This is a genomic window from Endozoicomonas ascidiicola, from assembly GCF_001646945.1.
Classification (GTDB): domain Bacteria; phylum Pseudomonadota; class Gammaproteobacteria; order Pseudomonadales; family Endozoicomonadaceae; genus Endozoicomonas; species Endozoicomonas ascidiicola.
Genome location: NZ_LUTV01000003.1, coordinates 1 through 56,614, shown reverse-complemented (window position 1 = coordinate 56,614; position 56,614 = coordinate 1). Strand labels below are relative to the sequence as shown.

Sequence of the window (56,614 nt, the reverse complement as noted above, 5' to 3'; positions counted from 1 at the left end):
TCGGAGACCCACCAGATCGCCATCATGGTCGCTACGCCAACCATATACCAGGCATGGGTTTCCATACCTTCCGGTGCTGGCAGCACAATAGTGAGCAGTAGAACCAATGGTCCGGCAAAAAGAGAGAGCCAATACAGCGCCCCAGGGGAGTGTCGTTTAAATGCTGTATTATTTTTAGTCATCACCGTAAGCCTGTTGCGGTTTATACGCACATTTTCTGATATTTCAATATGAATGAATATTGATTCAGATCAATGCTTCTTCAGCAACAGGCCACTACGGGTTTTCAAAAGCACTTAATTTATCGGGCTACATTCCCTGCCACGTTGAGTACATCCCAAGTACGGGAAAATGGTGGCGCGTAGCAAAAATCCATCATGCCCAGATCATCAGTGGTCAACCCACCTTTGATGGCTGCCGCGATGGCATCCACTCGCAGCACAGCACCACGACCACCGGCAATCTGACCGCCCAGCAGTTTTTTACTGCCTGTCTCGTACACCAGCTTCACCAGAATGTCTGACTGACCCGGATAATAGCTAGTGTGATCTTTATCCTTAATGACCACTGTCTGATAATCGAGATTCGCTTCCAGCGCTTCTTTCTCACTCAGGCCCACTCTACCCGCTTCGAGACCAAGCACTTTGACACAAGCTGCACCGTAAGCGCCCGGGAATGCTTTATCAGAACCTGCCATCACTTCACCAATCAGGCGGCCCATTTTATTGGCGTAGGTTGCCAGAGGAATCCACACGGGTTTCTTAAGCTGACCGTGAACCACGGTAGCGCAATCACCCGCAGCAAAGATATTGGGGATTCGTGTTCTGCCCTGACTGTCGGTAACAATGGCGCCATTGGGCATAAATTCCAGATCGAGACTTTGAATGAAACGAGTGTTAGGTTTCACACCGGTACAGAGCACAATCAAGTCTGCAGAATAGTCACCTTTGTCAGTACTTATCTGCAGTCGTTTATCACCGGTTTCTGAAACGGCCTGAACTAATTCTTGCCAGTGACATTGCATGCCATCAGCAGTCAACGCACCCATTACCAACTCAGCCACTTCGCTATCAAATGTGGCAGCCAGAGGCAGAGGTGCATTTTCGATGAGGCGTACTGTTTTCTTCTGCCTAATCAACGCTTCCGCCATTTCCAGGCCGATGTAGCCAGCACCGATAACAACAACGTCTTTGATTTCCGGGCTGGAAATGACTTCCTTCAATCGCAAACCATCATTCATGGTTTTAACGCAGAAGGTTCGGTTATTGTTCAACAACTCAGCAAGCCCGGTAACCGGTGGAACAATGGGTTCAGCGCCCGTGGCAATCATCAATTGATCATAGGATTGTTGAACGGTTTCACCGGTTTCCAGATTTCTGGCGTGAACCACTTGCTGGTCTGTATCGATATTAAGAACCTGATGTCGTATGCGAACATCCACTCCCCGGGCAGCGAACTGCTCCGGGGTGAATTCCGACATCTCTTTAGCATCGGAAAAAAAGTCGCCCACATAGTAAGGCAAACCACAGGCACCGAAGGAAATAACATCCGATTGTTCAAAAACGACAATCGTTGCATTTTTAGCCGCACGGCGAGCTTTGGCAGCGGCACTCATGCCCGCTGCCTCGCCACCGATGATGACGATTCTGGTCTTTTCAGAGCTATCAGAATCGCCGGATTGATTGAGGGCAGACATCAGGAGACGGTATCCATATCCAGTTCAGGGGAATCGTTACTGTTGAATGTGTCCATATTCACCTCACCCATGGCACGACCACCCACAAAACCGGTGGTAATGGCACCACTGACGTTGACTGCGGTACGACCCATATCAATCAGAGGTTCGATGGAAATCAGCAAGCCAGCCAGTTCAACAGGAAGGCCAAGGGCAGATAGAACGATCAGCGCCGCAAAGGTAGCACCACCGCCAACACCAGCAACACCGAATGAACCAATGGCAATGGTGACAATCAAAGTACCAATAAAGCTGAAACTGGTTGGATCCACACCCACCGTTGGCGCAATCATCACCGCCAACATGGCAGGATAAATACCGGCACAGCCATTCTGACCAATTGTCGTGCCGAATGAAGCGGCAAAGTTGGAAACACCTTCAGAGACACCTAAACGCTGGGTTAGTGTCTGAATAGTCAATGGCATCGTGCCCGCACTGCTTCGGGAGGTAAATGCAAAAGTCAGGGCCGGCAGAATCTTGCGAATAAACTGCACCGGGCTGGCACCGACCATGGTGACCATAATCAGATGCACGACGAAAACGGCGATCAGCGCAGTATATGAAGCAATAACAAATTGGATCAGTTGCAGAATGTCAGAGATGTTACTGCCCGCGACGACTTTGGTCATCAACGCAAGGATGCCAAACGGCGTCAGTCGTAAAACCAGCGTCACCATGCGCATGACAATGGCATGTGCAACTTCAACAAAGCTCTCAAATTTTCCAGCGATCACTGCTTCCTTTCGATGCAGGCCAAGCACGGCAACACCAATAAACGCGGAGAAAATGACCACACCAATAATCGAAGTGCTGCGCGCACCGGTCATATCAAGGAATGGGTTTGCAGGGATCAGGCTGACCAGCATACCCGGGATAGACAGGTTCTCTACACGGGCGACAGTTGTCAGAAGCTGTTCACCTCGCGCCGCTTCTCTGGCACCGGTGGTAATCGCTTCGGCACTCAAACCAAAGCCGAGCGCAGCAACGATACCGATGACGGCGGCAATAGAAACCGTGATCATCAACAGCGCCAGAATCCAGCCACTGATTCGCCCAAGAGCGCCAGCACCTTTAAGTTTTAATATGGCGGAGATCACCGACACCATCACCAATGGCACCACAATCATTTTCAGCAGGCCAACATAACCATTGCCAATGATGTTGAACCAACCGATGGACTCCGTCAGGGTTTCAGAGGGGAAACCATAAAAGACCTGAAGGCAGGCGCCGTAGGCAACGCCCATGCCCAGAGCAATGAAAACCCGCCGGGTAAACGGCATGTATTTTTTCTGGAAGTGGTAGAGGACGTAGAGCAGCCCTACCATAATCGAAATATTGACCAGCACAGCTAAAGACATGGTGCTTATTCCCTGTTTTTGATGTTTTATCGGTTAAATTAAGACTGGTTTTTTACGCGAAAAGCCCTGAAGGCCTTTATAAAGAAGCCATTTCAGAATAACAGCAACTGGAGGTTAAGATCACAAACATACTACTTTAGTTCCACTTGAATGTGGCGAGCGATTATCTCTGCTGAATATAAGCGCATTATTCAGTAACTCCCAGACTTTGCCTACCCCCTTAGCTTGCTGATTTTTAGACTATTTTTTATTAAAAAACTGTTTTTTGGTAATAAGAGCCCAACTTTTATCTTTCTCAGGAGGCTGTTGCAAACCCTTGGGAACCTCGTTCCCATGCTCCGCGTGGGAATGCATACCCCCTTAATTTTCAAAGAGATAGACATATGGATTCCCACGCAATACCCAAAGGGCATAAAAGCATGGGAACCAGGGCTTTTGCGACACTTCTCAGATGTGATGAACCTGAGCATTAGTTTGAGGCTCCGGCAGAAATGTAAAGAAAGACTCACCAGGTAAAAATACTGCCTTACATCAACTTTACGCATCTTTACTGGTGATATAACTGAGCCATGGCCTCAGCCTACTCTGGATAGGGGCTCTGGATAGGGGGTGTATCATGTCTCATGCCATTATCAGCAGTGCCGTAAAAAGTGAACGCGATCTGTTTGCGCTGCTGGCACTTAAATCAGATGTTTTACTGGCAGTTGTTCTAGCACTTGCGATTATTCAACTGACTCTTAATGGCAGTAGTGTTGCTCCCATCGTTTTACTGGCGGGCTCATTGCTTTCTATTGGGATCATGACCGGGCTGGACAAAGGCGCAAGACGTCTGATGTCAGGGCTTCTCAGTCATATACCTTACGTCTTTGGTATCTACCTGTTCTTTTTTGAAGGGTTTGTTCGCTTAACCGGGCTGCTAACCGACTTCTCTGTACTGAATGTCATTCTTGTTCTTTTCTTTTTTGTTGCCGGCAATAGCATTGCCACCGCCGGGTACAACACGATCCTTTATGCTAAAAGGCTTAAGCAGTCTCACTGATTGCTCTTTAGAAAAATGATTAAAGGTGACTCGAACAGTCACCTCTTTTGTAAAACCGAAACACGCATCTCCAGCTCACATTCGAGACTTGTCAGCTGCTCGAGCTTCTCTTTCTGCTCTGGTTTTACATGCCAGTAATGGGGCGTCATAGTGAGCAGATCCATAATGGTTTCTGCGCCTTCCAGCACCATGCATTCTTTAACCTCTTCACTGTTCACCAACGACAGGTTTTCAGGTAAATCCTGCACCCGTTTATCTTCCGGGTAGGGTCGGACATCCTGATAAATTAGCTGCCTGAGTGCCAGCAAATGGTGCTGACCAGGCGTCACCATCAAAACATGCCCACCAGGTTTCAGCAGCCGGGCAAACTCTTGCCAGTCGGTTCGGGAGAACACTGAGATGATTACATCAAACTGATTACCCATAAGAGGTAGCTGACTGACACTGGCCACCAGCCACTCAATATCTTTACTGCGACGACAGGCCGATAAAATAGCGGGCTTGGAAATATCAACGCCACACACATCGCTGCCTGACACCTTCTGTTGAATTTCCGCGGTGTAGAATCCTTCCCCACATCCGGCATCAAGAATTCGAATTTTCTCACCACCAACATGACCACCAACATGGTGAATGAGTTCAACCAATTTATTCACAACCGGCTGATAATGCCCTTTGCTTAAAAACCGGGCGCGAGCTGCCACCATGTCGTTATCATCACCCGGCTGCTTACTTTTCTTTTTATGACTGGGTAAGAGATTCAGATACCCCTGACGGGCGCGATCAAATTGATGGCTACCAGGGCAACAAACACCAGAAGGCGTAGTGGCGAGGCTTTCATGACAAATAGGGCAACACAGCTGAATCGGCATTAGGTTAGATGCTGTACAATAAATCCGCAGTGTAACCCGATCCGGATGATAATCAATATCAGGTCTACAGCTCTTTCACACTGAATTGATATTTTTGCAAAGCTGGTCGATAGTGATTTCCGGACAATCATTTCTAAAATAGCATAAAGAAAAAGCCAATTACCTATTGGCTGGAGGCCGTAGCCAAGGTAGTCTGCGCCGCTTTACTTTTAAAATACTCAGCACAGGACACCAAATTGATTTCAACAGCTAATATCACCATGCAGTTCGGTGACAAACCCCTCTTTGAGGATATCTCCGTCAAGTTTGGCGAAGGCAACCGTTACGGACTTATTGGTGCCAATGGTTGTGGTAAATCAACCTTTATGAAGATTCTGGGCGGCGAATTGGAAGCGTCTTCCGGTAACGTCAATAAAGACTCCAACGAGCGCATGGCGAAGCTGAGTCAGGATCAGTGGGCTTACGAAGAATACACCGTTATCGACACGGTCATTATGGGTCACGCTGAACTGTGGAAAGTGAAAGCAGAACGCGACGCCATTTATGCCAAAGCCGATATGACTGAAGAAGAAGGCATGCGCGTTGCGGATCTGGAAGTTCAGTTCGGTGAAATGGACGGTTATTCCGCCGAAGCTCGTGCCGGTGAACTGCTGCTGGGCCTGGATATTCCTATCGAACAGCATTACGGCCTGATGAGCGCGGTTGCTCCGGGCTGGAAACTGCGCGTGTTGCTGGCTCAGGTTCTGTTTGCTGATCCAGACATTATGTTGCTGGACGAACCGACCAACAACCTGGACATCAACGCTATCCGCTGGCTGGAAGATATTCTCAAGCAGCGCGATTGCACCATGATCATCATTTCCCACGACCGTCACTTCCTGAACAGTGTGTGTACGCACATGGCGGATCTGGACTACGGCAAGCTGCAAATCATGCCGGGTAACTACGATGAGTACATGACGGCGGCGACTCAGGTGCGTGAGCGCATGCAGGCTGACAACGCTCGTAAGAAAGCGCAAATTGCCGAACTGCAGTCATTCGTCAGCCGTTTCTCTGCCAACGCTTCCAAGGCACGACAGGCGACTTCCCGCGCCAAGCAGATCGACAAAATTCAGCTGGCTGAAATCAAACCTTCCAGCCGCCAGAACCCGTTCATCCGCTTTGAGCAGGAAAAGAAACTGTTCCGGAATGCGCTGGTCGTCGAGAAGATGAGCCAGGGTTATGAAGATGACCTGTTCAAAAACGTCAACCTGATGGTGGAAGTGGGCGAACGTATTGCCATTATCGGTCAGAACGGTATCGGTAAAACAACGTTGCTGCACACGCTGGCGGGTAAAATGGCGCCACGTTCCGGTGAGTTCCAGTGGTCAGAAAACGCCAACATTGGTTACTACGCGCAGAATCACAGTTCTGACTTTGAATTGGATATGAATCTGTTCGCCTGGATGAGCCAGTGGATGAACGAAGGCGACGATGAGCAGGTAATTCGTGGCGTACTCGGTCGGATGTTGTTTTCACAAAGTGATCTGAAAAAATCCGTAAAGGTGATTTCCGGTGGTGAACAGGGTCGTATGTTATTTGGCAAGCTTATACAACAGCGTCCAAATATTCTGCTGATGGATGAGCCGACTAACCACATGGATATGGAATCCATCGAATCTCTCAACCTTGCATTGGAAAACTATCCGGGCACGCTGATGTTTGTTTCTCACGATCGTCAGTTTGTATCGTCATTGGCAACTCGCATCATCGAGATAAACGACTCTGGTGTTGTGGATTTCCATGGAACATACGACGACTATCTTCGTAGCCAAGGCGTTGAATAAAATCTTTTGAGAAAAACAGGGAACTTGCTCGCCAAGTTTCCTGTCAGAGATGGGCGAAAAGCACTTTATATCCTCACTATATCATTGAGTTTATTGCTTTATAGGTTGCCCAAATGTCACTACCATCCCCTGTTCCTAATGCTAGCAACTCCTCTGACTCTCTACCTGGCTTAGCGCCAAAATCTTCTGAAGATCAATGTTGTAAAGGAAGAGTGAGCGGCAGAGATGTTGCCAAAACTGTGGGTATCGCCATACTCAGTGCAGCTCCAGCTGGAGTTACAGCCTTTGCCCTGACAACTGCTGCAGGGGCTGCCGTTGGCGTGCCTGTTGGTGCGGTTGTTGGTTGCGTTATTGGAGGCGTCGCCTACTATTGTATTTTTCGTAGAGACTGCAAACCTGCAGATATCGAAAACTTCTTTAACAATCCCAAAAAACACAATAGAGAGCCTGATAGTCACAGCTTAAATGGCAATTCTACTCAAACTCACTTATCGTCAAGGGCATCAGTAGCTAGTGACGATAATCGCCTAGATACACCTAAAAACTCCACATCAGAAAAGACACCTAAAAAGACCTCTTTCTTGCACCTCTGCAACCCATTTAAAAGCTCATACAAGGTAAAAGAAGCGCCGCCTGAACGTGAATTTGAGTTACAAGAACTTGTAAAAGAAATTCCTTCTTCTAGCACATCAAAGTATGAAGCAAATATACCAACGCCGACTCACTCGCCTCATAGCTCCTCTGACTCTATAGCTCCGGCAATAAAAGATAACGAGAGTACGTCCTTTGGTGGCTCTCAAACTTTGATTAATGAAACAGAAAAGCTGCCCAAGAAAAAGTTTGAGGAATTCTCTAATCTATTTTCTTGCCTACACAAACCAAGAGAAAAAGATAGTGAGGAAAGCGCCTCCATAGCATCTCATACCTCGGGAGGCTCAAACAAAATAGCCTCCCCTAAAACGACACCTGCGCAACAAAGCTCATCCTCTCACGTGTCGATGGGTGATAAACCAAAAGACGGCTAGCGTGTAAGTGCAATCTTTCACTGGCATATCTTGCTGCAGGGTGCGCATAAAACTCGCACCCAATGATTGGGTGTCCAATTTCAGCCATATGCACTCTGAGCTGGTGAGACCTCCCGGTAATCGGTTTTAGCAAAACCCGATGGATATCATCACTTTTACTTTCCAGAAAATGGAAGTGCGTTAGTGATGGTTTACCCAACTCAAAATCCACCATCTGTTTTGGCCGATTTGGCCAGTCACAACGAAGTGGAAGATCCACACTGCCTTCTTGAGATGCCAGCTTTCCCCATACATCGGCGATGTATTCTTTTTCTACTTCGCGGTTCTGAAATTGAATACTGAGCGCTCGATGACTTTCAATATTCAGAGCAAACACCATTAAACCCGATGTGGACATGTCCAGACGGTGAACGACTCGCGTTTCAGGATTGATTTTCTGAAGCCGCGACAAGGCGCTGTCACGGTCATTTGGCGGTTTCCCTGGCACACTGAGTAAGCCTGACGGCTTGTTTACCACGACAATATGATCGTCACGATAAAGCTCAGTTAGGAGGTCATGGCAATCGGGGACAATATATGTTTCTTTCATCCCTGAATTATCAGGGATGATGGGAAGAGAGTCATCTGGGGAATGTGCTGACTAACAGCTATGAACTGTAAAAATGTTATTCACTAACCTTCTCATAGAATAACAGATAAGGTTGTCCACGCACTGTCGACAGCTGACCAATTGTGCTTACACTGCTGTCATCATGAAGCCACCACTGATCTTTTTCGTCAATTTTTGCATGATTGACAGCTGCAGTATAATGTCTACCATCTGACTCACCACCAATGTGCAAACAAACACTTTTTAAACGCAGTGTGATTTTTTTTTCTTGTCCCAACTCTTTATCAATCACAGAAATGGTTAATGGCCGGTCGAGTTGTGCTTTAAGAGCCTCTGTTTCTGGAACCAGTTTTCTTGATTGACCTTCAGTGCCTCCGATACCTGCTGCATAGGACTTAAGCAGAATCGGCAAGGTATTAAACGTTTTTGTATCCACAAAGAGTTGATTTTAAGTCTCGCATTTCAGTGAGTCAATCCCCCTCCCCGCAATCCAGGACTCCAGAGCCTTATAATTTCCTTTTTGATAGTTTGCGTCTTTCCAGCGCTCAGGGGGCGGTATGTTATCTCCCATATCGAGCTCAGCACGATTATTTTGTTCATCATTAATGAGCTCCTGAAGGGAAAGGTACTGCCCTTTTTAAAGTGAAATTTTAAAAATATGATCGATATCTGGCGAACCTACTGGTGTTGAAACATTCACATCATCTCCAGCGGATATATGATGCATTGTCGCTGTTGAGAGAATGGAGCCAGTATAGTTTTCTTTGATCTGCAACACATCCATAAGCTCATTAATGAACTCAGTAACATCGTGTTGAATGATGGCACTTCCCTCTATTCTTGGATCTTTGGGAAAAATAAACTTAAAATTCCGATTATCCTTGTTTATTCCATAATCAAAACACGCACCAAACAAGGTCTTCAATGGCGCCTGATATAAGTAGTTAACCACCTGAAATCATATTTTCTGACTCATTGATCAGGCCCTCTGACTGCGTTGCAACTCTGGTCACATAGCTCGCTATGCTCCCACCGTTGCGCCTTGCAGAGAACCTGGTCAACAAGACAGAAATATTCGATTCCAAATGGCCAACTACTTACCTGAGCTGTGTTGTTCGGTGTTAGATTGCTCTCTGACAAAAAGCTGTGACGTAGATTCAAGAGTGCATTGCGAATAGGGTCACGATTCTCGTCAAGAGTTATAGAGGCGAGAGTTGCGAAAAAAGAATCAGGGTATCCATAGGAAAGTGGAAGGGAAGATCATACCATCGTCATCTCCGCGAAGGCGGAGATTCACTGTCGTTGTGGATTCCCGCCTTCGCGAGAATGACGGGGTGCTGGTATTTTCTTAAATGCCACTTCCCTTAGCTCGTTGCCCACCAGTCACCAGAATAAACCGGATAAAGCAGGCCATAAGAAAGCCCGAAGTGTTAGTGAATACTTCGGGCTTTCTTATGGCATTTTGATCCAACAAAGGTGTTGGCAAAGTGCAGATATCCCTCCCGATTAAAATATACCTACCCATTTCTCACTTCTTTATCCGAAAGAAATTCACCATTGTGTTATTGGCTGAAAGGCTGCAGAATCACAAAACAAAGAAAAATAACAAAGTAAAACAAGGATTTCACCCATGTATCAGGCACTCGTTGGGATAGGGCTACCCGTTGCTCTTATTCTCATCATGATCGGCGTTGGGCTAAGCCTCACCTCTAAAGATTTCACCCGCGTTTTCATGCAGCCAAAAGCGTTTCTGGTCGGGATTGTCTGCCAGATGTTGCTTCTACCTTTAGTGGCGATTGTCATCATTGACCTTACCGGGCTAACCGGTGAAGTGGCGATTGGTTTGTTTATTCTGGCGTTATGTCCAGGCGGAACCACCTCTAACCTCTACAGTCTTCTGGCAAAAGCTGACGTTGGTCTTTCAATTTCACTGACGGTGATTGCCGGGTTTGTCACCACCTTTACCATTCCGTTGTTGGGCAACTGGGCTATTTATCACTATGCGGGCGCAGACTCTCAGTTTGAATTACCGGTTCTGGAAACCTGGATCAAATTGATGGCGATCTCGGTGATTCCTATTTTGATTGGCATGGGCATTCGTGTGCAGTGGGAGAATTTTGCTGATAAAGCTGAGCCTTACGTGAACAAATTCTCAGCAGCTTTGCTGGGGTTGATGATTGTCAGTATTGCGTTTGAACTGGGAGAGAGTGTTGTTGATTATCTGGCTCAAGCGGGTATTGCTGCACTGTCGTTGAATGTGCTTACCATGGTGTTGGGTTATCTGGTGGGTAAATGGCTGGTGGATAATGACCAGCAGGTTCGCACTATCTGCCTTGAAGTGGGCTTGCAGAACGGCACATTAGCTCTGTTGGTCACAGTGACTATTCTGGAAAGCGCGCCAATGTCTGTTGGGCCAAGTGTTTATAGCCTGCTGATGTTTGTGACCGCTTCTCTGTTCACGATGGTGACATTGAGAAAAGACAGGGCAACAAAGCCAGAAGTTGCCGCCTCATGACCAGTGACTGCCTGAGCTCATAAAGCTAAGGCAGTCGAGATATCAAATAGGTGCAACAATCAAATAAGCGGTATCTTTGTATAAGCCTGCAGGCTTGCCTTCAATGTTTGAGTCTGAAATAGATACCCTTAATCGCATATTGTCGCTATTACCGCTATCGCAAAGAAGCGTGTTCGATGCCTTCCATGAGTCATTAGCAATGTAGTCACCGCTTTCTATCAACGAGGTAAGGCTACCATTACCATTGCTTTTCCCTGAGCCAATAGAGAGCACGTATGGGATGTCGTTATTGCCGTTTGATAGTAAGAATTGACCTGATCCGTTACTACTTTCACCCCGAATTTTGAATTTAGTAGTCCCAAAACCGAAAACACAAAATTTTTGCTCTGCCTGAGCATTGTCTCCGCTGACATGAGTAATGGTCATATCCTGAAGGCCAGATATTTGTACGACGGGTATAAATTCCAGCGCAATGTTAAACGTCACCGATGCTGTTAAAAGGGGGCCGGTTGTGCGCTGAGCTGTCAGGGTGAAGCTTCCGTTGAAAGTATCTGTCGTTGCACTGGAAAAGATATCAGTGCGTTTAACGCTGGCGTGGATGACGAACTCATTGTTTTTGCAGTTTCTATAAAGTCTATTGTTCTTGTTGTCTGTTTCGATGCGTAATGGCGTATTGGCAAGGTCGAAGTTGTTAACTTCATTTTGATGAGCATCGCCTTCAGCTGCGGAAATTGTCAATGTAATAGGCAGCTGAGTGCCTGAGCCGTTGGCCAGGAAGTAGTCATTTTCAGCAGTCACCGGCGAGGCTTGGGAGAACCGTATTTCATAATCATCCAGATCACGGGGATTACGCTCTGTGTAGGCAATGATACAAAATCGTCGTCCATCCATAGCGGCTTCAGTTTCACCGCTGGTAATTTCTGTGCCGCCCCATTTTCCCAAGTTGATATTGAACAGGCGCTTGATTTTTATTGCCGATTTTCCTCTGCTATCGCAGTCTGCGTCCGCTTTATTACAGTCGCTATCGGCATAAGCTATTGTGCTAAAGGTAATCCAGAGGATTGCAAAGAGAGACAGTCGATACGTCACAGCTCAACACCTCAGCTTGATATATTATTTTATTTATATGGCCATGACTGTGAGAGTGACAGAGTCAGAATAAACGCCGGCGTTTGTGCTTTGTCCGGCAGGAACATGAACGGTTAACGACATATTTCGTCCACCCTCACTTTCACAGCTTTGACTTATTGAGCCATTCCAAGCGCCAGTGTAATTCCCCGGCGGAAGAGAGACAATGTTGTTCGTATTACTTCGATGATTCAGTTGGAGCTCATAGCTGATCGAGCTACTGCCTTGTTTCAGGCTATAAGTACTTGGATTATTGGCACCCTGTGCCTTTAATTGGAACTGGCTCCCCCCTTGGGAGAAAACACAGAAGTGCATCGGTGTACTTGTGAGTCTTTCAGCATAAACGTTGGAGCTTGTCAGCGTAATGGAATCTAGCCCGCTAATTTTTATTCGCTCAGGTACATTAACGTCAAAGGTGAACGTAGTGTTGTCGGTGAAGGATTGAGCGCCATCACGCTCAGCTCCGGTGAGTGTGAATTTTGAACGATAAGTGCCGGGTAGTGCGGATTCCATATCTTGTTGAAAGATTGTAAACCTGATTTCAGCGTCAACAGGGCGATAGTCGCCAGGATTGAGGGCACTGGTTTCCTGACGGGTTATCTGGATATTATGATTGCTGCCCTGGTTAAATAATACCTCGCCAAATATCAGGTTGGTACTGGGCTGAAGATCATTCTCCTGTCGCGTCAGAGTATAGCTATCGCCTTGAAGGAAATAATTCTCTTCCTGATCATACCATGTGCAACCAAACCAGCCGCTCGGTGCCAAGCCATAGCAGGACTGAAATGATAAAGGAATAGTGATCACCATATCCCCATTTACCCAGGGAGCAGTAATAGCCTGATAATTGTCCTGACCAAATTGAAAAAATGCCTGTACGTTTTGGATACTTAAAAAAGAGGCTAGGAGAAGGAGTTTTTTGAATGTCCGTAAATACTCAAAATTTTCATATACGACGAATTTCATATAAATATTTCATGCCAGCTTATAGTTATTATTGCTGGTATATTTACATATAAAAAACGTGATGTTAATCACGATTTTCATCGTTGTATATTTTGATGACTAAGAAGTAGTTTAATTGCTATTTTGTTATAAAAGGTCGAATCACTCCACTCCACTCCACTCCACTCCACTCCACTCCACTCCACTCCACTCCAAAGCCGTCCTTATGGTTCAGTTGAAACCGTTAAAGTCACAGTATCTTCATAAACACCAGCTGAAGCAGGGGATGAACTTAAAAAGATTTTCAGTTTAGCGTTATAACCAAGGTTGCAACTTTCATCATTGCTGCCTTCAGCAGTGTACATTTGTCCAGGTAGCAGTACATTGCCAGATTGTTCAAATAACATGGAGTAGCTGGCAAGTTCCTGTCCATTGGATAAATGAAATTGATTTCCAGTGTCGTGCTGCCCATTTGCTTTAAGGGCGTAAGTGCCGCCATTGGATTTGTAGACACAGAATGGCATTTCAACGGCACTGCTGAGATCGCTATTATTAGTAGTCAGTATGCGATCTTTTAGTTTACTGATTTTGACTTTTACCTCTTCACCAAAACCAATAAAGAGTGGTTCGGAGTCACACGTCTGCTGATTTTTATCTTTTACCACCAGATGTAAGCTGTTCCATTTTCCCAGCTGTGCATTGTTAAGGTTATTGAGCTGGGTTCTGTTAATTTTAAAAGTAAAACGTGGTTTCAGTTGTTTGTGATAATTTAGTGTGGTGATCTCACAGCCATTGCTCCATGTACCAAAATCGAATTTCTTAAGGCAGCTATTGTCGCCACTGTTATCTGAAAAAGCGATTTGTCCTGGGATGACACTTCTTAGATTCGCCTGATGAACCGGGCTATTAACATCACTGCTACAGGAGGTCATTGGCCCAATAGAAAATGCAAATTGATAGTCGTATATTCTTTTGAAATCGATGGTCGATTGAAATGAATACTCTACATTCCCACTTCCTATGGGCACAGGCGGAGTTGTAATTGGGCTTTGAATAGTAATGCTTTTAGAGTTATGCCCTAAGGCATTCCCTGACAGTGCAAGTACAGCAAGCATAAGTATTATGGTTTTCATGGTCGGATGCTTACAGGTCGAATTAGAATTTTTACTGTTTCAGTTTTAAGCTGAATGCCTGTTAAGTATCGACAGAGTTGACAATGGTGGCAGTGAAAAGCAAAAAGGGGTGGGCGGTGAATATGTTCATATGAATTACCTTATCCGTGGTAGTAAACTAAATGGCTCGTGCACGGAGGCTCAGCTCCATTCCTTTGCACAACCGTCTACCAGTGTATACCGGTTATTGGTGTGCATGCAAAATAGTGGAGCCGATATGGACTTTTATCTAGGGGAAACGATGATAGTCATTGTGTCTTTATAAATTCCGGGAGGGAGAGGACCCATATCATCAGTTCGTAGTCTTACGGTAAAGAGATTATTATTTCTGCCACTGCAATCTTCCGATGTTTTATGAGCATCCAATAAGATATTAGGCTTTTCTCCTTCTGTTCTTATTAATGACCCTCTCCAGCTTGTGCCTGTGTCATGCTTCAGCCATATCTGGTAATGCACAATGTGGCCGGCATGATTGCTTAAATGGAAAGCTTCACCCGGTGCAGAGTTCAGTCCCTCAAAATTTATGGCTGCGGCACCGGTATTGCTATAAACGCATATATTTTGTGTCACTTTCGGTATATTTGGTGAGATAAGATCCTGTTCAGTGAATGAAACATCTTTAAGACCGGATACCCTCACTTTGGCATTATTATTTATAGTTCCTTCGACTTTAATAGAATCATTGTAGCTGCACTTATGGTTACCGAACCAGCCAACAATATAAAACTCAATAGTCTTTATGCCAGGAGTTCCTTGATTTTCCAAAAACTCAGGCCAGATCTGGATATCAAAATCAGCCGATAATAATGCTTCACTGGACGTGTTATTGCTCTGAGTTGGCCATTGTGTTTGGTTTCCAGCCCATTGGCCAATGTTAAAACTAATCTTATTACTGGAAAGATCGGTTACATAATATGCTTGCCCACCTTGATTTGCGCCCATTGAATCAGCAAGCCCGTTGTTACCCTTTGGCCACACGGTAATACCTTCGGTTCCATTGCTGCCTCCTGAAGCAGCTTCATCAGAAAAGCCCAGTCGAAAATGGGTGGGCTGATTGCCGCATGCATGGTTATCTCTTGAGAGTTTGAAGGTAAGCTGAACTTTTCCGTTTACCTTGCCATCATTTGTTGAGTTGTCGGGGTCGATGGGATCCATGATGGCTGAAATCATTTCTATTTTCCCCCATGCTGCTCCGCTTACGCCCATGGCTATACATAAGATGAGGGTGGTAAGGTATTTCCAGTAGCTTTTACTGAGCAGGCTGGTTAGCGGTAACAACACTAAATCACGCATAATTTTCCAAATCTGCTGGAACTTAAGTTGAACGATGCTGCGTAGTTAACCTGCAAGTGTACCCGGTGTCTTGGCCTTCTGATGAGTGCCGAAGAGCAGCTAGTGTAGGGAAGTGTTAATACTCATACCGTTCACACTGAGCGGAGTCGAAGTGTGGTGCCTCGATCCTTCGGCTCCGCTCAGGATGAGCGTGTGTGTCTTATAACGCTTGGCTGCACTAGCAATCTTTTGGGTATATAAATCTACCAACAGGGAAAGCCCTCCACTGTATGCTGCCCTAAAAAAGCAGGCAGAAAAGTTATACGGCTTTAAGCTTTTAAGTACCCAACCATATGAAATCATATTTTCTGGTTCAGTGGTCAGCCACTCTCGGCAACTTGCTCCTGCGTTGCTCTATCTCCTGCATCCATGCAGTCGTACGGCGTTACATCTGCGATCACATAGCTACGGCTATGCTCACTCCGATGCGCCTTGCACAGTAACTAACCACTTAGCCAGAAATATTCGATTTCATATGATCGGGTACTTAGGTAAATTATTCAGCAGGGAGGCACTCGCTTCTCTGTTACTGCTTATTTCCAGCTAAACGAAAGTTATTACAAATAATGGTTTCAATCAGGAAAGAAGTGCCCTCAATATCAGTAGATGGGGCGAATCTCGCTGATCGGTAAGGAGCATAAAACTGTCTTGAGCGTACAATTAATCATCAATTTTATCTCGCTTAGTGATTGCCAGTTGCCCTTCAAGTAGCGGCGTACACTGAGCATTTGCCAGGTCAATATTCCCCATCCGCAGTACATAACCACTGTCTAAGGGTTTAACCGGGAGCGGGCAAACCCAGCCATTATCCAGCTCGATCTGGAGGTTACCCACATCGGAGCGGGTTTCCAATTGGAAGATACCGACATCATCGGTGGTGCCTGGATAAAGGCCTCCGTTGATACGAGCTCCATCCAATGGTTTTCCATTAAACAGCAGTCGACCAAACAGCAATTGCAGTGGGATTGCTTCGTAATCCAGGGTGACGACGTTGCCGGGATAGAGAGTAACCGTTTTTTCTCGCTCATCAAAACTATAGAGTGTTTCGCCCGCCGGGTTCAGGCTGACGCGATATTGCTCGTAAGGTGATAGAGCAATAATAGACGGTGAGCCAGCAATCGCATAACTACGACGCTGTCCGTTTATGATGACATCAAATACATCGCCAGCCCGGCCATCCAGATTAACAACCAGGGCGCTTTCTGCCCGATCTTCACCACCGATAGCGACAACATTACCATCGGTGATAAAGCTGGTGCTCATGCTGCCGCCCCAAGAGGTGGTGTTGGTTTCTTCGGTTTTGGTATGGCTGGCGCTGAAGCTGGCCCGACCATAGCGATTGGCAAACTGTACGCTGCCATCCATTCGCTCTTCACCGGTGCCGCCTTCTACGCCAGCGTCGAAGCGAAGGTCACTCTCAAGAATGTCGCCATCGTTCCATGAAGTAGAGAGTCGCAGTCGTTCACTGCGGTTAGAAACATCGCCGCTCTTACTGACTTCGGCTCTTGGTGTTGCCCGGAAGTTCCAGTGGTCATCCCGGTAGCGGAAACTAAAGCTGATGGTGCCAATTTCATTGTCGCCGGATTTACTCAGGCTGATGGTGACATCGCCATCGTAATCAAAGGTGCGGAACAGGGTGCGACGATAATCCAGACTGTTAGTGCGGCTTGGGTCTTGCTCTTCATTATTGTCGTTATAGCTCTGGTTCAGGCTGTAACGATACCCCAGGCTACCATTGAATAATGGCATAGAAGCAGAAAAAGAGTGCTGCTCAAACGCATTACCGAATAGGCTGTATTTAATATTACCGTCTTCATCCAGCTCATTATCGATCGGCTCATCGTGCCATAAACGACGATAGTTTCCTGACAGCGATACGTCTCCAAGAGAGAGGCGGCTATTCAGGGTAAAGCCTTTGGTACCAATATCGGAAAACATGAACGAAGGAGAAATTTCATAACGATAACCAAAATGATACAAGCCTACTTCATACAATGATTCATCATTATTAAAAGCAACGGCACCGGTGGCGGCAACCGTATCCGTCACCCGTCGGCTAACACCGGCTCTTGCAAGCCATTGGCTGGTGAGTTCTGGCAGAGGTTTTTCTCTTGTGCGATTGACCAGTTCACCGGCTTCCGCAAAATAAAGCCATTCGCCTTTCGGTGGAATCTGGCTCTGTTTGGCAAAGAAGCGAGTTTCAGTGGAAAGCACATTACCGGCTTCGTCCAGAATGCGAATTTCAACATCGTAAGCGCCGCTGGGGAAACTGCTGGTATCCAGCTGCTGGGCACCGGCTTCGTAAAAGGCGCTGTTGATCAGACGATCATCTTTGCGGATTTCGACGCGACCACGGGTAGGCAGGAATACTTCTACGGGCATGCCGCCAGAGAAGTCTAAATCTTCCCGGGTGTTGTCAGAACTGTTGATGCGGAAGCCCACCATGGGCTGATCCGATGTCAGGTTTAGGCCAAAGCCGCTGGTGGATAACAAACCAATGTTGTATTCCTTGCCCTGAAAATCTCGCTGACCATAAAGCTGGTTAACAGAGAAGTGGTTGCTGTCGGAATAATCCCAGCTGCCATACAGGCTGTTCTCTTTAAAGCCCAACATGGTTAAGCCATTGAGGGTGTAGCTATTTTCACTGCCTTCGGCGCTGGAGCCGGAAACGGCGGCAGAGAAGTTTTGCATCACCGCAAAGCCCGCATCCGACGGTGGTAAATATTTCATTACATCCGCCGCGCGGGTGAGCTGGAAACGACGGTTGATGAATACATCGATACGAAAGCGAGATTCATCAAAAATCACGCCGGCGACGGGTGTTGTAAGTATGCCGCAGCCGGTGGCGTATTCGCTCAGGCACACTTGATCAGCATTACTGTTCAATTCACCAGAGAGAGTGCCGGTAATTAAGGTAGGATCATTCAGGTTGCCAATAAGCCGAACCACTTCCGCAGCGTTTGCCAGTTCAATAACACCGGGGCTGAAAGAGACCAACTGAGAAGTGAGGTAGCGGTTACCAAAATAGATATCCACAAGGGATTGCTGGGTGCCACTCAGTTCTTCGAAGCCGGCAGGGGGATTGGTGGCTGCCAGAAATATCGGTTCTTTGGCATTCGCTGTGTGGCTGAAAGCAGACGCAGCAAATGCTAAAAGCATTTTTTTGTTGCACTTCCAACGACGCATATGGGCGAATGAATCCTGAATTGTTGTGGTTTTTCAGGCCACGGTGTTTCTTTTAAATGGTATTCCCCGGTTATTCGGGTTGGCTATTTTCGTAGGTCGGTAACCCAGAGGGCTGCCGACGTTTACATCAAATGCAACGCGGAGGTTGCGGGTTTTATTGTTGGCAATCCTTGCAGGATTACCGACCTACCTGGCTCCCATGTTGTGCGTGGGAGCGTTCTTTTTCTTTTCTCCGGCAGCGTTATAGCTGAAGGATTTGGTATGTATTCCCACGCGGTACCCAAAGGGCATAAAAGCGTGGGAATGAGGTCAAGCTGGCTCAACGGTCAGGGTTAAAGTACCGATGTAGTTACCAATATCTTTGGTTTCGAGATTGTTTTCTGTTTCCACAAAAATGGAAGTGTTGTCTGTGTTACCGCAGTTAAGAGTGCCAGAGCCTGTTAACGTTGTTGAGACCGGACCCCCATTTGCAGGAATGGCAATATCACTTGAAGAAGCATTTAAAGCCTGTGCTTTTATCCATGCCTGATACGAGATAGATGCTCCGCTATTGTCTCCCAGGGCAAAACCTGCTTGATTTGAGCCATCATTGTAGGCTCCAGTTGCAGTGATTTTATACCCGTTGGAGGCCGCATTTGAGTAAACACAGAACTCGACGATGCCATTTGCCTTGCCCCCATCAGGAGAGTCTCCGGGTACATAAGTTAGCGGTAAATTCTCAAGACTATTAATTTGTACGACCGACCCTATCTCTAAAGTGATATCAAAAATGCCGATGGATTCATTTGCTAAATCACCTTGAGTCAAAGCAGTTGCTGTAGAAGCCCCCAACAACCCCACAGAAACCGCAGCCCCTAGTGCCAAAGTCTTAAACATTTTCATTCTTATTGCCCCCATGCAGTTATCTTCTGCAAGTTGTGGTTAAAAGTGGGCATGGGTTCGTGGTTTTGAGTCGTGTGAATTGTTGGGAGCAGATACATCTGGCGGCTTTAACCGCTTCTTCTCACGCAATGACACACAAAACTGCTCCCTCAGAACACAAAACACATGTAACCATTACCCGACAGTGTATGTTTCCCCTTCACGATGGTTTCTGTAGCCTGTTAACCGTTGTTATTGTTAAACCAGTAAAGCTAGACCGCTACAGCCCCAAATGCTCAGAGTATGCCTGACGATGAACTCTGGTTACTCATTAATCAGAAGGTCAAGATCAGGCAAGATCTTATATCGAGTTTAAATTTTTCAACATTCCGGAATAATACTCAAGCTTTTTTGTGATTTGAGTCACGAAATATACCTTCACTGTGGCGAATGCTTATAGCGCAACGTTGCCTGAGTATGTTTATTCGCAAAATAAGTGCTCATACATTCAATGATTTCGACGCATCGTTTTTTATTGGTGAAGAAGGCGAGACTGTTGAAACAATGTGTTCAATGTTGATGTGAGCGCGAGTCATTCATTAACCTGTGCAGCCGCATTCGCACTTTTACAGGTTGATAACCGATCATCCTCCTGAGAAACCATTCATAGCATCCGTTATAGAAAGAGTATTCCGGTCACTATTCTTAAGTAGTTAGAAGACTGATGAAACGAGCACTCTTTGTAGGCATTTTTGATTTGAGGCTGAAGACAATGGATTTGTCCCCCTATAACGAAAACCGTAACGATCAAGAGCAAATCCGCTATGGCTGTGCGGGTAATCATTTAACCCTGTTTTTAACACTGGTGATGATTCTTGGGTTTACCCATACAGCTTTAAGCTAAATCGCTGGATACAAAAAAGCCGCCGCTTCAGAAATGAAACGGCGGCTTTTTTATGGCGACGTCAATAATCAGTCGTCGTTCACTTTGATCACCAGCTTGCCAAAGTTCTTTCCTTCGAGAAGGCCAATAAATGCTTCCGGTGCATTCTCAAAGCCTTCTACCAGATGCTCTTTATATTTGATTTTGCCTTCTGTTAGCCATGTGGTCATATCCTGAGCAAACTCAGGGTAACGATCAGCGTAGTCATCAAAGATAATAAAGCCCTGCATTTTGATGCGCTTCACTAGCAAAGTACCCATTAGCATGGACATGCGATCCGGCCCTTCTGGCAGGGAGGTTGCATTATATTGTGAGATTAAGCCGCAGACCGGAACCCGTGCGCTGGTATTCAACAGTGGCATAACGGCATCAAATACCTTACCGCCGACGTTTTCGAAATACACGTCGATGCCATTGTCACAGGCGGCGTTAAGCTGAGCGGCAAAGTCGTCTGCTTTATGATCAATGCAGGCATCAAAACCCAGAACTTCTTTGGCATAGCTGCATTTTTCATCGCCACCGGCAATACCGATCACCTTACAGCCTTTCAGTTTGGCGATTTGCCCAACCGTTGCACCCACAGGGCCTGTTGCTGCAGCAACGACCACCGTTTCGCCCGCTTTAGGTGCGCCGATATCCAGCAGGCCCATGTAAGCGGTAAAGCCCGGCATGCCCATAATGCCCAGAGCGTAAGAAGGCATGGTTGGTGATTGGCCAAGGTTGAGTAAGCCTTCACCGTCAGAAATGCCGTAATCCTGCCAGCCGGTAAACGACAATACCCAGTCACCAGCCGCAAAACCCTCAAGGTTGGATTCAACCACTTTGGCGACGGTACCGCCCACCATCACTTCGTCAATGGCCACAGGGTCGGCATAGGATTTCGCATCATTCATACGACCACGCATGTACGGATCGAGGGACAGGTACATCGTTTTCAGCAGTACTTCGCCGGCACCAGGTTGAGGAATCTCTGCAGTTTCCAGGCGAAAGTTTTCGGGAGTAGGCGCGCCTTGTGGGCGTGAGGCCAAAACGAAACGGCGATTCTGTGCTTGTGACATGGTTTCTCCTCGGAATGACAGGGTAGTCAGTTCGGTGTTGTTGTTGCTATTGATTTTATTTTTTCAGTAGAGAACGTGTGGCGTTTAACGCCGATTGCAATGGCTCAAGGCTTTGGGTCAGCTTGCTCATCAGGGTTGCGCCAAGCCACAAATGGTAAAGCGTGTTTGCTGAGCTAAGGCTATTTTGCGAATCGATTGAGCCGTCTTTAATGCCGAGTTCGATGCACTGGGCGATGGCAGCGGTAATCAGCTCAGCGCCTTTCAGTAACTCTTCTCTCATGGTGTCAGACAGGTCGGAAACTTCGGCACCCAGTTTTACGATCAGGCATTTGTGGGCTTTGCAGCGGCCATTTTCAAATTCCAGCCAGCGTTCAAAGTAGTTCATCAGTCGCTCAAGCCCGGAGCCTGGCGTTTGTACAAACAATGTATCCAGCAGTTCAACGTAGTTGGAAAAGTAATCTGCAATCACCGCTTCACCAAAATGTTCTTTTGAATTGAAGTAGTGGTAGAACGAGCCTTTGGGTACTTCTGCCGTTTTCAAAAGTTCGGCAAGGCCCATGGCACTGAACCCTTTGCTGAGAATGAGTTCGTAGCCGGTGTTCAGTATGTGCTGTTTTGTGGTTTCGGTTTTTACTGTCATGAAGCGCACTATAATTAAAATTAGACCGGTCGTCTAGTGGTTGTTTCAAATCGAATTTGAGAACCTTCAGGACGTCACCCTTTCCTAGAAAAGAGTTGTCGCCAAACGCCAAACGCCAAACATCTCGTTTCCACGTAACACGAGACTGTCGCGAAACCTGTAGGTCGGTAATTCTGTAAGAATTGCCGACATCTCGAAGGCCTGTAGGTGCTGATTGTCGGCAACCCTTTGGGTTACCGACCTACGACATCTGCTTTTAATGATCTTTTGCGACACCCAAAGCATGGGAACACCTTGTGATCAAAAAAATGCAGGAATAGTTAAACGTTGTTGGGGATTGTTCTATGATTGCGTTTTTCAGCAGCGATGATGACTCATGCTTGATGTCGTGCTTTATCAGCCGGAGATCCCACCGAACACCGGCAATATTATCCGCCTTTGTGCGAATACCGGTTTTCGTTTGCATTTGATTGAGCCGTTGGGGTTTGAGCTGGATGACCAACGATTAAAGCGCGCCGGGTTGGATTATCACGAGTTTGCAGAGCTGAAAATTCACGCCAGTTTTGATGCGTTTTTTGAAAGTGTGCATCCCGGTCGAGTGCTTGCCTTGAGCACAAAAGGCACCAGTAATTACAGTGATTGTGATTTCAAAGAAGGTGATGCGTTGATATTTGGCCCGGAGACCCGAGGCTTACCTGCGGATGTTCTGGAGTCTTTACCGAGAGAGCAGGTGCTGCGGTTGCCGATGTTGCCGGAGAGTCGGAGCTTGAATCTGTCCAATACCGTCGCCGTGGTTGTCTACGAAGCCTGGCGGCAGATGGGGTTTGCCGGAGGTCGTTGAATTATGATGGCCAGAACGTTTTATCAACAACCTGCTGGAAGCTCCAGGGGCAGGTTTGTGGAAACGTGCTAATTGGCAGGCCGGTTTCGTCCTGGGCATCTTCCAGTGCACGATTCCATGCAGTGGGCAGCATGGCGGTGAGTTTTCCTTTTAAGCCGGGTGAGTCTGCCAGTAAACGAAGGATCTGTTTACGTTGTTCTTTAATGGTTCGTTCCCAGCTCGAACCCTGTTCGCGTCTTTCTGGCTGGTACTGCCATTTCAGCAGATGCATGAAGAGTACGGTTAGCCGGGACTGCAATGCCCGATAATCGTTCCTGCCCATGCTTTCCAGCTCCTCAAGAATATTTTGCAGATCCAGCTCTGCTGTTCGACCTTCGCGAATCAGGTGAGCCTGCTGCTGCGTCCATGAGTAGAAATCACTGTCGTAGAGATCGGGCATATTGCTGACCTTGTTGTTGGCATATCCTTTGAGAAGACTGTAGATGGTAACAAGGGAAGAAGCAAAGAATGGTAAATAGGGAAGGGTAACTCCCATGCAAGGCATGGGAGACAAAGCGAGTCGCTGAATCAGTTAACGGACTCAGCTTCTGACTTCTGCTGCGCCTGCTGTTCACGAGCTTGCATGTAAAGAGCGTCGAAGTTAACTGGTGCCAGCATGAGCGGAGGGAAGCTGCCGCGCAGTACCAGGTTGTCGATGGCTTCACGAGCGTATGGGAACAGGATGTTCGGGCAGAAAGCGCCCAGAGTGCGGTGCTGTTCGTCTTCTGACAGACCTTTGGCCAGGAAAACACCTGCTTGCTGTACTTCAGTTACGAATGCAGTTTCTTTGCTGCCTTCAGGACCATTCTCAACAGTCACTGTCAGGGAAAGAACCACTTCGAACAAACCTTCTTCCAGCGGACGGTTGCTGGTGCTCAGGTCCAGTTTGACTTCTGGCTGCCATTGCTTCTGAAAGATCTCTGGCGCTTTTGGCGATTCAAAAGAGATGTCTTTCACATAAATACGCTGCAGTGCAAACTGTGGCGCCTGCGGCTGCGAGGCCTGCTGCTGATTCTCAGCCATTGTCATTTCCTTAATTTTGATAATCTACATAAGCGCCCAACCATGGAATGCTGTGCATCCAATGATTGGCCACATGCGACTCAAGCATTGTGAGTCGGGCTATCCAGATTGTCCAGCCAGTGTTTTCTTTTGCTTATTTCTTAACCACTGGCAGGCTGTCTGAAGTCCAGGAGTTCATGCCACCACTCAAGCGCACAACTTGAGTAAAGCCGGCCGCTTTCAGTTCTTTTACGACACTGCCGCTGTGCTGACCCATCGCATCCACCACAATGATGGTTTGCTCGCGGTATTTGTCCAGCTCGGTGGCTCGTTCTTTGATTTTGGTGAACGGAATATTGATGGCGTTCACAATATGGCCCTTGGCAAAATCGGCTTTTTCGCGAGCGTCCAACACTACGCCCAAGTCCCTATTTACCAGGCCGGTGAGCTCGGCAGTCGAAACGCTCTGCCCGCCCTTGCGCATTTCTGTGAAGGCCAGAGCGCCAGCCAGTGCCGCCAGTGCACCCACGTGCAGTGGATGATTGATCACAAACTCAATGAATTGTTCCATTTGGACAAGCTGTCAGTCTGAATAATGAAAACGCAGCAGTATACTGATCTGCCGGCAGGAAAGTAAGGGAAAGGGTGGCTTGGCAGGCTAAAAAGTCACTTTGGCGCTAGAATGGATCGTAGCTATGTGCAGATCAAAGTGCAGCTCACAAAATTTCAGCAAAAAGCACATACCAACACAAGGTTTCAGCGGTTTTCGTATCCTTGTGTGATAGTTTGCAATCACTGCCAATTCACTGGAAACCGGCGACGAAGCCGGTAGAATGCGAAGCATTCCATTCTACTCTACGTACATATTCGCCAAGGTTTAGATCCATGACTGAAAAACGTACCCCTACCGCCCTGATTATTATGGATGGCTTTGGCCATCGTGAAGAAACTGACAGCAACGCGATTCACGCAGCAAAAACACCGGTGCTGGAAAAGCTATGGAATGAGCGTCCGCACAGCCTGGTGTCTGGTTCCGGAATGGACGTAGGCCTGCCAGATGGTCAGATGGGGAATAGTGAAGTTGGGCACATGAACCTTGGCGCTGGCCGTGTGGTTTATCAGGAACTGACGCGCATCACCAAAGCCATTAAAGATGGCGACTTCTTCGATAATGAAGTGCTTGTGTCCGTTGTGGATAAAGCGGTAGCCGCTGGCAAAGCGGTTCATCTGATGGGGCTGCTCTCTCCCGGTGGTGTGCACAGTCATGAAGATCATATTCACGCGATGGTCGAACTGGCCGCTCGCCGTGGTGCGAAAGAAGTCTATGTTCATGCGTTTCTGGATGGTCGTGATACGCCACCACGCAGCGCCGAATCATCATTGGCTGCGCTGGACAAGTTGCTGAAAGAAAAAGGCATTGGTCGTGTTGCCAGCCTGATTGGTCGTTATTTTGCCATGGACCGTGACAACCGTTGGGATCGTGTGCAGCAGGCTTACGATTTGATTAACGATGGCAAAGCAGAATTTACGGCAGCGAATGCCGTTGAAGGTTTGAAAGCAGCTTACGAGCGTGATGAAAACGATGAGTTCGTTAAAGCCACGGCCACTGGCGGCTCCGTCACCCTGAACGATGGCGATGCGCTGGTATTTATGAACTTCCGTGCTGACCGTGCCCGGGAAATCACCCGAGCATTTGTTCAAAAAGATTTTGATGGCTTCCCGCGTGGACGCACTCCTGCACTGGCGGGTTTTGTAATGCTGACGCAATACGCGGCGGACATTGACGCCCCTTGTGCGTACCCACCCAGCGATCTTGTGAACACCATTGGTGAGTACATGGAGAAACTGGGTAAAACCCAGCTTCGTATCGCAGAAACTGAAAAGTATGCTCACGTCACCTTCTTCTTCAGCGGTGGTCGTGAAGAACCGTACAAAGGTGAAAAGCGTGTGCTGGTGGCGTCTCCAAAAGTAGCGACTTACGATATGCAGCCAGAAATGAGTGCGCCGGAAGTCACTGATCGTCTGGTTGAAGAAATTCGCAGTGGTGCTCACGATCTGATTATCTGCAACTTCGCCAACTGCGACATGGTTGGCCATACCGGTGATTTTGATGCGGCCGTGAAAGCAGTGCAGGCCGTTGACGAAAGCATTGGCCGTGTGGTGGCAGCGCTGGATGAAGTCGGCGGTCAGTGTCTGATTACTGCGGATCACGGTAATGCTGAGCAAATGCAGGATGCATCCACTGGTCAGGCGCATACTGCTCACACTACCGAGCTGGTGCCGTTAATCTACTTTGGCCCGCAGCAAGTGCATTTGAAGAATGGTATTTTGTCAGATCTGGCACCAACACTGTTGGATTTGATGGGGCTGGAACAACCTGCAGAAATGACTGGCCACTCTGTGCTGGTAAAATAACACCGTTAGGGGTTGTCACATAATAACCTCTACATTTAGCCAGAACCGTTATCCGTTATCCGTTATCCGTAAAAGCCTTGCTGCTTGTGCTTTTACGGTAAACGGATAACGGTAAACGGAAAGCGCTTCTCTGGGCAATGAGGTTATTCAGAGACAGTCCCTTAGATCGGCAACCCTTCGGGTTACCGACCTACGCCTTCCTCTGTATGATATGCGCTCACCAACCGTTCCGGACATTCTGTGATGAGCGCAAACACTCCTCTTTTTGCCGAAGCCGATACGCTTTATGGCCGAATGAAAGCCACTTGCCAGCAAGACTGGCACGATTACACCTATCACCCGTTTGTTCAAGGGCTGGCGGATGGCACGTTGCCTGAAACGTGTTTTCGTCACTATCTGCAGCAGGATTATCTGTTCTTGATTCATTTTGCCAGAGCGTATTCCCTTGCGGTTTATAAGGCGGATAATCTGGAAGAGATGCGTTTCGCTTCCAAATCCGTCGATGGCATTCTTGGTGAAATGACACTTCATCTGGACTATTGCCGTGAATGGGGTTTATCTGAACAAGACGTCATCAGTCTTCCAGAAGCGCGCTCTAATATGGCTTACACCCGTTATGTGCTGGAACGAGGCATGGCTGGGGATATTCTTGACCTTTATACGGCGTTGTCTCCCTGTGCTGTGGGTTACGCTGAAATTGGCTTCCGCCTGAAAAATGATCCAAACACCCTCCGCGAAGGCAACCCTTATTGGAAGTGGATAGAAACTTACGGTGGTGAAGAGTTTCAAGAAGGCGCTAAAGCCCAGATCGAAAAGTTGGATCAGCTGGCAACCACTCGATACAACGCTGGTCGTATGGATTCACTGGCTCAAACCTTCCGTGAAGCAACCCGGCTGGAAATCGGATTCTGGCAGATGGGGTTGGATTGTTCTTTCTGATTTCCTGTTTGCCTATGCCTCAACTCTGTTAAGGGAAGTGAAAGGGAAGATCATACCATCGTCATCTCCGCGAAGGCGGAGATCCACTGTCGTTGTGGATTCCCGCCTTCGAGGTTGTCGCAAAACCCCATACTTCTCGTTCCCATGCTCCGCGTGGGAATGCATACCTCTTAATTTCCAAAGAGTTGGATGTATGGGTTCCCACGCAAAGCATGGGAGCCAGAGCTTTTGCGACAACCTCCTTCGCGAGAATGACGGGGTGCTGGTATTTTCTTACATGCTACTTCCCTAAGGGCAGAAATGAGGCGTTTAAATACGACGATTTCACAGTATATGTGAACAGATTCACAAATCTTGTTAGTGTTGCGCTAAAAGGGCTGCGGCAATAATTCAATGGCCGGGAGTGCAAATTTTGATGTGCGTCAAAAGAATGAAAAATTAATTCTTGGTAGAAACTGTTTGAGTTTGTTTCTTGCGGCAAATACGTATTTACGCTAATAGTTCATTTCTTTGCATTATGGCGCCATAAAGGCGTTATTCTGCTTATTTTGTAAGGTTTTTTCAGGTTTTGAGTAAAAAGTAGCCGGCAGCAAAAAGAAATTAGTCCTCTTCTGTATCTAAAAAACGAATACGCAAATCTGTTTTAGTGATGTGACCGCAGTGCAAATACTCTTGAATAATCGAAGCCAACAAGTTGTCCGCATCGTGATTGCCGTTCACCGCAATCCATGCACAAGAAGAAAGACGACGCACTAAACACAACACATCACACAAAATGTTCAGGAGTAGAGACATGCAGAAGACAATTCTTGCAGCGGTAGTCGCTTCCGTATTCGCTGGCCAGGCAATGGCTGAAATCAAACCACTGTCGGCTGACCAGTTCACGATTGGTGGTGAAGCGACTGTTGGTGGGTATTACAACGACAATGCAGACCAAAAGTATATGACTGATGGCGCAACTGTTCTGCAGCTGGAAACCAGCTACAAAAACGGCGGCATCGTTGGTTACGTCGAAGTTGATATCAAAGCTGAATACGGCCGTGGTATGGATGAAGACGTTGTCTCCGACCTAGACAAAGCTTGGATCGGTTACGACTTCGGTTTCGGTACTTTGTCTTACGCTCTGGAAAACGACACCGCTCTGGACGCAGTTGACGGTGCTGGCGACATGACTTACGAATTCGGCATGAGCGCTCCAGACGCTTCTGACGCATTCGACGTTGTTAAGTTCCAAGGTGGCGTTTCTGGCTTTGCTTACGGCGTTTCTTACTTCGAAACTGACGAAGATAAAGATCAGAAAGAAGGCAAGCAAAGTGGCTATAACGGATATGTTGGCTTTGAAGCTGATATGTTCAGCGTTTATGCGGGTTATGAGAAGAAAGACGCCGCTTACCGTGATGACGACGGAAATGCTACTTCTCTGATTAAGGGCGAGGAAGATACAGTTTCCACTGTCACTGGTAATATCGACTTAGGTGCTGTACAGCTCGGCGCTAACATCTGGAAAGCTGAAGTATTCACTGCAGAAAACGTTTCAGAGGAGCATGATGGCTTCTACGTATCTGCTGCCAGCACATTCAACACTCTGACGCTGTCTACTGGTTACGGTGAAGTTGACCATGACGATAAATTTGAGTCTTACAAGCAGTTCAACGTAGCTGGTTTCTACCAGATGAGCAGCAACACCTTTGTTGGTGTGGACGTTGCCTACAACATGCCAGAAGTTGAAATCAAGAATGACCAGGAAGACGAAACTCGCGTATTCCTGAAAGCTGGCTACACCTTCTAATAGACTGTTCTAACTCCAGAGCATCTATACCTAAAAACGGACAGCGAAAGCTGTCCGTTTTTTATTCCCCCTTCCCCGGAAAATCATCACTAATAATCTGTTCCAACGACCACGGATTCGTATCCGGGAACTCTTCCACAGGAATTTCCAACTCCTTGGAAGCATCCTGACAGGCAATGGGATAGCACTCCAGAACCGACTCTTCCAGCAATTTAAACAGGCTGGGATTTTTCATTAGTAACTGGCTAATGGCCGCCCGTTCCTTTTTCAAGCCATATTCAATCACCATAAACCAGCTTTGGTACCAGCGGTGCATAGTGCGCAAATCTTCCCGGAAGGCGCGTATCTGCCATTTCAGCAACAGCACCAGTATTCGGGTGAGATGGCATTCCAACTGCTCCAGTTGTCCACGACCAAGGTCGTCTACAGCCTCGATCAGGTTTTGTAGATCAAGCCGGCGAAACTGGTTACGCCGAAGCAGTTCGACCTGTTCCCGGGTCCATTGATAAAAGTCCGTTTGATGCAGGTTGCTCATATCGGTGGTGGCCCCATGACGCTGCAAGAGTTGTTATTAGTAGTAGTGAAAGAGAGATAACAGACGTGGGTTAGGTATTATTGTTATCACGTTGACAGAGCCCATCGCTGCAACATTAATGGTTGCAGCAGGACTGGAGTATAGAAGATTGAATTATGTCTGCCGTGTTTTTAGCAAAGAATTTAAAGGGTTAAGTTGACTGGCTCACCAGATTGTTCGCTCAGGCAACGGTTGAGCATCACCAAAAACGATTCGCCTTTGCCATCCAGCAACCATTCACCTTGTTCTTCATGTTCTTCAACGTGGTAGTCAAAATGGAAACCACCGCTGCGTGCTGCCATCCAAAGTTGCAATAGTGGTGTTTGGCGACTGAGAATGATTTTGCTGTTATCCGGACAGGTTAGCGTCATGATGCCTGCAGAGTTTTCATAATCGATGTCCAGCCCGGAATCATCGATGGCGTCTTCAATGGCCAGCATCAGGCCGTCCAGCAGTTCGGTATATTGGCTTTCGTTCATCGGATGATTCCAGCAGTAAATAGCAACAATGTATAAGAACAGGGTCGATTTTAACCTGAGACAGGTGCCGCGGATAGCATTTAGAACTAGAGGCATGATGGGCAGGGCAGTTATACTGTCCGCTTGCTATTCATATGGAAAGGACTGTGTGATGAGATTGTTTGCTGCTGCTACCTTTATGGTTCTATTTCTGGCCGGTTGTGGACAGAAAGGAGATCTCTACCTGCCGAAAACATCTCAGGCAACCAGCGAAGCTGCCGTTCAGCTTCCCGGATAAACTTTTATAATAAACAGCCAGTAACACGGGGAATAGATACCTTATGGAGTGGTTCACTTTTCAGTCATCGACAGAAAGCAGTAATAATAAGCATCATAATGAGCTGTATGCTGAAAAGCTGCCGGTGAAACAGCTGGCGGAGCAGTATGGCACGCCGTTGTTTGTCTATTCCCGCAGAGCGCTGGAAACCAATTTTCAGGCGTATCATCAGGCCATGGCGGATTGGCCGCATCTGATTTGTTATGCCGTCAAAGCCAACAGTAACCTGGCGGTTTTGAATGTGCTGGCAAGGCAGGGTGCCGGTTTTGATATTGTTTCTGTTGGTGAGCTGGAACGAGTGATTGCTGCCGGCGGTGATACGGGTAAAGTGGTCTTTTCCGGCGTCGCGAAGCAGCGCCATGAGATTCGCCGTGCCCTTGAAGTGGGTGTTCACTGTTTCAATATTGAATCGGAGCAGGAGCTGGAGCGTATTCAGGAAGAAGCCCTGAGTATGAATAAGGTGGCTCGTATCTCCCTGCGGGTGAACCCGGATGTGGATGCCCAGACGCACCCTTACATCTCCACCGGCTTGAAAGACAATAAGTTTGGTATTGATATTGATCGCGCGCCAGATGTGTATGCCCGTGCGGCAGAGCTGAGCCATATTGAGATTGTCGGTGTGGATTGCCATATCGGTTCTCAGCTGACGACCACCGAGCCGTTTATTGATGCGCTGGATCGTTTGTTGATGTTGATGGACAAACTGAAAACCAAAGGCATTACGCTGAAGCACTTGGATATTGGCGGCGGGCTGGGCATTCAGTACCAGGATGAAACCATTCCTTCCCCATCGGATTATCTGGTGACGGTGAAAGAGCACTTGGTGCAACGAGGCTATGGCGATTTAACGCTGATGGTTGAGCCGGGCCGATCCATCGCCGCCCAGGCTGGCATTATGCTAACTCGCGTTGAGCTGATTAAACCGGCCGCTGAGAAAAAATTTGCCATTGTGGATGCCGCGATGAACGATCTGCTTCGGCCTTCTATCTACAGCGCGTGGCACACCATTGTGAATACGGTTGAGCGACCTGACATAGAAAGCCATCAATACGATGTGGTTGGCCCTGTCTGCGAAAGTGGCGATTTTCTTGGTAAAGATCGCCCGCTCACCGTACTCGAAGGTGATTTGCTGGCGGTCTATTCCGCCGGTGCCTATGGTTTTGTGATGAGCTCCAATTACAACTCCCGGAACCGGGCTGCCGAGATTATGGTGGATGGTGATCAGGCTTATGTGGTTCGTCAGCGAGAGACCATTGAAGAGCAGTTTGCTTCAGAGCGTCTTTTGCCGGAAGCTTAAGCCGATAGAATAGTGATTGATGTGCGTTCCCATGCACCGAGACTGTCGCAAAAAAAACAAACATCTCGTTCCCATGCTCCGCGTGGGAATGCATATCTCTTAATTTTCAGAGAGATAGGCATATGGGTTCCCACGCAATACCCAAAGGGCATAAAAGCATGGGAACCAGAGCTTTTGCGGCAGCCTCGCACCGTGTGGGAGCGAGAAAATACAGAATTTAATTTGCGGAACCAAAGTACAGTCATGCTCCTTCACTTTACAAAAATGCACGGTCTGGGCAACGATTTTATGGTGATCGATATGGTCTCCCAGAATGTTCGCCTGCCGCCTGAGAAAATCCGCCGTCTGGCTGATCGTCGTTTTGGCGTGGGGTTTGATCAACTGTTGCTGGTGGAGCCGCCAACGAATCCGGATATGGATTTTCGCTATCGGATTTTCAATGCCGATGGCAGTGAAGTAGAGCAGTGCGGCAATGGTGCCCGCTGCTTTGCCAAGTTTGTGCGTGATAAAAGGCTGATTGGTCGGGACCGCATTCGTGTTCAGACCGCCGGTGGCAACATTGAACTGACTATCGAAGATAACGGCGACGTCACGGTGGATATGGGCTTGCCACGGCTGGAGCCGGAGCAGATTCCCTATACTGCCGATGAACGTGAAGAGACTTACCTGATGGAAGTTGATGATGACATTATTGAAATGTCTGCCGTTTCCATGGGGAATCCCCATTGTGTTTATGTGGTTGATGACACCCAAACCGCACCGGTTGAAAAATGGGGGCCATTAATTGAAGCTCATCCGGACTTCCCGAGAAAATGCAACGCGGGCTTTATGCAGATTGTCAGCCGGGAAGAAATTAACCTGCGAGTGTTTGAACGAGGCGTTGGTGAAACCATGGCTTGTGGTACCGGCGCTTGTGCAGCGGTGGTTGCGGGGCGGTTACGTGGGCTTCTGGATGCTCATGTGAAAGTGAATCTTCCCGGTGGGTCGCTGTCCATTTATTGGGCGGGGGAGAGCAGTCCGGTTATGATGACTGGTCCGGCAACCCGAGTGTACGAAGGTTATACCCGGTTATAAAAGCTTGAAACCAAAAGGCTTGAAACGATGACAGAAGAGATTGTTGAAGCAAAGGAAACGCAAGCCTTAACGGCCAGGCAGGTCGCTGACTATTTGCAGGCGCATCCTGACTTCTTTGTTGATCACGATGACCTTCTGTTGGAGTTAACTCTTCCCCACAAACGCGGCGACACTATCTCGCTGGTGGAGCGGCAGGTTGCCCTGCTGCGAGAACGGGCGCTGGACTATCGTTATCAGCTGAATCGGCTCTCAGAAAATGCCAAAGAAAATGAGCAGCTGTTTGAAAAGATGCGTCTGCTGGTGTTGTCACTGTTGGAAAGTAAAGACCTTGAACAACTGATCGACACCATCAGTGACAGCCTGAACCATGAATTTGGCATTGAGTTTCATTCTCTCATGCTGTTCAGCGATAAACCCATGAGTTTACCCGTACGTATTGAGCATAACGATGTCGCCAATATGGCTTTGGGTTCGTTATTGTCCAGTGGTAAAGCGGTGAGTGGTCAGGTGACGCCTGCAGAGATGGATTTTCTTTTTCAGGAGCAATCGGAAAAAGTAGGTTCGGTTGCGATCATCCCATTGAATTACTCACTGATTGATCCTCCACAGCTTGGCATTCTTGCTTTGGGCAGCAGTGACAAAGAACACTTCAAAGCAGGTATGGGAACTGTTTTTATTTCTTACCTGGGTGATGTGCTCAGCAGAGTACTTGCCCGGCATATGCGTTCATGATTAATCCTTTATGAAAGAGCCTTTGGATTTCAGTGCCTTCCAGCCCCAGGTGGATGCATTTATCAATTATCTGCGCCATGAAAAACAACATTCTCCACACACTATTTCAGCCTATCAGCGGGATTTAACCCGAGTGATGAAGCAAATGGTGCTGGATGATGTTTCAAGCTGGCAACAGATTCAGGAGCGACAGCTGAAAAACTGGTTAGGGCTCTGGCACGGCGAAGGGCTTTCCAGCCGTAGTTTGCAACGCTTGATATCATCACTTCGTCGTTTTTATCAGTTTTTGCTATCCCGTGGTGAAGTAGCGAATAATCCCGCACAACTACTGCGGGCTCCGAAAATGGGCAAACCGTTACCCATTACGTTGGACGCAGATCAGGTCGGCCAGCTGTTGGATGATTTGGCAGGGCAGGCAGATAACGATCCATTAAAATGTCGGGATCTGGCGATTCTGGAGCTTTTTTATTCTTCCGGCCTGCGGCTTGCAGAGTTGACCGCTTTGAATCTGGACAGCTTTTCCAACGGCTTTAGTCAAGTTCGAGTAATAGGTAAACGCAGTAAAGAACGTGTGGTGCCTGTTGGCTCCAAAGCCCGGGCAGCGCTGGAACGTTGGCTTGCCTGTCGCCCTCTTTTATTGACGGCAGATAGCGGTGAGGCGGTCTTTCTGTCCAAGCCTGGGAAGCGGATCAGTACACGGCAGATTCAAAATCGAATTCAGCAGTTTGCCCGGGAAGCGGGAATGCCGGTCAGTGTTCATCCCCATATGCTCCGGCACTCCTTTGCCAGTCACTTACTGGAGTCCAGCGGTGATTTACGGGCGGTTCAGGAGCTGTTGGGCCACAGCGATATCTCAACTACCCAGATCTATACCCATTTGGATTTTCAACATTTGGCAGCGGTTTACGATAAGGCGCATCCAAGGGCTAAGAAAAAATAATAATTAGATTAAACTATTTGCTCTAATTCCTGTCTATTTGACCAATTAATCAAAGTTATCCTGGTGGCTTAATGGACGCTCGAATTAGTAGTTCAGACGAAGCAGCTCTAATGCACGATATTTCCAAATTTTTTTCGAAAGATAAGGTGAGTGTGAGTGCATTTTCAAGAAAGGTTACCGAAGAAAGAGTGGAAGGATGCCGTGCAAACTTATTTGGGGCGGCTGGTTCAGTGAACCCTTTTGATATAAGCACTAAAGATAGAAAAGTAGCTGGAATATCAGTCGCTCACATTGACCCACCAAGTGGAATGGATTTTTTAAAAGATGTTTACAATAAGTTGGATCTAACCTCAGTCATCTCTATCCGAAAAAAAATTGAATTAATGTTTTCGAACCATGATTTTTCAGAATTGTTAAATATCGATAAAGAAAGAAATGTTGATGTGTCATTCTTGTTGATGGCTGAAATGATTAGGTATTTTAAGACTGAAACATCTAAATACAGGCTAGATGAACCTTCTTTAAATACTCTGAAAGATCAAGTTCATGCCATGAAAAAGGTGTGTGATCGAGAAATTCCGGAGAGAATACACTCACGTAGAGAGCTTATGCTACTAGATTTTAAGGGCTATTCAGCTGCTAACAAAGAAAATGTTAGTTTGCCAGATGGGCATTGCTATTCGAGAATTAGTGTCGTCGTTGCAAATTATTTTTCGATACACAGAGTTACCGGACGTATTGGTTCAGATCGTTGTATCTACGAGATGTTCAGTAAGTCTTTTGGTCAGGCAGTTAAACCATTATTCGAGAAATTACCTAAAAATAAAATAGAAGTTGGGGCTGGTGTAGGACTGCTTAGTGCAGTATTGAAAGATGCTGGTATAAAAATACTATTAACTTCAGATATTAAAAAGATATCCGTTCCTTGGCCATCAGAAACGGTGAGGAAAAAGAGCGTTAAGCAGATTATTGATTATTACAAGGATAAAAAAAATAACAACGAGATTGTTTACTTATGTAGCTCCCCTGAACCAAAAATGATCAAAGAAATATTGAGTACCAAGCAGCCAATACTATTGCTTGTTCTTTCAGAGGAAGCTGGAAACGATACTTTATTCACACTGAACACTCTAATCAAAGACACCCCAATACCAAAAAAAGTGATTGGGTATGACTTTGATGGCGGTAGGTTTTATGGTGCGCTGTTGGGTGTGAATATGCAAACAGCTGCGTTTGAAAAGGTCACCAAGAATATCCCAGAAGATAAGAGATGATTTTTATATTTACATCTCTGCGTGGATTTATAATGGTATCAATATGTATAGTTTCCCTGCTGCTTGTTGTTTGCCCGCAAGTTGCTCAACTTCCTCACCCAGCCCAAGATAAATATCACCCCGAGCCGCACCTTTAATTGCACTGCCGGTATCCTGGGCAACCATCATTCGTTGGAACGGTTCGCCAGTTGCTGTCAGGGTTGTATCGAGCCAGACTGGAACGCCAAGGGGAATGTAGGATGGATCAACAGCTAATGTTCTTTCTGATGTTGCAGGAACGCCCTGTGCAGTGATGGCACCCTCATTTGAAAAGCTGAAGAAAATATAGCGTGGGTTTTGGTTTAGCAGCCAGTCTTGCTTGTCTGGATTATCTGCCAGCCATGTCTGGATAGTTTGCATGGAGACATTCTCCAGCTCGCCTTCCTGCTTCAACACTTTGCCTATGGCTACGTAGTTGTGGCCATTATGGCCGGCATAACCAACGTGCATGATTTTTCCATCCGGCAGTTCAACGTTGCCGGAACCCTGAATTTGCAGGAAGAATTTATCCACAGGGTTTTTCAGCCATAACAACACATCGCTGTCTTTAGGCACGGTTTGATTAATGTCAGCCCGGCTACCGTAAGGTTTTAAAAAGCCTCGATCAAGGCGACCCACCAGTTGGCCGCTCATGCCAAAATCGGAAAGTCGAACTCTCACCAAATCCTTGGGTAGCTTTAAAAGAGGAATGGCGTATTCAGGTGTTTTTTGCAGGCTGCCGGGCATCACTGGCGAGTAGTACGCCGTAAACAGTCCCTTTTCTTGTGGCGCGATGGAAATCGGTTTGAAGTTTTGCTCAAAAAAGAGTTTGAGTTGGCGATCTGGTGTTTGTGCCAACTCTTTGCACAGTGATTTCCAGGTATCGTAGTTGCCCCACAAACTGTTGTCCGTCAGCACCGAGGGGTTCAGGTGGTTACAGCTTTTCAACAGAGCAGGACGTGTAGCAATCGCCTGCTCATTGCTCCAGCCTTTTAGATCGCTGAACTGAGCATGCTTTTGTGCCGGGGCTGGATTAAATAAACTGCAGCCAGCCAGTAGAAGGTAGCAGGAAAAGGTAATGAGCTTTCGGGTCATGAGGCAAACATAAATAAGAAACCAGCCTTAGAGCATAAGGCCGGTTCATGCTAACTGCCAATTAAATTGCAGGTGCCGGCATTTCTTTTAGTAGTTTGGCAATTTCCTGATCAATGTAGTAGAGCCCTTTGTTTTCCATTCCAATCATGTCGATTTTATCAAGAATGGTTTTGAACAGCTTCTCCTCTTCGTGTTGCTCAGCAACATACCACTGTAAAAAGTTGAATGTTGAGTAATCTTTCTCGGTAAAGGCCGTGTGCGCCAGCTCGTTGATTTTTTGAGTCACTGTGCATTCATGCTCATAGGTTGTGAGGAACACATTGCGGACCGTTTCAAATTCTTGAGGTGGAGCCTGAATAGTACCGAGGACGGCCATGGCACCGGTCTCGTTGACATAATCGAACAGTTTTTGCATGTGCTCCATTTCTTCCCGGGCATGGCGGCGAAGAAACCCATTGCAACCTTCAAGGCTCTGGCTTTCACACCAGGAAGCCATTTGCAGATAAAGGTTGGAGGAGTAAAACTCCAGATTAATTTGCTCGTTGAGTTTTTCGATCATTGTTGGACTGAGCATGGAATACTCCTGAGTGCTGGTTAGCTCAGGGTTATCGCTGCGCACTTGATTGCGAATGATTTGCAATAACCCTATGAAAGGTCAGGTTTATTTGGGAGAGTCTAACCTATTGCTCAGGTTTTGCAGAGTTTTAGAATCTATTCATGGTCGTTTACAGCTCGCAGAAAGATTGTGAACAGCTTCTTAGTATTGGGACTCTGGTAAATGAACCACCATTCCATCCATCGCATCGGTTACGACGATTTGGCAGCTGAGCCGGCTGTTCTCTCTGGGCTCACGAACCACATCCAGCATTTCATGTTCAGAGCCTTCTGCACGACCGGTGACGTCAATCCATGGCTCATCAATGTAGCAATGGCAGGTGGCGCAGGTACATGAGCCGCCACACTCTCCAAGAATGCCATCGATCATGTTATCCACCGCACCTTGCATTAGCGTGCTGCCAGTCTCAATTTCTGCTTCGTATTGGTTACCGTCATGGGTAACAAACTGAATCAGTGGCATGTAGGTCCTATACAGTGTTCTTATTGTTCCGACACTGTATCGAACCTGTGCTGCAATGGGAAGATCAGCTGTTGTAGATGCCAGGTGTGTCGAATGGGCCGTTACAGCCAAGCTCCGGCCTTTTGCCGGGATGAGATAAAAAGAACTCATGCATCTTTTCGAAGTCCTGAGGAAGGTCGCCAGTCAGATCAATCGGCTCACCTATCACCACTTTTCGGGCTTTGAAGTCAAAAGAGATAGGCAGCACAGGAATATCTGCGCCCCGGGCAATATGGTAGAAACCGGTTTTCCAGCGCTGTACTTTGGAACGGGTACCTTCTGGAGCAATCACCAGAATAAATTTTTCACTGTCCCGGATCTCTTTAGCCGCCTGATCCACTCGGTTAATGGATTTGCTGCGCTCAATGGGAATACCACCAAGCCCACGCATTAGAATGCCCAGAGGACCCGAAAACAGAGAATGTTTGCCAAAAAAGCGCACTCGGATTCTCAGAATAAGTTTGGCGGCGACGCCAATAACAAAATCCCAATTGGATGTATGTTGGGCGACGATGATCACATATTTATTGAGATCAGGCAGTGTGCCTTCAATTTTCCACCCACCCATTAACCAGAACACAAAGCGTCCCAGAGTGTTTTTCAGCGGATTATAAGGTGCGAAATTTTCGTGAGTTGATGACGGCATAATGAGTAGCGGTAATAACAGAGAAGAGTAGTATTTCAGAAACCAACCAGAAAGAAGAAGGCTCTGTTACAAAAATAAAAACAAGACAAAGCGATAACTTAGAATTATCGCACGTTATACAACAGTCGTCAGCTAGCTGGCTAGCTAGCTTGGTTCACAGCCGATCATGGGCTGAGCTTCAATAGAAACATCATCAAACTTCCACTCTTTTGGACTACCAGGGTTAATGATCACTTTCAGTTGTACAATCACTGCCTGCTCAACGTGATAGTTTTCACGACTTTCACTGTTGTCGATCAAGTTATACTCATTGAAACAGCAGGAAAAACTAAGGGACACTTTACCGTCTGGCAAGCAGGCAAATTCAGATTCCCTTTTGGCTCCAACAGCAATAATGCCGAAGCCTTTGCCAAACAGTGAATATCCAAAGTTTTTTAAATATTGATCCATGGCGCTGTAGGGTGCCAGCGTGCAGAAGTTAGCCAAGACCATCATCATCTTTTTGGCTGCGCCTAGATCGTTACAACTCTCAATCGAAAAGACCTTCAGTGCTTCTTTGCAGATGACAATCAGGTCTTTATCCTTTTTGTGTTCTTCTCTTGTGGCAGATGAATCGAAAGACATGGCTGCAGAAGTGATCTGGAAATTCACACCTTTTACTAAATCCATATCAAACTGGGTCGCGATATCATCATCGCCTTCAGAGAAACTGTTGAACATTTGACGCAATTGTTTCGATAGATCAGCACTCATGGCGTCATCGGCGGGATATACACCGTTAAACTGGTTGATTTTTCCGGGTATATCCAGTGTTTCGTCAGTGGGTAATTCAGCCGTTTGCCTTGGGGTTTCTTCAGGCGCACTTTGTATCAATGGCTCACTGGCGGAGACATCAATACCGAAAAGGCCGGTAAAACTGGCCCATGATGGGCTTTTGCAAAGCGCTTTGATTCTGTTCAATGTGCCGGATGGCTGGTTTCCATTTGCCATGTTGCTTGCCATATTTGTTGCCCTGAGATCACTGACCTGAATAGATATCGGCAGTGATTTCAGGCTTTAAATCGAGATTTAGCGCTGGCACTTACTGCAGAAGCAGCTGCTTCTATTTCCCAGTTTTATCTCTTGGATGGGTTTTCCACAATTCAGGCAGGGCTGTCCTGCACGGCCATAAACAGCCAGCTCCTGTTTGAAGTAGCCAGGTTTGCCATCGCCGCCAACAAAGTCTTTCAATGTTGTGCCACCCTGTTCTATCGCCTTGGCAAGGGTTTCGATAATGGCATCAGTCAGTCGTTCATAACGTTGTTTGGACACTTTTCCGCACGGGGTGTCAGGCCTGATTCCAGCCTTAAAAAGCGCTTCACTGGCATAAATGTTACCGACACCAACAACGACTTTATTGTCCATAATGAAGGTTTTTACTGCCTGACTTTTCTTACGGGATAACAGGAACAGTCGTTGTGCGGTGAACTCACCATCTAATGGTTCTGGCCCAAGGTGACTCAGCAGTTTGTGTTCATAAATCGGTGCTTCTGACCACAGGACAGCACCAAATCGGCGGGGGTCGGTGTATCGTAATTTTTGTCCATCAGTGAAGATAATATCGATATGGTCATGTTTTCCAACGGGCGCATCCTCAGTCATTACTCTGAGGCTACCGGACATACCCAGATGAATGATTAAGTGGCCAGAGCCGGTATCCAGCAATAAATACTTCGCCCGCCGTTTTACCGAAAGGATGGTTTTTCCTTTCAGTATTTGATTAATGTTCTCTGGAACAGGCCATCGTAAACGCGAGTCACGTACAACGACTTCGGCGACGTTGTGTCCTTCAATGTAGGGCTCTATCCCCCGCCGGGTGGTTTCGACTTCTGGTAATTCCGGCATGCTGATTCACCTTAATGCGTTATAAGGAGAAAAGTATCCCAATTTTCAAGAAAAGAGTCATCGCATAAGCATAAATCCCGCGCTTCATTTCGAATTGAATAATAAAGACTTATATTCATTCGCTGATAGAATATCAAAACCTTCGTCCCGTTCCTGCTTGGCGTTGGATGTGTATTCTGTGAGCAACAATGACAACAAGCGTTTCTGCCTTTGCCCGTTACCGTGGCGAGCTTCGTGAACTTCTCTATCTTTCTGGCCCTATTTTAGGGGCGCAATTGGCAACCACGGGTATGACCTTTGTGGATACCAGTATGGCAGGGCAATATTCAGCCATGGATTTGGCGGCTATTGCTTTGGGCTCAAGTATCTGGGTGCCGGTGTATTTGCTGGTACGTGGTATTTTGATGGCACTCACGCCCACTGTCGCCCATATGTACGGCGCTGGCCGCACAGATCAAGTGGCGAGCCAGGTTCGCCAGGGGCTTTGGATTGCGCTATTAATGAGTTTGTTGTCGTTAGGGTTTATTTTTAAATCTGACGTGATATTGCAGTGGTTAGAAGTTGAGTCTGAAATGGCTGGCGTCACTCTTGAATACCTGAAAGCGCTGGCTTGGGGTGTGCCTGCAATCTGCCTGTTTCAGGCGTTGGCCTGTTATTGCGAAGGCTTAGGCAAGACAAAGCCAGGAATGGTATTCAGCTTTGTCGCTCTGGCACTGAATATTCCGCTTAACTATGTGTTGATCTACGGGAAATTTGGCTTCCCTGAATTAGGCGGCGTTGGCTGTGGTTATGCGACAGCGGTCTGTTTCTGGGCCATGTTCCTGATGATGGCTGTTTATACGCTGTTTAGTCGTCAACACCGCAAGATGGGAATCTTCGAACAATGGGAACTACCAAAGCTGTGTGTCATTGCCAATCTGATGAAGCTGGGTGTGCCGATCGGGTTAGCTATCTTCTTTGAGGCGAGCATTTTTTCTGTGGTGGCATTGTTGATTGGTAAGTTGGGTGCCATTGTGGTTGCAGGTCATCAAATTGCACTGAACTTCACATCACTGGCCTTTATGCTTCCCTTAAGTCTTTCAATGGGGCTGACTATTCGTGTCGGTCAGGCTTTGGGAGCCGGTAAACAGGAGCAGGCAGCCTATTCCAGCTATGCGGGCATTGTGACTACACTGGCCACTGCCACTATCAGTGCTTCTGTGATGCTGTTTATGCCAGGGCTTGTGACGTCTATTTACACCCAGAATGCTGAGGTAGCTACATTGGCGGCGCAATTGCTAATTTATGCGGCAGTGTTCCAATATGCTGATGGCATTCAGATTGCAGCCAATGGCGCTTTACGCGGTTTTAAAGATACCCGTGTGCCCATGGCCATTGTGCTATTTGCCTGTTGGATTGTGGCGCTTCCGTTGGGGTATGTTTTAGGGCTAACGGACTGGGTTGTGGAGCCAATGGGGCCTCATGGGTTGTGGATTGGTTTGGTGATCGCTTTAACAGTTGGTGCGTTGTTACTGGCTCTGCGTTTACGTGCGATTATCAAAAAAGCTCAGTTAGGCAAATCGAACGAGATGCCAGTTACAGTGATAAGCTGATGCTTCATCTGGGTTTCTAGCTTAGAAACTGGTGACCCAGAAATGGCTCGCTTCAAACTGTTATATTAGTAATAAGTACCCAACCATACGAAACCATATTTTCTGACTCAGTGGTCAGCCACTCTGCGGCGTTACATCTACGATCACATAGCTACCACCCACAGGGTGTAAAGGCTATGCTCACTCCGATGTGCCTTGCATAGTAACTAACCATTAAGCCAGAAATATTCGATTTCATATGATTGGGTACTTATAGGTTGTTAGTTGATTTTCATACCTCGACCGGAATTTACTGATATCGAGCATTTCTTGAGAAACGTTTCTCTGGCCATTTCTTTAGCCTCTTCAGAAACCATGCTGGAATTGGAAGATATTGTCTCTTCCAGGTTCATGAGCAAACGCCCACTCAGTAATTGAGCGTCACGTTTAAAGATCAAGAGGCTCTTGGGTGCATTCTTTCTGTCAGATTGGTCGTGCTGTTTTTGTAGATAAGGTGTATCTGAACAAATAGTTGCGATGAGCTTTCCATCCATGTAGCAACAAATAGGTTTTGTAGTCAGCGGGATGGATGGTTCTGTGACAAATTCTGGTTGAGTAACATGAGTTATGGTCTGCTCAATAGTCATATCAAACATCCTTTATTTATTTATTTATAATGATATGACTGGTCAAACTCTGAAAAGTTCAAATCGTCAATATCGTTACTTCTTCCCCATAAATTATGGTGAATACTGTGAAGTGAATATGACCTATCTATTGTGGCCGATAGTAGCACTCTCTTATAATCCCCTCCTTTCCCGGAGCAAATGTTCCGGCCAGATAATATCGTCGCTGCACGAGTGGACTCATGAGCAAAACGAAAGTACTTACAGGTATAACGACAACAGGAACACCACACCTGGGTAACTACGTGGGGGCTATCAAGCCTGCAATTGAGGAAAGCTGGCGCGATGATATGGCTTCCTATTTTTTCCTGGCGGACTACCACGCGCTGATCAAAGGTCGTGACCCTAAGCGCCTGCATCAGTCGACTCTGGAAATTGCGGCTACGTGGTTGGCGCTAGGGCTGGATACAGATCGTGCTACGTTTTATCGTCAATCCGATATTCCTGAGATTGCCGAATTAAACTGGATCATTGGCACGATGACTGCCAAAGGGTTGATGAACCGTGCCCATGCCTACAAAGCGGCAGTGCAAGATAACCTTGAAGCCGGTGAGCAGGATCCAGATAAAGGCGTCACTATGGGTCTGTTCAGTTATCCGGTCTTAATGGCTGCAGATATCCTGATGTTCAATGCTCATAAAATTCCGGTAGGCCGCGACCAGGTGCAGCATATTGAGATGGCCCGTGATATTGCTGGCCGTATGAACCATCACTACAAAACCAAATTTGTCTTGCCAGAAGCAGTGGTTGGTGAAAGCACTTCGGTATTGAATGGGTTGGATGGTCGTAAGATGAGCAAGAGCTACGACAACACCATCCCTCTGTTTGTGCCAGAGAAAAAGCTGCTGAAGCTGGTTCGTAAGATCAAAACCAACTCTCTGGAGCCTGGTGAGCCCAAAGATCCGGATACTTGCACACTCTTCCAGATTTACTCTGCGTTTGCGGATGCTGAACAAGTAAAAGCTAAACGACAGCAGTATGCTGATGGCGCCGGCTGGGGTGATTTGAAAAATGAACTCTTTGAATTCTTGAACAATCACTTGAAAGAACCTCGTGAGCGTTACAATGCGCTGATCGAAGATCCTGCTTTTATTGAAAAAGAGTTGTTGAAAGGTGCTGAAAAGGCCCGTGCAGAAGCTGCGCCTTTCCTGATAGAAGTGCGCCATGCAGTAGGTCTAAGACCTCTGGCGTAAACCTGTATCGCAGCTATTGAAGTGCTTTTAGTTGCGCTTCAATAGCTGCATCCAGATCCGGATATTTATAATGGCCATTGCTGAGCATGAGCTTCATGCTCTCGAGAGTCGTTTTATCTTCTATCGAGTCAATTAACCGCTGTGCTTTGACTGGATCAAAGGATTCTTGATCCAGAATATCTCGAAGAGCCCATAATTCAGGTGCTTTATCTTTCAATTTACCTTTAGTGAAGTCATAACGCTGGTTAACGCCATCACTTTGCTCCAGTTCTTCCAGTGCCTGCTGCTCTATCTCCAACTTTGTCATCAAGCGTTTGCGGCTGCTTTCTGTAGTTGCCTGAGGTATTTGTTGATTGAGCTTCGAGATTTTTTCTTGAACTTCATCAGGGGTACGCATGGAGGCCATGGTGGATTCGAGGTGCTGATTGGCTGTTTGTTCTACGTTAGCGAGCAGTGCGTCAAGTTGACTAGTCTTGTTCGGGTTAACTGAGCTATCTCTTAAGTGGTCGGATAGTGACTCAAAAGTAATCAATCGTGCCGAGTCATTACTTTTGGTTGTATACTCATTGATGTATTGCATTACTAGCAACTCATGCAGTTCATCCTGTTTTAGCGGATCATCGCTAGCATTGAGCAGGGCTAGAATATAGCTTTCCAGAATTGCTTTTTCAGCCTCCCGGGTATCAGGCGCTTCAACTCCATCAGGTTGTGCAAGCTCTGTATCATTGAACGAAACACTTTTTGTAGGTGTGTTTGAAGTTGAGATGCGGCGGCTGAGAATAGACTTCGACTGAGAGTCTGATTCATTGTATTGGTGTTGGGCAGCTTTTTCTTTATTGTTGACCAATGCAACCTGCCCAAGTTTCGAGTGTTCCCCAGCACTGTTCTTTTGATCGATGGGTTTGTGTTCTGGTGATGAGAGACTTCCCGAGTTTTGTCCTACAGGTTTTACCATTATCCGTCTCCCTGGAATATGGACAGTGCAGTGAGTATTCAGTAAGCAATCAGTTCACCAGAAGTCCTCGATTCTAGTGCTCTGTTACATACAGATAGCTTATTTGTCGATTGGTGCTTAAGTAGTTAACCACCTGAAATCATATTTTCTGACTCATTGATCAGGCCATCTGACTGCGTTGCAACTCTGGTCACATAGCTCGCTATGCTCCCGCCGTTGCGCCTTGCAGAGAACCTGGTCAACAAGCCAGAAATATTCGATTCCAAATGGCCAACTACTTAGTATAATCCGTCGCCCATGGCGGGCTAATCTTGAGAGTGTTGAATCGAATCATGAAACTATTAACACTATGGACCTTGCTATTTACGCTTCTACTGTCTGGCTGCTCTTACTTGAATAGCTTTTGGGTTAGCTCACCCCAGAAAAAGATCGAATTCCAACTGGATCAGCTGGACACTGATGGTTTATATGGCCCGGAAGATGGCAAGCGTTCGGTGAGTTATGAATTCTGCATCCCCGGTGTTGTAGAATATGCACAACAGGTGATGTCTATTGATCAAACGGCCATTATCTATAAAGATTCTCCAGGACGAATTCAGTGTAAAAAATATGAGTATTTAGTGATTGGTGAAACTTCTCAGCCAGACTTTAAAACGACACTACACAATTTAGCGACACTGGATTACGTGACCAGAATTGTTGAAGCTCACTTTGAATAATACCAATGGCGCCGGAAAAAACAGCACTCCATGATGGGGTTTTAGTTCGTAGTCGTTTAGTCAGATTGGTTTTTCAATGTCTTGCTGTCGTCTGTATCTTGCTTGGGTTGATTGGTGTTTTTCTCCCTCTACTGCCCACGACGCCCTTTCTATTACTGGCTGCTTTCTTCAGTATTCGCTCTTCCCCCGCAATACATACCTGGCTGGTTAACCATAAAATACTGGGGCCACCGTTACAGCAGTATCTAATAGACAGAAGTATCACCCGGTCTGTGTTTTATCGCGCGGTGAGCTTTCTCTGGCTGACTATCAGCCTGTCTATTTACATAATTACTCTTGTCTGGGTGAAATGGCTGCTGATATTTATTGCTGTTAGCGTCACTGTCTATCTGAACAGACTCAAGCAACGCAATCAGAGCTAGTCGATTAGCTGACATACTTGACGCGACTATCTATACTCTTTCACTGCAACCACCACTTTGGTTGCTCTTGTGGCGCAGGGTGCCTGTTCATTTTTCTGAAGTGAATGAACAAGCTGAGATGATACCTGTTGAACCTGATCCGGTTAGTACCGGCGAAGGGACTGCCATGGAACTGCCGTCTATTTTTTAGCTGAATCTTCGGCTGTTTTCTTGCTGTCTTCGGGCATTATTCCAGCACTGTGCGTCACGCCTTTTTCCTAAATCAGGACGGACGTATGAGCTCTATTGTTTTTCAGAAAACAGAAACACCAAGACTTTCTCTGCTACTTAACTGGTATGCCAATCCCTACCACACCCCGATCTTCATAGCTCAACAACTGGGTTTTTATGAAGAAGAAGGAATTTTCCCCGGCATTATGGAAACCACAGACCCTTCGGATGTGACGGATTTAATCGGCCAGAATAAAGTAGATATTGCCCTCAAAGCGATGATTCATACCTATGCTGCCCGGGCAAAAGGGTACAAAGTGGTGTCTACAGGCACTCTGTTTCATGAGCCTCCCACCGGCATTATTTTTCTAAAATCCAGCGGTATAAAAGGGTTTGAGGATATAAAAGGTAAACGGATTGGCTACATTGGTAGTTTCGGCAAAATCATCATTGATGACTTGGCTCGCCGTGCAGGCATCAATGTAGGCGACTATGAGACGGTTCGAGTCGGCATGAACCTTACGGATGCCATCATGAAAGGCACGGTGGATGCTGGCATGGGTATCGGTTGTTTTCAGCAGGTTGAGTTTGAGCATGTAAGCGGACAAGAGACAGGTATGTTGCGGGTAGATGAATTGGCCGGATTGGGTTGTTGCTGTTTCTGCTCGATTCTATTTCTGGTGCATGAATCGTATTTGGCTAAAAATCCGAACACGGTTGCAGGGTTTATGCGGGCAACTCAGCGGGGAATGCACTGGACTTTGGAAAACCCGGAAAAAGCCTGGGAGATGCTGTGCGACAAGATTCCATCTTTGCGTACAGAGGTGTTCCAGAAAATATACATCAGTTGTCTTCCGTATTTCTCCAGAGATCTTGTTAATGTGGATCGGGATTGGGAGAAGGTAGGTGTCTATGCCCAGCAACTGGGTATTACCGATGGCAGCATGGATAGTCTTAGTTGTTATACCAATGACTATCTGCCTGAACGTCCTCATGCAGAGCTTGAACCATTGGACGGACACTACATTTCTGAGCAGATTTCTCTGCAGAGAAAGGCTATGTAAGTCGTTCAAGGTCTGACGACACCGTCAGGCCTGTCTTCCCGTTTTACTATTATTTTTCATGTGAACACACCAGTTGAATTACACTGATATCAGACAGCTATCGTCATATGATGATTAAGCGGTGATGATATGAGTAAACAAATTATTGTTCTTGGCAGTATCAATGCAGACCATGTTTTACAACTGGATGCCTTTCCCTCTCCTGGCCAAACTCTGGCCGGAAAGTCTTATCAAATCATGTCTGGGGGCAAGGGTGCGAATCAGGCTGTCGCTTGTGCCCGACAGGGTGGAAATACCCGAATGCTGGCAGCGATGGGGGATGATGAGCTTGGAACAAACATCAGTCAGCAGTTATCTGAAGAAGGTGTGGATGCCACGAACATCAAAACGATCGACGACATGGAAACTGGCGTTGCCCTGATTTTTGTGAACTGTGATGGTGAAAACATGATTGGCCTTGCTACCGGAGCCAATCACTATTGTGATGAACATTATGTAGCACAAAATCATGAGTTAATTGCTCAGTCAGACTACCTTTTGTTGCAACAGGAAATCCCTGAGGGCACCGTTGAATATGCGGTAGATCTTGCAGCCAATCATCAGACAATCGTTGTACTTAACCCTGCTCCGGCCAGAGATATCTCCACAAGCCTGTTGAATAACGTGGATATCATTACCCCACGGAAAAAACAGCACTCCATGATGGGGTTTTAGTTCGTAGTCGTTTAGTCAGATTGGTTTTTCAATGTCTTGCTGTCGTCTGTATCTTGCTTGGGTTGATTGGTGTTTTTCTCCCTCTACTGCCCACGACGCCCTTTCTATTACTGGCTGCTTTCTTCAGTATTCGCTCTTCCCCCGCAATACATACCTGGCTGGTTAACCATAAAATACTGGGGCCACCGTTACAGCAGTATCTAATAGACAGAAGTATCACCCGGTCTGTGTTTTATCGCGCGGTGAGCTTTCTCTGGCTGACTATCAGCCTGTCTATTTACATAATTACTCTTGTCTGGGTGAAATGGCTGCTGATATTTATTGCTGTTAGCGTCACTGTCTATCTGAACAGACTCAAGCAACGCAATCAGAGCTAGTCGATTAGCTGACATACTTGACGCGACTATCTATACTCTTTCACTGCAACCACCACTTTGGTTGCTCTTGTGGCGCAGGGTGCCTGTTCATTTTTCTGAAGTGAATGAACAAGCTGAGATGATACCTGTTGAACCTGATCCGGTTAGTACCGGCGAAGGGACTGCCATGGAACTGCCGTCTATTTTTTAGCTGAATCTTCGGCTGTTTTCTTGCTGTCTTCGGGCATTATTCCAGCACTGTGCGTCACGCCTTTTTCCTAAATCAGGACGGACGTATGAGCTCTATTGTTTTTCAGAAAACAGAAACACCAAGACTTTCTCTGCTACTTAACTGGTATGCCAATCCCTACCACACCCCGATCTTCATAGCTCAACAACTGGGTTTTTATGAAGAAGAAGGAATTTTCCCCGGCATTATGGAAACCACAGACCCTTCGGATGTGACGGATTTAATCGGCCAGAATAAAGTAGATATTGCCCTCAAAGCGATGATTCATACCTATGCTGCCCGGGCAAAAGGGTACAAAGTGGTGTCTACAGGCACTCTGTTTCATGAGCCTCCCACCGGCATTATTTTTCTAAAATCCAGCGGTATAAAAGGGTTTGAGGATATAAAAGGTAAACGGATTGGCTACATTGGCAGTTTCGGCAAAATCATCATTGATGACTTGGCTCGCCGTGCAGGCATCAATGTAGGCGACTATGAGACGGTTCGCGTCGGCATGAATCTTACGGATGCCATCATGAAAGGCACAGTGGATGCTGGCATGGGTATCGGTTGTTTTCAGCAGGTTGAGCTTGAGCATGTAAGCGGACAAGAGACAGGTATGTTGCGGGTAGATGAATTGGCCGGATTAGGTTGTTGCTGTTTCTGCTCGATTCTATTTCTGGTGCATGAATCGTATCTGGCTAAAAATCCGGACACGGTTGCAGGGTTTATGCGGGCAACTCAGCGGGGAATGCACTGGACTTTGGAAAACCCGGAAAAAGCCTGGGAGATGCTGTGTGACAAGATTCCATCATTGCGTACAGAGGTGTTCCAGAAAATATACATCAGTTGCCTTCCGTATTTCTCCAGAGATCTTGTTAATGTGGATCGGGATTGGGAGAAGGTAGGTGTCTATGCCCAGCAGCTGGGTATTACCGATGGCAGCATGGATAGTCTTAGTTGTTATACCAATGACTACCTGCCCGAACGTCCTCATGCAGAACTTGAGCCATTGGATGGCCACTACATTTCTGAGCAGATTTCTCTGCAGAGAAAGGCTGTGTAAGTCGCTTAAGGTCTGACGACACCGTCAGGCCTGTCTTCCCGTTTTACTATTATTTTCCATGTGAACACACCAGTTGAATTACACTGATATCAGACAGCTATCGTCAACTGATGTTACCAATGGCGCTTTTAAATTATGGAGCGAGCAAGTGATTTTGGCTGACTGGGCAAGGCGAAGAGACGAGTCATAGCTAAAGCTATGGCGAGGAACTTCAACGCAGATCCAGGCGGTCAAAATTGCTGTGGAGCCCATAATTTAACAGCAGAATTGGTAAAATAAGGCGGTGATGATATGAGTAAGCAAATTCTTGTTCTTGGCAGTATCAACGCAGACCATGTGTTACAACTGGATGCTTTTCCTTCTCCTGGCCAAACCCTGACCGGAAAGTCTTATCAAATAATGTCTGGGGGCAAGGGGGCAAATCAGGCTGTCGCTTGTGCCCGACAGGGTGGAAATACCCGAATGCTGGCAGCGATGGGGGATGATGAGCTTGGAACAAACATCAGTGAGCAGTTATCTGAAGAAGGTGTGGATGCCACGAACATCAAAACGATCGACGACATGGAAACTGGCGTTGCCCTGATTTTTGTGAACCGTGATGGTGAAAACATGATTGGCCTTGCTACCGGAGCAAATCACTATTGTGACGAACATTATGTAGCACAAAATCATGAGTTAATTGCTCAGTCAGACTACCTTTTATTGCAACAGGAAATCCCTGAGGGCACTGTTGAATACGCGGTAGATCTTGCAGCCAATCATCAGACAATCGTTGTACTTAACCCTGCTCCGGCCAGAGATATCTCCACAAGCCTGCTGAATAACGTGGATATCATTACCCCAAACCAGACAGAGGCAGAGTACCTCACAGGTGTAACAGTTACTGATCTTGATTCTGCGACAGCTGCCGCCAGTGTGCTCCATAACAAGGGAGTGCAAGAAGTTGTCATTACCATGGGAAAACTGGGTGCCTATATTTCTTCAGCTCAAAGAGAATATCCTCAAGGCTTACTGATCCCCGGTTTTCCGGTTAAAGCAGTAGACGCTACCGCCGCCGGTGACACTTTTAATGGTACTTTGGTTGCTTCCCTCGCAACGGGAGCATCATTAGCTGATGCAGCTTTCTTTGCTAATGCCAGTGCTGCGTTGTCGGTAATGCGTTCAGGCTCCCAGTCGTCCATTCCCTACCAATTTGAAGTGGAGACGTTTTTGCAAAGTGACCATGAGATTCAAAAAGCAGCATTACATGATCAGAAATTGTGATCTTCAATTTACCCTGCAGCTTTGATTTTGCCTTTTAATGTCGATAGGCTGATCGCCTGATTTGAAAACGGAGTGCAGTATGGACAGTCAACTGGACCAACTGAAACGCATGACGAAAGTGGTTGCAGACACCGGTGATATTGAAGCGATACGCCGATATCAGCCGGTGGATGCAACCACGAACCCGTCGCTGATCCTGAAAGCTGCCGGGCTCGACAGTTATCAGACTCTGTTCAAAGAGGCCATTGCTTACGGTCGTAGCTGTGCTCAGGATAAAGCCTATGGCGTACCTTTTGCCTGTGATTGGCTGACGGTTGGTATTGGTCGTGAAATTCAGCAGGTGGTACCTGGCCTGGTTTCCACCGAAGTGGATGCAAGACTCTCTTTTGATACCGAAGCAACAATTCATAAAGCCCGCCAGTTGATTGATTTATATAAGCAGCAGGGTGGTGATCCGGATCGGGTGCTCATCAAAATCGCCTCCACCTGGGAGGGCATTAAAGCGGCGGAAGTGCTGGAGAAAGAAGGCATCCGCTGTAATCTGACGTTGTTGTTTAATTTTGCTCAGGCGCAAGCGTGCGCTGAGGCAGGTGTCTATCTGATATCTCCGTTTGTGGGTCGGATTCTGGATTGGTACAAAAAGGCGGAAGGTCGCGAATACTCAGCATCAGAAGACCCCGGTGTTGTATCGGTTAGCCGGATTTATAACTACTACAAACAATATGGCTATCAAACCGTCGTCATGGGTGCGAGCTTCAGAAGCACCGGTGAAATTACCGAGTTGGCTGGTTGTGATTGTCTAACCATTGGGCCAGATCTTTTGGATCAACTGGCCGGTTCCAGCGAACCTCTGGAACAAAAATTGTTTGGTGATTCGCCTGTATGCAGTGACGAAAAGACCATTTTGAATGAAGCAGCGTTCCGCTGGGCAATGAACGACGATGCCATGGCAACCGAAAAATTGGCGGAAGGCATTCGTAACTTTGCCCGTGATCAGGAAAAGCTGGAGCAATTGGTAGCGGATTTATTTTAATGAATGAAAGGGCACTTAAAAGCGCCCTTTTTTGTATTATCTGAACTGCTTGGCAGCCATAGTAATACGGGAGATACAGGTTGGGCGCCCTTGATCATCTTCAATTTTGATTTCCCACACCTGAGTGCTTCTACCAATGTGAACGGGACGAGTGGTTCCGGTCACTTTGCCAGAAGTGGCTGAGCGTAAATGGTTGGCGTTAATTTCCAACCCGACACAATAATAGCCATCTTCACAGCAAAGATTGGCTGCGATGCTACCCAGTGTTTCTGCCAGAACGACCGAGGCGCCACCATGGAGTAGCCCCATAGGCTGAATGGTACGATGATCAACGGGCATAGTGCCCCGAAGAAAGTCGTCGCCTACTTCGGTAATTTCAATCCCCACATGATCACACATGTTGTCCCGGAACTGAGCTTTTGCGGGATCGTAGGGGCGTTTCCAGATCGACATCTTATTTTCTTTCCTTATATCTGGTTTCTCAAGCCTAGCTGATCCGGATGAGGATTCAGATAAGTTTGGCTTTTAATGTAGTCACTGCCATGATTTTCGACAAAATGGCGAAGCATGGTCATTGGCGCAATGAGCGGCACCATTTGCTGGCGATACTCTTCAACCAGTGTCAAAAACTGATTTCTCTCTTTGCTGTCCACGGTCTTTTTAACATATCCAAGAATATGCATCATGGCATTTGTATGAGATTTTCGATTTGCCCGCCGTTTCAGCGCCTGCATAAAGTGGGTGAAGTATTCATCCAGTAACTCTTCTAAAGGCAACTGTCGCCCTTTTGCTACAATCTGACCAAGCTCCTCATAGCCCTGAGGATAGTGTGCCATGAGCATGTATTTATGGGTGGAGTGAAAGTCACCCAGTGCCTTGTAAGACGATTTCTGCAAGACCATTGTCTGCCAACGGTGGTAGGCATATACCCGGGTAAAGAAATTTTCACAAAGCACCGGATCGTGCAGACGACCTTCCTCTTCTATGGGAAGTAGAGGCTTTTCTTCCATCAATACTTTCGCGTAGGCACCCGGTGAACTTTCTCCCAAAGGGTGCCCGTTTTCATGGTAAACCTTGACCCTTTCCATGCCGCAACTTGGGGATTTCTGCATAAGCACATAGCCAGAGATGCCCTTCAGGGTTGCCGCTTTTTCATGGCCAAATTTCTCCAGAGCATCCGTCACATCCAAACTGGCTGTTTCAGTACCGACCACTCTGATTTTTAATGCTTTTTGCGGGTCAGAAGACGACATAAGTTGTAAGTTTTTGGTTTCTTGAGGTTCTGCAAGTTCGCCGACCAGTCTAATGGGCTCCCTGGGCGTGCCAAGGCCGATGGCCATTTCCGGGCAGACGGGCTCAAAATGGAAAAAGCGATCCAGAGTATTTACACAGAAAGAGGAGCGTTTGTGGCCACCGTTGTAACGCACTTTCTGCCCCAGCAGGCAGGAGCTGATACCCAGTGTTATCTCTTTTTCAGGATCAGGTATTGAAACAATAGCCACCGGTTTTGCCTCCGGGATTTATTTCTTGGAATGGAAATCAGGATTGGTAATCTCCTGTAACTGCATGATACGACAAAAGTTTAACTTTGGTTCTAACCATTGAAAGCATTTTGTGAAGATGGAACTTTTTCTGCCTCACAGACACTAATGGCTGCGAAAACGCAAATTGATCTTAATGTGAATTTGACTGAATAATGAGACTGAAAGAACTTTTCCAGCCTACTGGCTGTCCAATAAGTGACATTACAGGCTTGTTGGGAGGCTGTTAAACTGTGCTGATTGTTACTGATACACCACGACTAATACTGCGCACATGGCAGCTGGCGGATGTAAGCGCATTCTCTACGTTGTTAGGGCATGACCCGGTCGCATCATCCGGCATTGCTGCTACTGAGCCAGGCAGTATTGCTGAGACAGAGTTGTGGCGATATCAGGCTGAGCTGGATAAAAGAGGCTGGTCTCGGTGGGCTGTGGTTTATAAAGAAACGAATCAATTGATTGGGTATTGTGGTTTCACACCCTATGGCAAGCACATTGAGATGAGCTGGCGGTTTATGCCTGAGTTCCGGGGGCAGGGGCTGGTACTGGAAGCGGTTGAAGCTGTTACCCAGTTTGGTTTCAACCAGCTGGGCATGGAAGAAATTATCTCCTATACGGCGCCCAATAATGAGTTCGCTCAAGGTGTTATGGAGCAATTGGGTATGGTGCTTGATCGCTTTGAAGGCTGGAGCACCTGTACGGTTGCCCGTTACAGAATCCAGTCGCCCATCTGATATTTAACAGAGCCGAATTGATTTTATTGTGTTTCCCTCAAACACAATATTCACTACCATCCTCTCTTGTTCTGCATTTTATCATTTGAGACTCTATGACTGACACTTGCCCTAATGTTCTCAAGGAATGGGAGCAACGCTTTATCGACTGCCTGCAAAATCTTGGGCAGGATCAAGATGACGCTTCCCATGATTTCTTTCATTTCCAGCGGGTTTGGAAAACTGCCTGTCAGATTATGGATCAGGACGGTGCGACCGCAGATCGACTGGTTGTACTCGCAGCCTGCTATTTTCACGATGTGGTCGTGTTGCCAAAGAATCACCCGGAGCGATCCAAAGCATCAACGCTGGCTGCTGCAAAAGCCAGAGAGCTACTTCAGCATATGGCTTTCCCTGAAGCTCAGCTGGAGAACGTTTGCCATGCCATTGAAAGCCACAGTTATTCCGCAGGTATCGTGCCTGAAACGTTGGAAGCAAAGGTCGTTCAGGATGCTGATCGGATGGAAGCGTTAGGTGCTATTGGGCTGGCAAGAGTCTTTTATACGTCAGGCGTTTTACGTCAGAAGATGTTTGATCCGGAAGATCCAATGGCTGCGCACCGGGAGTTGAGTGATCGACAGTTTGCTTTGGATCACTTTGAACAGAAGTTGCTGAGATTACCTGAGACGATGCAAACGAACGCGGGAAGGGAAATGGCTGAGAGAAATGCTCGCTATTTGGCCGATTTCAGAGCGAAACTGCTTCAGGAGTTACAGGGCGACTATTCCTGAAGCCCTGCCCCCTGAAGCAGAATGTATTTAAAGTGCCAGAGCCTCTTCAAAAGCGGCAACCATACGCTGGGTTTGGGCGAGATCTCCCAGCGTGACTCTTAACCCCATTTTTCCATCATTACTGGCTTTTGGGCGAACCAGAATTCCTTTTGATCGCAAGTGCTGTTCAATGACTGAGCTGTTCTCTGGAAATGCCCAGATAAAGTTGGCTGCACTGTTCCAGAAAGAAATGTCTTTCTGGTGCAAAAAAGACTCAAATAACGGCTTCGATTGCTCCATCACTTCCGATACATAGTCGTGTGTGTATTCCGGGTGATCCAGCGCTGCATGAATGGCAACAGCGGCAAACTGATTGACGTCGTATGGGCCACGCACATTCAGCAGGGCATTGATGTTGTCTGGGTGACTGATGACATAACCCAGCCGAATGGAAGGCAAACCCCAAGTCTTTGAGAATGTTCGGGTAATCAGAATATTTGGGAAGTCCATCACCTGATCAGCGATAGTCAATTTCGAATACTCAAAATAACATTCATCCACCAGTATGGCGGTATCCGGCGCGGCTTTGGCAATGGTCAGGATATCTTCGACGCTGGTGGGCGTACCGCTGGGGTTGTTGGGGTTGGCGATGACGACCAATCCTGTTTCTGGAGAAAGGGCCTCCAGAACAGCCTGAAGGGGAAAGCCACCATCTTTCGTGTATTCGGGCTCGATAACCTTAAGGTTCTCTACTCCGGCACATTGCTGATACATGGCAAAGGTAGGGCTTGGAATAATGATTTCATTTCCCGAAGAACAGGCAGCGCGGATAATAATATCAATGCCCTGATCAGAGCCATTGGTAATCATGACCTGCTCCGGCTTAACACCAGCATAATCCGCTATTTTCTCATTCAGGTTGCCATAGGCTGGATACACTTGAATCCGGTCATTCTGAATAAAATCGATCAGCGCTTGTTTGATGTGATGGCTAACCGGCAGGGTTCTTTCATTAAAATCCAGCAGCAGATGCTCATGGGGATTTCTGCCTTCCAAAGGCGGGGCGTAGGCGCTCATCCTTGTAATATTTGGCTTGAGTATGGTCATCAGCGGGGTCTCTGCCATTTTATGGTTAGCTTTCAGCGTGTTGCAGTATATACCCAAAGGATTTCAAGGTGCTACGCGGCGGCAAGTCAGCGAGACCTTTAGAAGCTGTCGTGATGATCGATTAGTCCGCTCATCTAATACTTATTGCTAGGAGGCTGTCGGACTTGAAAGTAAAAACCGGAGATGGGCCGCAATAAAGTCAAAAATCACAGAATCCAGTCTGGAAGTGCTGTTTATGTCGTCAGTCTCTTTTGCCCAAATATCCAAATGCATGCGACAAATAACC

General features: G+C 46.9%; 59 protein-coding genes and 2 riboswitches (1 of these 61 cut by a window edge). Of the genes, 27 read left to right on the top strand and 32 right to left on the bottom strand.

Features of this window, described 5'->3' with window-relative positions; all coding sequences use genetic code 11:
- The 3 genes from AKL11_RS07735 to AKL11_RS07725 all read right to left on the bottom strand — a co-directional run.
- Positions 1-182: the 5' end (the start) of an SLC13 family permease gene (locus AKL11_RS07735; protein WP_067516159.1), read on the bottom strand. Its footprint begins 1,279 nt before the window's first position; 182 of the gene's 1,461 nt are visible here — the first part of the coding sequence; the start codon lies at positions 180-182; its stop codon lies off the left edge, out of view.
- A 119-nt stretch (positions 183-301) separates the two neighbouring features.
- Positions 302-1,696, bottom strand: a complete 1,395-nt coding sequence (locus AKL11_RS07730; protein ID WP_067516157.1) for a CoA-disulfide reductase — start codon at positions 1,694-1,696, stop codon at positions 302-304.
- A complete protein-coding gene (locus tag AKL11_RS07725) occupies positions 1,696-3,093 on the bottom strand; it encodes an L-cystine transporter (RefSeq protein ID WP_067516155.1) in 1,398 nt (465 codons plus the stop codon). Before AKL11_RS07725 ends, AKL11_RS07730 begins: the two co-directional genes overlap by 1 nt.
- 616 nt (positions 3,094-3,709) lie before the next feature.
- On the opposite strand from AKL11_RS07725, the gene AKL11_RS07715 reads away from it, so the two are divergent.
- Positions 3,710-4,132, top strand: a complete 423-nt coding sequence (locus AKL11_RS07715; protein ID WP_067516151.1) for a hypothetical protein — start codon at positions 3,710-3,712, stop codon at positions 4,130-4,132.
- A gap of 38 nt (positions 4,133-4,170) precedes the next feature.
- Here AKL11_RS07715 and AKL11_RS07710 read toward each other — a convergent pair whose 3' ends face one another.
- Positions 4,171-5,004: a putative RNA methyltransferase gene (locus AKL11_RS07710; protein ID WP_067516149.1), complete on the bottom strand. Its 834-nt coding sequence runs from the start codon at positions 5,002-5,004 to the stop codon at positions 4,171-4,173.
- A 236-nt stretch (positions 5,005-5,240) separates the two neighbouring features.
- On the opposite strand from AKL11_RS07710, the gene AKL11_RS07705 reads away from it, so the two are divergent.
- Together AKL11_RS07705 and AKL11_RS25075 are read left to right on the top strand one after the other, a co-directional pair.
- Positions 5,241-6,830, top strand: coding sequence for an ABC-F family ATPase (locus AKL11_RS07705; protein ID WP_067516147.1), 1,590 nt, complete (start codon positions 5,241-5,243; stop codon positions 6,828-6,830).
- A gap of 113 nt (positions 6,831-6,943) precedes the next feature.
- Positions 6,944-7,855, top strand: a complete 912-nt coding sequence (locus AKL11_RS25075) for a hypothetical protein (RefSeq protein WP_157673464.1) — start codon at positions 6,944-6,946, stop codon at positions 7,853-7,855.
- On the opposite strand, the gene AKL11_RS07695 is transcribed toward AKL11_RS25075, so the two are convergent.
- The 4 genes from AKL11_RS07695 to AKL11_RS25070 form a co-directional block, all read right to left on the bottom strand.
- Positions 7,785-8,444, bottom strand: a complete 660-nt coding sequence (locus AKL11_RS07695) for a pseudouridine synthase (protein ID WP_067516144.1) — start codon at positions 8,442-8,444, stop codon at positions 7,785-7,787. The genes AKL11_RS25075 and AKL11_RS07695 overlap by 71 nt on opposite strands.
- A gap of 76 nt (positions 8,445-8,520) precedes the next feature.
- Positions 8,521-8,901: a ubiquitin carboxyl-terminal hydrolase gene (locus AKL11_RS07690; RefSeq protein WP_067516143.1), complete on the bottom strand. Its 381-nt coding sequence runs from the start codon at positions 8,899-8,901 to the stop codon at positions 8,521-8,523.
- A 201-nt stretch (positions 8,902-9,102) separates the two neighbouring features.
- Entirely contained in the window at positions 9,103-9,417 is a 315-nt protein-coding gene (locus AKL11_RS07685) for a hypothetical protein (protein WP_067516141.1), read from the bottom strand.
- Positions 9,418-9,813: 396 nt separating this feature from the next.
- Complete coding sequence (locus AKL11_RS25070) at positions 9,814-9,990, bottom strand: hypothetical protein (protein ID WP_157673463.1); 177 nt, start codon at positions 9,988-9,990, stop codon at positions 9,814-9,816.
- A 105-nt stretch (positions 9,991-10,095) separates the two neighbouring features.
- On the opposite strand from AKL11_RS25070, the gene AKL11_RS07680 reads away from it, so the two are divergent.
- Positions 10,096-10,980, top strand: a complete 885-nt coding sequence (locus AKL11_RS07680) for a bile acid:sodium symporter family protein (protein WP_067516139.1) — start codon at positions 10,096-10,098, stop codon at positions 10,978-10,980.
- Positions 10,981-11,022: 42 nt separating this feature from the next.
- On the opposite strand, the gene AKL11_RS07675 is transcribed toward AKL11_RS07680, so the two are convergent.
- From AKL11_RS07675 to AKL11_RS07650, 6 genes are all read right to left on the bottom strand, one after another.
- Entirely contained in the window at positions 11,023-12,069 is a 1,047-nt protein-coding gene (locus AKL11_RS07675; RefSeq protein WP_067516137.1) for a hypothetical protein, read from the bottom strand.
- 33 nt (positions 12,070-12,102) lie between these two features.
- Complete coding sequence (locus AKL11_RS07670) at positions 12,103-13,074, bottom strand: Csu type fimbrial protein (protein ID WP_067516134.1); 972 nt, start codon at positions 13,072-13,074, stop codon at positions 12,103-12,105.
- Between the two features lie 203 nt (positions 13,075-13,277).
- The gene (locus AKL11_RS07665; RefSeq protein ID WP_157673462.1) at positions 13,278-14,186 is read right to left on the bottom strand and encodes a hypothetical protein; all 909 of its coding nucleotides are present in this window, start codon (positions 14,184-14,186) and stop codon (positions 13,278-13,280) included.
- Positions 14,187-14,450: 264 nt separating this feature from the next.
- Positions 14,451-15,518, bottom strand: coding sequence for a hypothetical protein (locus tag AKL11_RS07660; protein ID WP_067516130.1), 1,068 nt, complete (start codon positions 15,516-15,518; stop codon positions 14,451-14,453).
- A 699-nt stretch (positions 15,519-16,217) separates the two neighbouring features.
- A complete protein-coding gene (locus AKL11_RS07655; RefSeq protein WP_172807257.1) occupies positions 16,218-18,716 on the bottom strand; it encodes a TcfC E-set like domain-containing protein in 2,499 nt (832 codons plus the stop codon).
- 336 nt (positions 18,717-19,052) lie between these two features.
- Positions 19,053-19,625, bottom strand: a complete 573-nt coding sequence (locus AKL11_RS07650; protein WP_067516126.1) for a hypothetical protein — start codon at positions 19,623-19,625, stop codon at positions 19,053-19,055.
- 751 nt (positions 19,626-20,376) lie between these two features.
- On the opposite strand from AKL11_RS07650, the gene AKL11_RS26430 reads away from it, so the two are divergent.
- Positions 20,377-20,508 (top strand): hypothetical protein, encoded by a 132-nt coding sequence (locus AKL11_RS26430; RefSeq protein WP_301335651.1) that lies wholly within the window; start codon positions 20,377-20,379, stop codon positions 20,506-20,508.
- Between the two features lie 68 nt (positions 20,509-20,576).
- Here AKL11_RS26430 and curA read toward each other — a convergent pair whose 3' ends face one another.
- Both curA and AKL11_RS07635 read right to left on the bottom strand, forming a co-directional pair.
- Positions 20,577-21,605, bottom strand: coding sequence for an NADPH-dependent curcumin/dihydrocurcumin reductase (curA, locus tag AKL11_RS07640; RefSeq protein ID WP_067516122.1), 1,029 nt, complete (start codon positions 21,603-21,605; stop codon positions 20,577-20,579).
- Between the two features lie 55 nt (positions 21,606-21,660).
- Positions 21,661-22,245 carry a TetR/AcrR family transcriptional regulator gene (locus AKL11_RS07635; RefSeq protein ID WP_067516120.1) on the bottom strand — a complete coding sequence of 195 codons (585 nt, stop codon included), beginning with the start codon at positions 22,243-22,245 and terminating at the stop codon, positions 21,661-21,663.
- A gap of 376 nt (positions 22,246-22,621) precedes the next feature.
- On the opposite strand from AKL11_RS07635, the gene trmL reads away from it, so the two are divergent.
- Positions 22,622-23,086, top strand: a complete 465-nt coding sequence (trmL, locus tag AKL11_RS07630; RefSeq protein ID WP_067516119.1) for a tRNA (uridine(34)/cytosine(34)/5-carboxymethylaminomethyluridine(34)-2'-O)-methyltransferase TrmL — start codon at positions 22,622-22,624, stop codon at positions 23,084-23,086.
- Position 23,087: 1 nt separating this feature from the next.
- On the opposite strand, the gene AKL11_RS07625 is transcribed toward trmL, so the two are convergent.
- From AKL11_RS07625 to AKL11_RS07615, 3 genes are all read right to left on the bottom strand, one after another.
- Positions 23,088-23,621, bottom strand: a complete 534-nt coding sequence (locus tag AKL11_RS07625; protein WP_216636777.1) for a DUF29 domain-containing protein — start codon at positions 23,619-23,621, stop codon at positions 23,088-23,090.
- Positions 23,622-23,653: 32 nt separating this feature from the next.
- Complete coding sequence (gene secB, locus AKL11_RS07620; protein ID WP_095210257.1) at positions 23,654-24,148, bottom strand: protein-export chaperone SecB; 495 nt, start codon at positions 24,146-24,148, stop codon at positions 23,654-23,656.
- Positions 24,149-24,281: 133 nt separating this feature from the next.
- Positions 24,282-24,698, bottom strand: coding sequence for a rhodanese-like domain-containing protein (locus AKL11_RS07615; RefSeq protein WP_067516115.1), 417 nt, complete (start codon positions 24,696-24,698; stop codon positions 24,282-24,284).
- 314 nt (positions 24,699-25,012) lie between these two features.
- On the opposite strand from AKL11_RS07615, the gene gpmI reads away from it, so the two are divergent.
- From gpmI to AKL11_RS07595, 3 genes are all read left to right on the top strand, one after another.
- Positions 25,013-26,542, top strand: a complete 1,530-nt coding sequence (gene gpmI / locus AKL11_RS07610; RefSeq protein WP_067516112.1) for a 2,3-bisphosphoglycerate-independent phosphoglycerate mutase — start codon at positions 25,013-25,015, stop codon at positions 26,540-26,542.
- Positions 26,543-26,785: 243 nt separating this feature from the next.
- Positions 26,786-27,481 carry a thiaminase II gene (gene tenA / locus AKL11_RS07605; RefSeq protein ID WP_067516110.1) on the top strand — a complete coding sequence of 232 codons (696 nt, stop codon included), beginning with the start codon at positions 26,786-26,788 and terminating at the stop codon, positions 27,479-27,481.
- Positions 27,482-28,274: 793 nt separating this feature from the next.
- A complete protein-coding gene (locus AKL11_RS07595; RefSeq protein WP_067516106.1) occupies positions 28,275-29,270 on the top strand; it encodes a porin in 996 nt (331 codons plus the stop codon).
- 61 nt (positions 29,271-29,331) lie between these two features.
- On the opposite strand, the gene AKL11_RS07590 is transcribed toward AKL11_RS07595, so the two are convergent.
- Positions 29,332-29,805 carry a DUF29 domain-containing protein gene (locus AKL11_RS07590; RefSeq protein WP_067516104.1) on the bottom strand — a complete coding sequence of 158 codons (474 nt, stop codon included), beginning with the start codon at positions 29,803-29,805 and terminating at the stop codon, positions 29,332-29,334.
- 182 nt (positions 29,806-29,987) lie between these two features.
- The gene (gene cyaY, locus AKL11_RS07585; RefSeq protein WP_067516102.1) at positions 29,988-30,323 is read right to left on the bottom strand and encodes an iron donor protein CyaY; all 336 of its coding nucleotides are present in this window, start codon (positions 30,321-30,323) and stop codon (positions 29,988-29,990) included.
- 151 nt (positions 30,324-30,474) lie between these two features.
- Between cyaY and lptM the strand changes: the two genes are divergently transcribed.
- The 6 genes from lptM to AKL11_RS07560 all read left to right on the top strand — a co-directional run bounded on the left by lptM (position 30,475) and on the right by AKL11_RS07560 (position 35,956).
- A complete protein-coding gene (gene lptM / locus AKL11_RS25065; RefSeq protein ID WP_157673461.1) occupies positions 30,475-30,600 on the top strand; it encodes an LPS translocon maturation chaperone LptM in 126 nt (41 codons plus the stop codon).
- 43 nt (positions 30,601-30,643) lie between these two features.
- Entirely contained in the window at positions 30,644-31,936 is a 1,293-nt protein-coding gene (lysA, locus tag AKL11_RS07580) for a diaminopimelate decarboxylase (protein WP_067516100.1), read from the top strand.
- Positions 31,937-32,179: 243 nt separating this feature from the next.
- Positions 32,180-33,010 carry a diaminopimelate epimerase gene (gene dapF, locus AKL11_RS07575; protein WP_067516097.1) on the top strand — a complete coding sequence of 277 codons (831 nt, stop codon included), beginning with the start codon at positions 32,180-32,182 and terminating at the stop codon, positions 33,008-33,010.
- A gap of 27 nt (positions 33,011-33,037) precedes the next feature.
- A complete protein-coding gene (locus tag AKL11_RS07570; RefSeq protein ID WP_067516095.1) occupies positions 33,038-33,742 on the top strand; it encodes a DUF484 family protein in 705 nt (234 codons plus the stop codon).
- Positions 33,743-33,752: 10 nt separating this feature from the next.
- Complete coding sequence (gene xerC, locus AKL11_RS07565; RefSeq protein WP_067516093.1) at positions 33,753-34,682, top strand: tyrosine recombinase XerC; 930 nt, start codon at positions 33,753-33,755, stop codon at positions 34,680-34,682.
- A 71-nt stretch (positions 34,683-34,753) separates the two neighbouring features.
- Positions 34,754-35,956 (top strand): hypothetical protein, encoded by a 1,203-nt coding sequence (locus tag AKL11_RS07560; protein ID WP_067516091.1) that lies wholly within the window; start codon positions 34,754-34,756, stop codon positions 35,954-35,956.
- Positions 35,957-35,983: 27 nt separating this feature from the next.
- Here the strand turns inward: AKL11_RS07560 and mltA are convergent, their stop codons facing one another.
- The 6 genes from mltA to mutM all read right to left on the bottom strand — a co-directional run bounded on the left by mltA (position 35,984) and on the right by mutM (position 40,716).
- The gene (gene mltA / locus AKL11_RS07555) at positions 35,984-37,069 is read right to left on the bottom strand and encodes a murein transglycosylase A (RefSeq protein ID WP_067516089.1); all 1,086 of its coding nucleotides are present in this window, start codon (positions 37,067-37,069) and stop codon (positions 35,984-35,986) included.
- Between the two features lie 61 nt (positions 37,070-37,130).
- A complete protein-coding gene (ftnA, locus tag AKL11_RS07550; protein ID WP_067516087.1) occupies positions 37,131-37,643 on the bottom strand; it encodes a non-heme ferritin in 513 nt (170 codons plus the stop codon).
- Positions 37,644-37,826: 183 nt separating this feature from the next.
- On the bottom strand, positions 37,827-38,147 hold the full coding sequence (locus AKL11_RS07545; protein WP_067516085.1) for a 2Fe-2S iron-sulfur cluster-binding protein: 321 nt from the start codon (positions 38,145-38,147) through the stop codon (positions 37,827-37,829).
- Between the two features lie 64 nt (positions 38,148-38,211).
- Positions 38,212-38,832 carry a lysophospholipid acyltransferase family protein gene (locus tag AKL11_RS07540; RefSeq protein ID WP_067516083.1) on the bottom strand — a complete coding sequence of 207 codons (621 nt, stop codon included), beginning with the start codon at positions 38,830-38,832 and terminating at the stop codon, positions 38,212-38,214.
- Between the two features lie 144 nt (positions 38,833-38,976).
- Positions 38,977-39,834 (bottom strand): hypothetical protein, encoded by an 858-nt coding sequence (locus AKL11_RS07535; RefSeq protein WP_067516081.1) that lies wholly within the window; start codon positions 39,832-39,834, stop codon positions 38,977-38,979.
- A gap of 66 nt (positions 39,835-39,900) precedes the next feature.
- The gene (gene mutM, locus AKL11_RS07530) at positions 39,901-40,716 is read right to left on the bottom strand and encodes a bifunctional DNA-formamidopyrimidine glycosylase/DNA-(apurinic or apyrimidinic site) lyase (protein WP_067516079.1); all 816 of its coding nucleotides are present in this window, start codon (positions 40,714-40,716) and stop codon (positions 39,901-39,903) included.
- 188 nt (positions 40,717-40,904) lie between these two features.
- Between mutM and AKL11_RS07525 the strand changes: the two genes are divergently transcribed.
- Positions 40,905-42,308, top strand: coding sequence for an MATE family efflux transporter (locus tag AKL11_RS07525; protein WP_067516077.1), 1,404 nt, complete (start codon positions 40,905-40,907; stop codon positions 42,306-42,308).
- Between the two features lie 260 nt (positions 42,309-42,568).
- Here AKL11_RS07525 and AKL11_RS07520 read toward each other — a convergent pair whose 3' ends face one another.
- On the bottom strand, positions 42,569-42,934 hold the full coding sequence (locus AKL11_RS07520; protein ID WP_067516075.1) for a hypothetical protein: 366 nt from the start codon (positions 42,932-42,934) through the stop codon (positions 42,569-42,571).
- A 221-nt stretch (positions 42,935-43,155) separates the two neighbouring features.
- Here AKL11_RS07520 and trpS point away from each other — a divergent pair, with 221 nt between their 5' ends.
- Positions 43,156-44,166 (top strand): tryptophan--tRNA ligase, encoded by a 1,011-nt coding sequence (gene trpS, locus AKL11_RS07515; protein ID WP_067516073.1) that lies wholly within the window; start codon positions 43,156-43,158, stop codon positions 44,164-44,166.
- A 13-nt stretch (positions 44,167-44,179) separates the two neighbouring features.
- Here trpS and AKL11_RS07510 read toward each other — a convergent pair whose 3' ends face one another.
- Positions 44,180-45,121, bottom strand: coding sequence for a hypothetical protein (locus AKL11_RS07510; RefSeq protein ID WP_067516071.1), 942 nt, complete (start codon positions 45,119-45,121; stop codon positions 44,180-44,182).
- 332 nt (positions 45,122-45,453) lie between these two features.
- Here AKL11_RS07510 and AKL11_RS07505 point away from each other — a divergent pair, with 332 nt between their 5' ends.
- The 8 genes from AKL11_RS07505 to tal all read left to right on the top strand — a co-directional run bounded on the left by AKL11_RS07505 (position 45,454) and on the right by tal (position 52,197).
- Positions 45,454-45,840, top strand: a complete 387-nt coding sequence (locus tag AKL11_RS07505) for a hypothetical protein (RefSeq protein ID WP_216636500.1) — start codon at positions 45,454-45,456, stop codon at positions 45,838-45,840.
- A 5-nt stretch (positions 45,841-45,845) separates the two neighbouring features.
- On the top strand, positions 45,846-46,262 hold the full coding sequence (locus AKL11_RS07500) for a YbaN family protein (protein WP_067516069.1): 417 nt from the start codon (positions 45,846-45,848) through the stop codon (positions 46,260-46,262).
- Positions 46,263-46,327: 65 nt separating this feature from the next.
- A riboswitch (TPP riboswitch) is annotated at positions 46,328-46,441 on the top strand.
- Positions 46,442-46,537: 96 nt separating this feature from the next.
- A complete protein-coding gene (locus AKL11_RS07495) occupies positions 46,538-47,536 on the top strand; it encodes an ABC transporter substrate-binding protein (protein ID WP_067516067.1) in 999 nt (332 codons plus the stop codon).
- Positions 47,537-47,665: 129 nt separating this feature from the next.
- A complete protein-coding gene (locus AKL11_RS07490) occupies positions 47,666-48,250 on the top strand; it encodes a PfkB family carbohydrate kinase (protein ID WP_067516065.1) in 585 nt (194 codons plus the stop codon).
- 20 nt (positions 48,251-48,270) lie between these two features.
- On the top strand, positions 48,271-48,627 hold the full coding sequence (locus AKL11_RS07485; protein ID WP_067516063.1) for a YbaN family protein: 357 nt from the start codon (positions 48,271-48,273) through the stop codon (positions 48,625-48,627).
- A 65-nt stretch (positions 48,628-48,692) separates the two neighbouring features.
- Positions 48,693-48,806, top strand: a riboswitch (TPP riboswitch).
- Between the two features lie 96 nt (positions 48,807-48,902).
- On the top strand, positions 48,903-49,901 hold the full coding sequence (locus AKL11_RS07480; protein WP_067516061.1) for an ABC transporter substrate-binding protein: 999 nt from the start codon (positions 48,903-48,905) through the stop codon (positions 49,899-49,901).
- Between the two features lie 291 nt (positions 49,902-50,192).
- Positions 50,193-51,164, top strand: a complete 972-nt coding sequence (rbsK, locus tag AKL11_RS07475) for a ribokinase (protein ID WP_067516059.1) — start codon at positions 50,193-50,195, stop codon at positions 51,162-51,164.
- Positions 51,165-51,243: 79 nt separating this feature from the next.
- The gene (gene tal, locus AKL11_RS07470; protein WP_067516057.1) at positions 51,244-52,197 is read left to right on the top strand and encodes a transaldolase; all 954 of its coding nucleotides are present in this window, start codon (positions 51,244-51,246) and stop codon (positions 52,195-52,197) included.
- Between the two features lie 36 nt (positions 52,198-52,233).
- Here the strand turns inward: tal and AKL11_RS07465 are convergent, their stop codons facing one another.
- Positions 52,234-52,650: a hotdog fold thioesterase gene (locus AKL11_RS07465; protein ID WP_067516056.1), complete on the bottom strand. Its 417-nt coding sequence runs from the start codon at positions 52,648-52,650 to the stop codon at positions 52,234-52,236.
- A gap of 14 nt (positions 52,651-52,664) precedes the next feature.
- Entirely contained in the window at positions 52,665-53,699 is a 1,035-nt protein-coding gene (locus tag AKL11_RS07460) for a YbgA family protein (protein WP_095210255.1), read from the bottom strand.
- Positions 53,700-53,971: 272 nt separating this feature from the next.
- Between AKL11_RS07460 and AKL11_RS07455 the strand changes: the two genes are divergently transcribed.
- Together AKL11_RS07455 and AKL11_RS07450 are read left to right on the top strand one after the other, a co-directional pair.
- Entirely contained in the window at positions 53,972-54,472 is a 501-nt protein-coding gene (locus AKL11_RS07455; RefSeq protein ID WP_067516053.1) for a GNAT family N-acetyltransferase, read from the top strand.
- Positions 54,473-54,567: 95 nt separating this feature from the next.
- Positions 54,568-55,242, top strand: a complete 675-nt coding sequence (locus AKL11_RS07450) for a phosphohydrolase (RefSeq protein ID WP_067516051.1) — start codon at positions 54,568-54,570, stop codon at positions 55,240-55,242.
- Positions 55,243-55,269: 27 nt separating this feature from the next.
- Here the strand turns inward: AKL11_RS07450 and AKL11_RS07445 are convergent, their stop codons facing one another.
- Positions 55,270-56,346: a pyridoxal phosphate-dependent aminotransferase gene (locus tag AKL11_RS07445; RefSeq protein ID WP_067516046.1), complete on the bottom strand. Its 1,077-nt coding sequence runs from the start codon at positions 56,344-56,346 to the stop codon at positions 55,270-55,272.
- Between the last annotated feature and the right edge of the window lie 268 nt (positions 56,347-56,614).

What these genes read in the sequence shown, in the direction of transcription:
- gpmI (WP_067516112.1), top strand. Translation starts at nt 25,013, where the DNA reads ATGACTGAAAAACGTACCCCTACCGCCCTGATTATTATGGATGGCTTT.
- AKL11_RS07450 (WP_067516051.1), top strand. Translation starts at nt 54,568, where the DNA reads ATGACTGACACTTGCCCTAATGTTCTCAAGGAATGGGAGCAACGCTTT.
- xerC (WP_067516093.1), top strand. Translation starts at nt 33,753, where the DNA reads ATGAAAGAGCCTTTGGATTTCAGTGCCTTCCAGCCCCAGGTGGATGCA.
- trmL (WP_067516119.1), top strand. Translation starts at nt 22,622, where the DNA reads ATGCTTGATGTCGTGCTTTATCAGCCGGAGATCCCACCGAACACCGGC.
- AKL11_RS07590 (WP_067516104.1), bottom strand. Translation starts at nt 29,805, where the DNA reads ATGAGCAACCTGCATCAAACGGACTTTTATCAATGGACCCGGGAACAG.
- AKL11_RS07535 (WP_067516081.1), bottom strand. Translation starts at nt 39,834, where the DNA reads ATGGCAAGCAACATGGCAAATGGAAACCAGCCATCCGGCACATTGAAC.
- trpS (WP_067516073.1), top strand. Translation starts at nt 43,156, where the DNA reads ATGAGCAAAACGAAAGTACTTACAGGTATAACGACAACAGGAACACCA.
- mutM (WP_067516079.1), bottom strand. Translation starts at nt 40,716, where the DNA reads ATGCCGGAATTACCAGAAGTCGAAACCACCCGGCGGGGGATAGAGCCC.
- AKL11_RS07680 (WP_067516139.1), top strand. Translation starts at nt 10,096, where the DNA reads ATGTATCAGGCACTCGTTGGGATAGGGCTACCCGTTGCTCTTATTCTC.
- AKL11_RS07655 (WP_172807257.1), bottom strand. Translation starts at nt 18,716, where the DNA reads ATGCTTTTAGCATTTGCTGCGTCTGCTTTCAGCCACACAGCGAATGCC.
- AKL11_RS07480 (WP_067516061.1), top strand. Translation starts at nt 48,903, where the DNA reads ATGAGCTCTATTGTTTTTCAGAAAACAGAAACACCAAGACTTTCTCTG.
- ftnA (WP_067516087.1), bottom strand. Translation starts at nt 37,643, where the DNA reads ATGCTCAGTCCAACAATGATCGAAAAACTCAACGAGCAAATTAATCTG.
- AKL11_RS07670 (WP_067516134.1), bottom strand. Translation starts at nt 13,074, where the DNA reads ATGAAATTCGTCGTATATGAAAATTTTGAGTATTTACGGACATTCAAA.
- AKL11_RS07445 (WP_067516046.1), bottom strand. Translation starts at nt 56,346, where the DNA reads ATGGCAGAGACCCCGCTGATGACCATACTCAAGCCAAATATTACAAGG.
- curA (WP_067516122.1), bottom strand. Translation starts at nt 21,605, where the DNA reads ATGTCACAAGCACAGAATCGCCGTTTCGTTTTGGCCTCACGCCCACAA.
- AKL11_RS07695 (WP_067516144.1), bottom strand. Translation starts at nt 8,444, where the DNA reads ATGAAAGAAACATATATTGTCCCCGATTGCCATGACCTCCTAACTGAG.
- secB (WP_095210257.1), bottom strand. Translation starts at nt 24,148, where the DNA reads ATGGCTGAGAATCAGCAGCAGGCCTCGCAGCCGCAGGCGCCACAGTTT.
- AKL11_RS07635 (WP_067516120.1), bottom strand. Translation starts at nt 22,245, where the DNA reads ATGACAGTAAAAACCGAAACCACAAAACAGCACATACTGAACACCGGC.
- AKL11_RS07540 (WP_067516083.1), bottom strand. Translation starts at nt 38,832, where the DNA reads ATGCCGTCATCAACTCACGAAAATTTCGCACCTTATAATCCGCTGAAA.
- AKL11_RS07615 (WP_067516115.1), bottom strand. Translation starts at nt 24,698, where the DNA reads ATGGAACAATTCATTGAGTTTGTGATCAATCATCCACTGCACGTGGGT.
- mltA (WP_067516089.1), bottom strand. Translation starts at nt 37,069, where the DNA reads ATGACCCGAAAGCTCATTACCTTTTCCTGCTACCTTCTACTGGCTGGC.
- AKL11_RS07730 (WP_067516157.1), bottom strand. Translation starts at nt 1,696, where the DNA reads ATGTCTGCCCTCAATCAATCCGGCGATTCTGATAGCTCTGAAAAGACC.
- AKL11_RS07710 (WP_067516149.1), bottom strand. Translation starts at nt 5,004, where the DNA reads ATGCCGATTCAGCTGTGTTGCCCTATTTGTCATGAAAGCCTCGCCACT.
- AKL11_RS07660 (WP_067516130.1), bottom strand. Translation starts at nt 15,518, where the DNA reads ATGCGTGATTTAGTGTTGTTACCGCTAACCAGCCTGCTCAGTAAAAGC.
- AKL11_RS07570 (WP_067516095.1), top strand. Translation starts at nt 33,038, where the DNA reads ATGACAGAAGAGATTGTTGAAGCAAAGGAAACGCAAGCCTTAACGGCC.
- AKL11_RS07625 (WP_216636777.1), bottom strand. Translation starts at nt 23,621, where the DNA reads ATGGGAGTTACCCTTCCCTATTTACCATTCTTTGCTTCTTCCCTTGTT.
- AKL11_RS07595 (WP_067516106.1), top strand. Translation starts at nt 28,275, where the DNA reads ATGCAGAAGACAATTCTTGCAGCGGTAGTCGCTTCCGTATTCGCTGGC.
- AKL11_RS07495 (WP_067516067.1), top strand. Translation starts at nt 46,538, where the DNA reads ATGAGCTCTATTGTTTTTCAGAAAACAGAAACACCAAGACTTTCTCTG.
- AKL11_RS07665 (WP_157673462.1), bottom strand. Translation starts at nt 14,186, where the DNA reads ATGAAAACCATAATACTTATGCTTGCTGTACTTGCACTGTCAGGGAAT.
- AKL11_RS07560 (WP_067516091.1), top strand. Translation starts at nt 34,754, where the DNA reads ATGGACGCTCGAATTAGTAGTTCAGACGAAGCAGCTCTAATGCACGAT.
- AKL11_RS07725 (WP_067516155.1), bottom strand. Translation starts at nt 3,093, where the DNA reads ATGTCTTTAGCTGTGCTGGTCAATATTTCGATTATGGTAGGGCTGCTC.
- lysA (WP_067516100.1), top strand. Translation starts at nt 30,644, where the DNA reads ATGGAGTGGTTCACTTTTCAGTCATCGACAGAAAGCAGTAATAATAAG.
- AKL11_RS25070 (WP_157673463.1), bottom strand. Translation starts at nt 9,990, where the DNA reads ATGGGTAGGTATATTTTAATCGGGAGGGATATCTGCACTTTGCCAACA.
- cyaY (WP_067516102.1), bottom strand. Translation starts at nt 30,323, where the DNA reads ATGAACGAAAGCCAATATACCGAACTGCTGGACGGCCTGATGCTGGCC.
- AKL11_RS07505 (WP_216636500.1), top strand. Translation starts at nt 45,454, where the DNA reads ATGAAACTATTAACACTATGGACCTTGCTATTTACGCTTCTACTGTCT.
- AKL11_RS07715 (WP_067516151.1), top strand. Translation starts at nt 3,710, where the DNA reads ATGTCTCATGCCATTATCAGCAGTGCCGTAAAAAGTGAACGCGATCTG.
- AKL11_RS07490 (WP_067516065.1), top strand. Translation starts at nt 47,666, where the DNA reads ATGAGTAAACAAATTATTGTTCTTGGCAGTATCAATGCAGACCATGTT.
- AKL11_RS07520 (WP_067516075.1), bottom strand. Translation starts at nt 42,934, where the DNA reads ATGACTATTGAGCAGACCATAACTCATGTTACTCAACCAGAATTTGTC.
- AKL11_RS07500 (WP_067516069.1), top strand. Translation starts at nt 45,846, where the DNA reads ATGGCGCCGGAAAAAACAGCACTCCATGATGGGGTTTTAGTTCGTAGT.
- AKL11_RS07510 (WP_067516071.1), bottom strand. Translation starts at nt 45,121, where the DNA reads ATGGTAAAACCTGTAGGACAAAACTCGGGAAGTCTCTCATCACCAGAA.
- AKL11_RS07650 (WP_067516126.1), bottom strand. Translation starts at nt 19,625, where the DNA reads ATGAAAATGTTTAAGACTTTGGCACTAGGGGCTGCGGTTTCTGTGGGG.
- dapF (WP_067516097.1), top strand. Translation starts at nt 32,180, where the DNA reads ATGCTCCTTCACTTTACAAAAATGCACGGTCTGGGCAACGATTTTATG.
- AKL11_RS07465 (WP_067516056.1), bottom strand. Translation starts at nt 52,650, where the DNA reads ATGTCGATCTGGAAACGCCCCTACGATCCCGCAAAAGCTCAGTTCCGG.
- AKL11_RS07525 (WP_067516077.1), top strand. Translation starts at nt 40,905, where the DNA reads ATGACAACAAGCGTTTCTGCCTTTGCCCGTTACCGTGGCGAGCTTCGT.
- tenA (WP_067516110.1), top strand. Translation starts at nt 26,786, where the DNA reads ATGAGCGCAAACACTCCTCTTTTTGCCGAAGCCGATACGCTTTATGGC.
- lptM (WP_157673461.1), top strand. Translation starts at nt 30,475, where the DNA reads ATGAGATTGTTTGCTGCTGCTACCTTTATGGTTCTATTTCTGGCCGGT.
- rbsK (WP_067516059.1), top strand. Translation starts at nt 50,193, where the DNA reads ATGAGTAAGCAAATTCTTGTTCTTGGCAGTATCAACGCAGACCATGTG.
- tal (WP_067516057.1), top strand. Translation starts at nt 51,244, where the DNA reads ATGGACAGTCAACTGGACCAACTGAAACGCATGACGAAAGTGGTTGCA.
- AKL11_RS25075 (WP_157673464.1), top strand. Translation starts at nt 6,944, where the DNA reads ATGTCACTACCATCCCCTGTTCCTAATGCTAGCAACTCCTCTGACTCT.
- AKL11_RS26430 (WP_301335651.1), top strand. Translation starts at nt 20,377, where the DNA reads ATGGATTTGTCCCCCTATAACGAAAACCGTAACGATCAAGAGCAAATC.
- AKL11_RS07545 (WP_067516085.1), bottom strand. Translation starts at nt 38,147, where the DNA reads ATGCCACTGATTCAGTTTGTTACCCATGACGGTAACCAATACGAAGCA.